Annotated in this window: 43 protein-coding genes and 1 pseudogene; 22 read left to right on the forward strand and 22 right to left on the reverse strand. The window is 68.5% G+C overall.

What is annotated here, in order from left to right; translation table 11 throughout:
* A partial coding sequence (locus AC1DY5_RS01105) for an extracellular solute-binding protein (RefSeq protein ID WP_478107535.1) occupies positions 1–745 on the reverse strand: 745 nt, incomplete at its 3' end.
* A gap of 185 nt (positions 746–930) precedes the next feature.
* Here AC1DY5_RS01105 and serA point away from each other — a divergent pair.
* Together serA and AC1DY5_RS01115 are read left to right on the forward strand one after the other, a co-directional pair.
* Positions 931–2,160: a phosphoglycerate dehydrogenase gene (gene serA, locus AC1DY5_RS01110; RefSeq protein WP_478107537.1), complete on the forward strand. Its 1,230-nt coding sequence runs from the start codon at positions 931–933 to the stop codon at positions 2,158–2,160.
* Between the two features lie 398 nt (positions 2,161–2,558).
* Positions 2,559–5,267 (forward strand): hypothetical protein, encoded by a 2,709-nt coding sequence (locus AC1DY5_RS01115; RefSeq protein WP_478107539.1) that lies wholly within the window; start codon positions 2,559–2,561, stop codon positions 5,265–5,267.
* 40 nt (positions 5,268–5,307) lie between these two features.
* Here AC1DY5_RS01115 and AC1DY5_RS01120 read toward each other — a convergent pair whose 3' ends face one another.
* Complete coding sequence (locus AC1DY5_RS01120) at positions 5,308–6,012, reverse strand: nucleotidyltransferase family protein (RefSeq protein WP_478107610.1); 705 nt, start codon at positions 6,010–6,012, stop codon at positions 5,308–5,310.
* Between the two features lie 14 nt (positions 6,013–6,026).
* Positions 6,027–6,416 carry an S-adenosylmethionine decarboxylase family protein gene (locus AC1DY5_RS01125; RefSeq protein ID WP_478107541.1) on the reverse strand — a complete coding sequence of 130 codons (390 nt, stop codon included), beginning with the start codon at positions 6,414–6,416 and terminating at the stop codon, positions 6,027–6,029.
* 106 nt (positions 6,417–6,522) lie between these two features.
* Between AC1DY5_RS01125 and tkt the strand changes: the two genes are divergently transcribed.
* Together tkt and gap are read left to right on the forward strand one after the other, a co-directional pair.
* Positions 6,523–8,574: a transketolase gene (tkt, locus tag AC1DY5_RS01130; protein ID WP_478107543.1), complete on the forward strand. Its 2,052-nt coding sequence runs from the start codon at positions 6,523–6,525 to the stop codon at positions 8,572–8,574.
* A 41-nt stretch (positions 8,575–8,615) separates the two neighbouring features.
* On the forward strand, positions 8,616–9,617 hold the full coding sequence (gene gap, locus AC1DY5_RS01135; RefSeq protein WP_478107545.1) for a type I glyceraldehyde-3-phosphate dehydrogenase: 1,002 nt from the start codon (positions 8,616–8,618) through the stop codon (positions 9,615–9,617).
* A gap of 66 nt (positions 9,618–9,683) precedes the next feature.
* Here gap and AC1DY5_RS01140 read toward each other — a convergent pair whose 3' ends face one another.
* Positions 9,684–9,992 carry a putative quinol monooxygenase gene (locus AC1DY5_RS01140; protein ID WP_478107547.1) on the reverse strand — a complete coding sequence of 103 codons (309 nt, stop codon included), beginning with the start codon at positions 9,990–9,992 and terminating at the stop codon, positions 9,684–9,686.
* 81 nt (positions 9,993–10,073) lie between these two features.
* Positions 10,074–10,484: a VOC family protein gene (locus AC1DY5_RS01145; protein ID WP_478107549.1), complete on the reverse strand. Its 411-nt coding sequence runs from the start codon at positions 10,482–10,484 to the stop codon at positions 10,074–10,076.
* 116 nt (positions 10,485–10,600) lie between these two features.
* Between AC1DY5_RS01145 and AC1DY5_RS01150 the strand changes: the two genes are divergently transcribed.
* Together AC1DY5_RS01150 and AC1DY5_RS01155 are read left to right on the forward strand one after the other, a co-directional pair.
* A complete protein-coding gene (locus tag AC1DY5_RS01150) occupies positions 10,601–11,275 on the forward strand; it encodes a TetR/AcrR family transcriptional regulator (protein WP_478107551.1) in 675 nt (224 codons plus the stop codon).
* An 80-nt stretch (positions 11,276–11,355) separates the two neighbouring features.
* Entirely contained in the window at positions 11,356–11,703 is a 348-nt protein-coding gene (locus AC1DY5_RS01155) for an FHA domain-containing protein (protein ID WP_478107553.1), read from the forward strand.
* Between the two features lie 16 nt (positions 11,704–11,719).
* Here the strand turns inward: AC1DY5_RS01155 and AC1DY5_RS01160 are convergent.
* Positions 11,720–13,522: pseudogene (locus tag AC1DY5_RS01160) on the reverse strand (NAD(P)-binding domain-containing protein).
* A 159-nt stretch (positions 13,523–13,681) separates the two neighbouring features.
* On the opposite strand from AC1DY5_RS01160, the gene acuI reads away from it, so the two are divergent.
* Together acuI and AC1DY5_RS01170 are read left to right on the forward strand one after the other, a co-directional pair.
* Positions 13,682–14,668 (forward strand): acrylyl-CoA reductase (NADPH), encoded by a 987-nt coding sequence (gene acuI, locus AC1DY5_RS01165; RefSeq protein WP_478107555.1) that lies wholly within the window; start codon positions 13,682–13,684, stop codon positions 14,666–14,668.
* A 46-nt stretch (positions 14,669–14,714) separates the two neighbouring features.
* Positions 14,715–19,106 carry a DEAD/DEAH box helicase gene (locus tag AC1DY5_RS01170; RefSeq protein ID WP_478107612.1) on the forward strand — a complete coding sequence of 1,464 codons (4,392 nt, stop codon included), beginning with the start codon at positions 14,715–14,717 and terminating at the stop codon, positions 19,104–19,106.
* Here AC1DY5_RS01170 and AC1DY5_RS01175 read toward each other — a convergent pair.
* Positions 19,088–20,146, reverse strand: coding sequence for an ornithine cyclodeaminase (locus AC1DY5_RS01175; RefSeq protein ID WP_478107557.1), 1,059 nt, complete (start codon positions 20,144–20,146; stop codon positions 19,088–19,090). The two genes, AC1DY5_RS01170 and AC1DY5_RS01175, sit on opposite strands and share 19 nt — an antisense overlap.
* Positions 20,147–20,282: 136 nt before the next feature.
* Here AC1DY5_RS01175 and AC1DY5_RS01180 point away from each other — a divergent pair, with 136 nt between their 5' ends.
* The gene (locus tag AC1DY5_RS01180; RefSeq protein WP_478107614.1) at positions 20,283–20,702 is read left to right on the forward strand and encodes an Lrp/AsnC family transcriptional regulator; all 420 of its coding nucleotides are present in this window, start codon (positions 20,283–20,285) and stop codon (positions 20,700–20,702) included.
* Here the strand turns inward: AC1DY5_RS01180 and AC1DY5_RS01185 are convergent.
* Positions 20,699–21,310: a dihydrofolate reductase family protein gene (locus AC1DY5_RS01185; RefSeq protein WP_478107559.1), complete on the reverse strand. Its 612-nt coding sequence runs from the start codon at positions 21,308–21,310 to the stop codon at positions 20,699–20,701. The two genes, AC1DY5_RS01180 and AC1DY5_RS01185, sit on opposite strands and share 4 nt — an antisense overlap.
* An 86-nt stretch (positions 21,311–21,396) precedes the next feature.
* Between AC1DY5_RS01185 and AC1DY5_RS01190 the strand changes: the two genes are divergently transcribed.
* Both AC1DY5_RS01190 and AC1DY5_RS01195 read left to right on the forward strand, forming a co-directional pair.
* On the forward strand, positions 21,397–21,822 hold the full coding sequence (locus AC1DY5_RS01190; RefSeq protein ID WP_478107561.1) for a winged helix-turn-helix transcriptional regulator: 426 nt from the start codon (positions 21,397–21,399) through the stop codon (positions 21,820–21,822).
* 59 nt (positions 21,823–21,881) lie between these two features.
* Entirely contained in the window at positions 21,882–22,892 is a 1,011-nt protein-coding gene (locus tag AC1DY5_RS01195) for an aldo/keto reductase (RefSeq protein WP_478107563.1), read from the forward strand.
* Positions 22,893–22,909: 17 nt separating this feature from the next.
* Here the strand turns inward: AC1DY5_RS01195 and AC1DY5_RS01200 are convergent, their stop codons facing one another.
* The gene (locus AC1DY5_RS01200) at positions 22,910–23,908 is read right to left on the reverse strand and encodes a bile acid:sodium symporter family protein (RefSeq protein WP_478107565.1); all 999 of its coding nucleotides are present in this window, start codon (positions 23,906–23,908) and stop codon (positions 22,910–22,912) included.
* 71 nt (positions 23,909–23,979) lie between these two features.
* Between AC1DY5_RS01200 and AC1DY5_RS01205 the strand changes: the two genes are divergently transcribed.
* Positions 23,980–24,873 (forward strand): LysR family transcriptional regulator, encoded by an 894-nt coding sequence (locus AC1DY5_RS01205; protein ID WP_478107567.1) that lies wholly within the window; start codon positions 23,980–23,982, stop codon positions 24,871–24,873.
* Positions 24,874–24,883: 10 nt separating this feature from the next.
* On the opposite strand, the gene AC1DY5_RS01210 is transcribed toward AC1DY5_RS01205, so the two are convergent.
* Positions 24,884–25,819, reverse strand: a complete 936-nt coding sequence (locus tag AC1DY5_RS01210) for a LysR family transcriptional regulator (protein ID WP_478107570.1) — start codon at positions 25,817–25,819, stop codon at positions 24,884–24,886.
* A gap of 113 nt (positions 25,820–25,932) precedes the next feature.
* Between AC1DY5_RS01210 and AC1DY5_RS01215 the strand changes: the two genes are divergently transcribed.
* Entirely contained in the window at positions 25,933–27,357 is a 1,425-nt protein-coding gene (locus tag AC1DY5_RS01215) for a M20 family metallopeptidase (protein ID WP_478107572.1), read from the forward strand.
* 20 nt (positions 27,358–27,377) lie between these two features.
* The gene (locus AC1DY5_RS01220; protein ID WP_478107574.1) at positions 27,378–28,364 is read left to right on the forward strand and encodes a Bug family tripartite tricarboxylate transporter substrate binding protein; all 987 of its coding nucleotides are present in this window, start codon (positions 27,378–27,380) and stop codon (positions 28,362–28,364) included.
* 12 nt (positions 28,365–28,376) lie between these two features.
* Here AC1DY5_RS01220 and AC1DY5_RS01225 read toward each other — a convergent pair whose 3' ends face one another.
* Together AC1DY5_RS01225 and AC1DY5_RS01230 are read right to left on the reverse strand one after the other, a co-directional pair.
* A complete protein-coding gene (locus AC1DY5_RS01225; protein ID WP_478107576.1) occupies positions 28,377–29,447 on the reverse strand; it encodes a pirin family protein in 1,071 nt (356 codons plus the stop codon).
* Positions 29,448–29,892: 445 nt separating this feature from the next.
* Positions 29,893–30,372 carry an FKBP-type peptidyl-prolyl cis-trans isomerase gene (locus tag AC1DY5_RS01230; protein ID WP_478107578.1) on the reverse strand — a complete coding sequence of 160 codons (480 nt, stop codon included), beginning with the start codon at positions 30,370–30,372 and terminating at the stop codon, positions 29,893–29,895.
* A gap of 175 nt (positions 30,373–30,547) precedes the next feature.
* On the opposite strand from AC1DY5_RS01230, the gene AC1DY5_RS01235 reads away from it, so the two are divergent.
* Positions 30,548–31,378: a hypothetical protein gene (locus AC1DY5_RS01235; RefSeq protein ID WP_478107580.1), complete on the forward strand. Its 831-nt coding sequence runs from the start codon at positions 30,548–30,550 to the stop codon at positions 31,376–31,378.
* Here AC1DY5_RS01235 and AC1DY5_RS01240 read toward each other — a convergent pair.
* Complete coding sequence (locus AC1DY5_RS01240; RefSeq protein WP_478107582.1) at positions 31,327–32,328, reverse strand: SDR family oxidoreductase; 1,002 nt, start codon at positions 32,326–32,328, stop codon at positions 31,327–31,329. The two genes, AC1DY5_RS01235 and AC1DY5_RS01240, sit on opposite strands and share 52 nt — an antisense overlap.
* A gap of 192 nt (positions 32,329–32,520) precedes the next feature.
* Between AC1DY5_RS01240 and AC1DY5_RS01245 the strand changes: the two genes are divergently transcribed.
* A complete protein-coding gene (locus AC1DY5_RS01245) occupies positions 32,521–33,825 on the forward strand; it encodes an Nramp family divalent metal transporter (protein WP_478107584.1) in 1,305 nt (434 codons plus the stop codon).
* 37 nt (positions 33,826–33,862) lie between these two features.
* Positions 33,863–36,229: an ATP-dependent DNA helicase gene (locus AC1DY5_RS01250; protein ID WP_478107586.1), complete on the forward strand. Its 2,367-nt coding sequence runs from the start codon at positions 33,863–33,865 to the stop codon at positions 36,227–36,229.
* Positions 36,230–36,242: 13 nt separating this feature from the next.
* On the opposite strand, the gene AC1DY5_RS01255 is transcribed toward AC1DY5_RS01250, so the two are convergent.
* On the reverse strand, positions 36,243–37,013 hold the full coding sequence (locus AC1DY5_RS01255; RefSeq protein ID WP_478107588.1) for a GDSL-type esterase/lipase family protein: 771 nt from the start codon (positions 37,011–37,013) through the stop codon (positions 36,243–36,245).
* Positions 37,014–37,168: 155 nt separating this feature from the next.
* Here AC1DY5_RS01255 and AC1DY5_RS01260 point away from each other — a divergent pair, with 155 nt between their 5' ends.
* Positions 37,169–37,480 carry a plasmid stabilization protein gene (locus AC1DY5_RS01260; RefSeq protein WP_478107590.1) on the forward strand — a complete coding sequence of 104 codons (312 nt, stop codon included), beginning with the start codon at positions 37,169–37,171 and terminating at the stop codon, positions 37,478–37,480.
* A gap of 18 nt (positions 37,481–37,498) precedes the next feature.
* Here AC1DY5_RS01260 and AC1DY5_RS01265 read toward each other — a convergent pair whose 3' ends face one another.
* Positions 37,499–37,678 (reverse strand): hypothetical protein, encoded by a 180-nt coding sequence (locus AC1DY5_RS01265; RefSeq protein ID WP_478107592.1) that lies wholly within the window; start codon positions 37,676–37,678, stop codon positions 37,499–37,501.
* 93 nt (positions 37,679–37,771) lie between these two features.
* On the opposite strand from AC1DY5_RS01265, the gene AC1DY5_RS01270 reads away from it, so the two are divergent.
* Both AC1DY5_RS01270 and AC1DY5_RS01275 read left to right on the forward strand, forming a co-directional pair.
* Positions 37,772–38,974 carry a M20 aminoacylase family protein gene (locus AC1DY5_RS01270; RefSeq protein ID WP_478107593.1) on the forward strand — a complete coding sequence of 401 codons (1,203 nt, stop codon included), beginning with the start codon at positions 37,772–37,774 and terminating at the stop codon, positions 38,972–38,974.
* 42 nt (positions 38,975–39,016) lie between these two features.
* On the forward strand, positions 39,017–39,988 hold the full coding sequence (locus AC1DY5_RS01275) for a tripartite tricarboxylate transporter substrate-binding protein (protein ID WP_478107595.1): 972 nt from the start codon (positions 39,017–39,019) through the stop codon (positions 39,986–39,988).
* Between the two features lie 32 nt (positions 39,989–40,020).
* Here AC1DY5_RS01275 and AC1DY5_RS01280 read toward each other — a convergent pair whose 3' ends face one another.
* Positions 40,021–40,995, reverse strand: a complete 975-nt coding sequence (locus tag AC1DY5_RS01280) for a Bug family tripartite tricarboxylate transporter substrate binding protein (RefSeq protein WP_478107597.1) — start codon at positions 40,993–40,995, stop codon at positions 40,021–40,023.
* 116 nt (positions 40,996–41,111) lie between these two features.
* Entirely contained in the window at positions 41,112–42,020 is a 909-nt protein-coding gene (locus AC1DY5_RS01285) for a c-type cytochrome (RefSeq protein ID WP_478107599.1), read from the reverse strand.
* A 198-nt stretch (positions 42,021–42,218) separates the two neighbouring features.
* Between AC1DY5_RS01285 and AC1DY5_RS01290 the strand changes: the two genes are divergently transcribed.
* Positions 42,219–42,890, forward strand: a complete 672-nt coding sequence (locus AC1DY5_RS01290; protein ID WP_478107601.1) for a TetR/AcrR family transcriptional regulator — start codon at positions 42,219–42,221, stop codon at positions 42,888–42,890.
* A 6-nt stretch (positions 42,891–42,896) separates the two neighbouring features.
* Here the strand turns inward: AC1DY5_RS01290 and AC1DY5_RS01295 are convergent, their stop codons facing one another.
* From AC1DY5_RS01295 to AC1DY5_RS01315, 5 genes are all read right to left on the reverse strand, one after another.
* A complete protein-coding gene (locus AC1DY5_RS01295) occupies positions 42,897–43,220 on the reverse strand; it encodes a hypothetical protein (RefSeq protein ID WP_478107603.1) in 324 nt (107 codons plus the stop codon).
* Positions 43,221–43,309: 89 nt separating this feature from the next.
* The gene (locus AC1DY5_RS01300) at positions 43,310–43,480 is read right to left on the reverse strand and encodes a hypothetical protein (RefSeq protein ID WP_286371840.1); all 171 of its coding nucleotides are present in this window, start codon (positions 43,478–43,480) and stop codon (positions 43,310–43,312) included.
* Between the two features lie 35 nt (positions 43,481–43,515).
* Positions 43,516–44,913: an ATP-dependent RNA helicase DbpA gene (dbpA, locus tag AC1DY5_RS01305; protein WP_478107606.1), complete on the reverse strand. Its 1,398-nt coding sequence runs from the start codon at positions 44,911–44,913 to the stop codon at positions 43,516–43,518.
* An 8-nt stretch (positions 44,914–44,921) separates the two neighbouring features.
* A complete protein-coding gene (gene infA / locus AC1DY5_RS01310; protein WP_286371838.1) occupies positions 44,922–45,188 on the reverse strand; it encodes a translation initiation factor IF-1 in 267 nt (88 codons plus the stop codon).
* Positions 45,189–45,241: 53 nt separating this feature from the next.
* A complete protein-coding gene (locus AC1DY5_RS01315) occupies positions 45,242–45,490 on the reverse strand; it encodes a hypothetical protein (protein WP_478107617.1) in 249 nt (82 codons plus the stop codon).
* A gap of 409 nt (positions 45,491–45,899) precedes the next feature.
* Here AC1DY5_RS01315 and AC1DY5_RS01320 point away from each other — a divergent pair.
* The coding region (locus tag AC1DY5_RS01320; RefSeq protein WP_478107608.1) for a trypsin-like peptidase domain-containing protein at positions 45,900–46,391 on the forward strand (492 nt) is incomplete at its 3' end.

Genomic DNA, 46,391 nt, shown 5'->3' on the forward strand with positions numbered 1-46,391 from the left:
CCTTGTAGATGAACAGGCCCTGCTTGGCCATGCTTGCGAGGTTCTCGACGTGGCGCTGGTGCAGCGGCGAATTGACCTTCAGGCGCGTGTCCAGACCGGACAGGCCGTTGTTCTTGGTCGCGAACTCGACGTTGTGCCAGGCCGAGAAGCTCTCGAGCTGGGTCCAGTTCTGCCAGGCTGTCGTGAACGGGCATTTGTGGCCGCTGGCCTTGAGCTTGGCCGCGGCGGCGACCACCTCAGGCCAGGTGGCGGGCGCCTGGTCGGTCGGCAGGCCGGCCGCCTTGAAGGCGTCCTTGTTGAAATAGAAGATGGTGGTCGAGCTGTTGAACGGGAAGCTCAGCATCTGGCCGTTGGGCGCGGTGTAGTAGCCGGCCACCGCGGGAATGTAGGCGCTCGGGTCGAACTTCTCGCCGGCGTCCTTCATGACCTGGCCGACCGGCACGATTGCGCCCTTGCTGGCCATCATGGTCGCGGTGCCGACTTCGAAGACCTGCAGGATGTGCGGCGCGTTGCCGGCCCGGAAGGCGGCGATGGCCGCCGTCATGGATTCGTCGTACTGACCCTTGTAGGTCGGCACGATCTTGTAGTCCTTCTGGCTCTCGTTGAACTGCCTGGCCAGGTCGTTGACCCATTCGCCGTTGACGGCGGTCATGGAATGCCACCACTGGATCTCGGTCTGTGCCAACGCGGATGTGGAAAGCGTTGCGGCCAGCGCCGATGCCATGGCGAGCGTCTTGAATCGCATGAAGACTCCTGAGGGGGAAATGAAAGCGCGGATGCTAGGTCGCGCGTATGACACGACAGCGTCACATATTCTTTGCGCGCGACGAAGTGTCCACCAACCGGGGAAACCCTTTTGGTGCGCCGCGGCGGGCACGGCTTGCTGCGGCGCACCATGCTAGCATCGTCTATCGACTTTCTGGCCCCGGAATGAGCAAGACTTCACTCGACAAAAGCAAGATCAAGTTCCTCCTGCTCGAGGGCATCCATCCTTCGGCGGTGGAGGTGCTGCGGGCCGCGGGCTACAGCAACGTCGAATCGCTTCCGGGTGCCTTGCCGGATGCCGAACTCAAGGCGCGGATCGCCGACGTGCATTTCATCGGGATCCGCTCGCGCACGCAGCTGACGGACGAGGTGTTCGCCGAGGCGCACAAGCTGGTGGCGGTGGGGTGCTTCTGCATCGGCACCAACCAGGTCGACCTGGAGGCTGCGCGGGAGCACGGAGTGGTGGTCTTCAACGCCCCCTATTCGAATACCCGCTCGGTGGCCGAACTGGTACTGGCCGAGGCCATCCTGCTGCTGCGCGGCGTGCCCGAGAAGAGTGCGGTCGCGCACCGGGGTGGCTGGCTCAAGTCTGCCGACAACGCCTTCGAGATCCGCGGCAAGACCCTGGGCATCGTGGGCTACGGCTCGATCGGCGCTCAACTCTCGGTGCTGGCCGAGGCGCTCGGCATGAATGTCTGCTTCTTCGACGTGGTCACCAAGCTTCCGCTCGGCAATGCGCGCCAGGTGCGCCTGTTGCCCGAACTGCTGGCGCAGAGCGACATCGTGAGCCTGCACGTGCCCGAGACCCAGGCCACCCAGTGGATGATCGGCGCTGCCGAGATCGCGGCCATGAAGCCCGGCGCGATCCTGATCAATGCATCGCGCGGCACCGTGGTCGAGATCGAGCCGCTGGCCGAGGCCCTGAAGGCGAAGAAACTGCTTGGCGCGGCGATCGACGTCTTCCCGGTCGAGCCGCGCAACAACAAGGACGAGTTCCAGTCGCCGCTGCGCGGACTCGACAACGTGATCCTGACCCCGCACATCGGCGGCTCCACCATGGAGGCACAGGCCAACATCGGTCTCGAGGTGGCTGAGAAGCTGGTCAAGTACAGCGACAACGGCACCTCGACCTCGTCGGTCAACTTTCCCGAGGTGGCGCTGCCGGCGCATCCGGGCAAGCATCGGCTGCTGCATGTGCATCGCAACGTCCCGGGCGTGCTGTCGGAGATCAACCGGATCTTCTCGGACAACCACATCAACATCGCCTCGCAGTTCCTGCAGACCGACGAGAAAGTGGGCTATGTGGTGACCGACATCGATGCCGCCTCGTCCGACCTGGCACTCGAGAAGCTGGCCAAGGTGCCCGGAACGATCCGCAGCCGCGTGCTGTTCTAGGGACAGTTCACCCTATTTCCGGGGATCGCGTTGCCGGAAATAGGGTGAACAGGCCCCGGCCATCGCAGCGTGGTCGGCGGGCGCTTCAGCCGTTCGCTGCTTTTCCCGTCTCCAAACCCCTTCATGGCGCTCCGCCGAGCGTCCGACGTTGCGTATCGCATGAATGCGGACCGTCCTTTTTGTGAATGTCTGTAAGGCCGCCATGGTCTTCTGACCGACGTTGGCAACGGTTTGGTTGCATATATCGCCCGTTGTCTATGACAAAAGGCTTAGTTCTCGGCCGAAAGGAGGAGAGAAGTAACCCGATGTGCCTGAACAAAATGTAGGAAAAATCTGACGGCACCTGTTGCGTTGACATGCTTAAGCCTGAAAAATCATGTCAATTGGAGGAATCAAGTGTGAAAGTAATATCAAAGTTCTCCTGCCTCGTGTTGCTGGCGATCCTGGCCGGCTGCGGTGGTGGAAGCTCGGGCAGCGCATTGGGCGGTGCCTCGGGTGTGGGTACGACGGCCGATACCGCAACGGCGGCCAAGTCCGACGAAAATGCATCGGCGATCGACGCCGCGACCGGAACCAAGCAAGCCGCCGTGCAGAAGCTCGACGCGAGCTGGATCAGCATCGCGACCGAAGGCCAGACGTTCACGGTCCCCAGCGGCACCGTTGTCCAGTACGGTTCGGGCGATTCGTGGGTTCAGAAGACCGTCAGCGGCGCTGGGACCTGTAGCAACGCCTTCTTCGGCAGCGATCCGATCCCTTTCGTGGCCAAGGGATGCTTTGCCCAGACCGGCTCGACCGGCGGCAGCACGACCACCTTGGTGGCGAATGAAGGGGCTTCGTTCACCGTCGCCACGGCCACCACCGTGCAGTACGGGGTCGGCTCGAACTGGGTCACGAAGACGGTGACGGGCACTGCGACCTGCAGCAACGCCTATTTCGGCCAGGATCCGGCGCCTGGCGTCGTGAAGGCCTGCTATTCGGTGGGTTCGTCGACGGGCGGCACCAGCCCCACCGCGCCGGCCAGCGGCACGCGTCTGGCGGGCGAGGGAGAGACCTTCTCGGTCGCCAGCGCGACCACTGTCCAGTTCGGCGCCAACTCGAGCTGGGTCCAGAAATCGGTGTCCGGCACTGCGACCTGCAGCGTTGCATACTTCGGCTCGGATCCCGCTCCCTTCGTCCTGAAGGCCTGCTACTCGCTCGGGAGTTCGACAGACACCGGCACGACCACCCCTCCGCCGTCGACCGGCGGCGGTACCACTCCGGTCGGCAGCGACATCGTCGATGGCTCGCTCAACGTCGTGGCCTCGTCGTACAAGTCGATGGCTTCGCAACTGAGCAAGGACGCCGGCATCGCCTACCGCTACGGTCCTGACGCCGCCTCGTACGGCGTGGGCAACGGCGGCATCTCGACGCTGTTCGCCAACGACAAGGCCACGATGCTGGTTTCGCCCACGCGCACGGTGCCGAACTACTGGCAGATCGGGGGCCCGCCCTCGGCCAGTGCCGGCGCCTATTCGAGCAACCAGGCCAACATGGTGTTCGTGGCCGACACCCCGGGCACGGCAGCCGGCACGGGCGGCCTGGGCGTCGCCGACTTCCAGGTGTCGGGCTACATATACAACACGTTCGCGCAACTGCCGCAGCTGAGCTGGACGCGCACCATGTACTCCTACCCCGGCGGCGGCCTCGACAGCATCAACGTGATGAACTACAAGGCCTCCGGCCWGGTCAACGGCGACCCGATCGCCGTCGGYCGCTGCACCGGCCGCGCCGGCTTCTGCAACGAGAGCCTGGTGGTGTTCCAGAACGGCGTCATCGGCACCGCGGGCAGCAACACGGCGAGCAACAACGCCACCGTCAAGCTGCCGGCCGACAAGGTGCCCACCGGCATCGCCTTGACCAACAACAGCGAGTTCGCGCTGGTCACGGTCTGGGACACGACCGCCCTCAAGGGCCAGGTCGCGGTGGTCGCGCTGGCCGGCCTGTGCGASGGCTGCGATCCGTTCGACGCCTCGGCGCATACCAAGAACGGCGTCAACTACAGCGCCTGGTACGACTWCTGGMACGAGTGGGGCGCCCCGTACCCCGGCCTGATGAACGTGGGCGACATCGCGTACATGAAGATCCTGGGCTATGTCGACCTGCCGGGCATCACGGCGCCGACCGAGATCGCGGTCACCACGGGCATGGACCAGTGGSRGACSATGTTCSCCAACGGCRYCTTCGTCGGCTGGSASACGCCGCTGACCAGCCAGACCAACCGCCAGAGCTTCCTGAGCGGCGGCAGCAACTACAGCAAGTACGCCAAGGGCGGCGTGGCGGTGGTGATCTCCAAGTCGGAGCAGAAGGCGGCCTTCATCGACCTGAAGCCCTTGTTCACGTACGTCAACARCGTYTACTTCGRAGGCGACCAGGSCACCTTCAACTCGCGCATGGGTACCCTCGCGCAGGCCGACGGCTGGCCCTACACCTTCACGCAGCAGCCCTCGCAGGTGCCGACGGTCGTGAAGACGGTGTCGCTGGGCGCCAAGCCGACGGCGGTGAAGACCACGGTGCTCGAGACGCCGGCGCGGGCCTGGATCGCGACGCAGGACGGCACGCTGCACATCTACAGCCTGGATGGCTACGCCAACGGCGGCTCTGCCCCGGCGCCTTCGGCGAGCGCCTTCACCGAGGTGGGCACGGTCGCGAACGTCGGCCGCAACCCGACCTCGATCGCAACCTCCAAGGGCGAGCCGAGCGGCARTTCGGCGACCCAGGTGCTGGTGARCTCGCGCGGCGACCGCAAGGTCTCGTGGGTRCGCTTCGCGTCCAACGGCAACAGCGGCAGCATCGTGCGCACCCTGCAGGACACGCGCATGGTCGACCCGATCGCCGTGGAAGACGCCGACAACTTCGCCAATSCGGGCTATGTGCTGAACGTGGCCGACTACGCGGGCAGGGCGGTGCGCAGCTACCGCTACGGGCCGGTGAKCTTCTCGGACGGGGGCGCCTGCCCGGCGCCCAATGGCTGCCCGGTGACGCCGACCAACGGCATCGGCATCGAGTACGGCGGCGCCATGGCCCTGCCCGGCAAGCCCTACCAGCTCCGCACGGCCAACGTGCCCTGAGCCGGCAGCGACGCGTCGCAACCCCACGAAACGGCCCGCATCACGCGGGCCGTTTTTCTTCATTCAGCGCCGCGAGGCGTTCCGGCGTCCCGACATCGGTCCACTGTCCCGCATAGAGCTCGGCGCTGATGGCGCCTGCGGCCATGGCGGCACGCAACAGCAGCGCCAGGGCCGCCTTCGTTCCGCCGGCGTTGCCCGGCGGTATCGTGCAGAACGGCGGAGCGAACAGGTCGGCCCGGTACAGCGCTATGGTCGAGAAAGTGTGTTTTCGCGCCGACTCCGCCAAAGCGCTGCCGTCGGCGGCGATGCCGAAATCCCCCCGGGGGTGGTGCGGCGGGTTCGGCACCAGCCACAGGTGGGCGAGCCGGCCCCCGGCCGCGAAGCGCTCCACCGCCTGCTGCGTGAACGCGAAATCCGGCGCGAACACATCGCCCGCCACCGCCCAGAACACCTCGCCCAGCGCCGGCAGCGCGCGCACGATGCCGCCCGCGGTCTCGAGCGCGCCGCCGAAATCGAGGCCCTCGTGCGAATAGTGGAGCGTCGACGCACCGTGCCGGGCGCCGAAGCGGGCCTCGACCTGCTCGCCCAGCCAGGCCGTATTGACGACCACATCGGTGAAGCCGCCGGCCGCGAGCGCCTCGAGCGGCCATTGCATCAGCGGCTTGCCATGGACCTCCAGCAGCGGCTTGGGCGTGCGGTCGGTCAGCGGCCGCATCCGTTCGCCCCGGCCGGCGGCCAGGATCATGGCCTTGACGCCGCTCATGCGGAAACCGCGCCGATCTCGCCGCGCTGCAGGCGGTGCCGATGCGCATGGCCTGCCATGAACAGACTTTCGAGCGCTGCCATCAACTGCTCGGCCTTGGCCGAGTGATCGGCGCCGAAGTTGCAGACATAGACATCCACCGTCACGCCGCGCCGTTCCGGCCAGGTGTGGACGCACAGGTGCGATTCGGCCAGCAGGACGGCGGCCGTGACGCCGCCGGCGCCCTCCGGCGTCGCCGGGAAGGCATGGAACAGCCGGCCGACGACCTGCAAGCCGGCGGCTTCGGCGCGCGCCACGCAGGCGGCGCCGAGGGTGTCGGGCTCGACCAGCCAGCGCCGGTCGCAGCGGCAGTCGAGTAAGTCGGCGGTGAGGTGGAGACCCTGCATGGAGCGGCACTCTAGCAGCCCCTCCCGGCATCACGTCGGGGCCCTTCCACCCCGCCCGTTAAAATACCGGGTTACCCCCTAACTTGCCCCCCAGAAAGAGCCACAGATGGCCAACCAAGCCTTGATGGCCAACGCGATCCGCGCGTTGGCAATGGATGCCGTTCAACTCGCCAACTCGGGGCATCCCGGTGCCCCGATGGGCATGGCCGACATGGCGGTTGCGCTGTGGGGCGATCATCTGAGGCACAACCCGGTCAATCCGCACTGGTTCGACCGCGATCGCTTCGTGCTGTCGAACGGCCACGCCTCGATGTTGATCTATTCGGTGCTGCACCTGACGGGTTATGCTCTCCCGATCGAGGAGCTCAAGCGCTTCCGCCAACTGCACAGCAAGACCGCCGGCCATCCCGAAACCGGCATCACGCCCGGCGTCGAGACCACCACCGGTCCGCTGGGCCAGGGCATCACCAATGCGGTCGGTTTCGCGCTGGCCGAGAAACTGCTCGCGGCCGAGTTCAACCGCAAGGGCCACGAAATCGTCGACCACAACACCTACGCCTTCCTCGGCGATGGCTGCCTGATGGAAGGCATCAGCCATGAGGCCGCGGCGCTGGCCGGCGCCTGGAAGCTGGGCAAGCTGATCGCGCTCTACGACGACAACGGCATCTCGATCGACGGCCCGGTCAAGCCCTGGTTCATCGACAACACCGAGGAGCGCTTCAAGGCCTACGGCTGGCACGTGATCGGCCCGATCGACGGCCACGATGCCAAGGATGTGTCGAATGCCATCGAGAAGGCGAAGAAGAACTCCGACCGGCCGACCCTCATCATCTGCAAGACCCAGATCGGCAAGGGCAGCCCGAACCGTGTCAACACCGCCAAGGCGCACGGCGAGCCGCTGGGCGCCGACGAGATCGGCCTCACCCGCAGCGCGCTGCAGTGGACGCATTCGCCGTTCGAACTGCCGACCGCGGCCTACGAGGAATGGGACGCCAAGGCCGCCGGCGCCAAGAACGAAGCCGCCTGGAACGACAAGTTCGCGGCCTATTTGGAAGCCTTCCCGGACCTGGCGGCCGAGTTCACCCGCCGCATGAAGGGCGAACTGCCGAAGAACTTCCACCAGACCGCCTTCGATACGGTGGTAGCGGCCCACACCAAGGCCGAGACCGTGGCGTCGCGCAAGGCCTCCCAGCTGGCGCTCGAAGCCTTCACCGCGTCGCTGCCCGAACTGCTCGGCGGCAGCGCCGACCTGACCGGCTCGAACCTCACCAACACCAAGAGCACGCCGAGCCTGCGCTTCGACGACCACGGCGCCGTGGTCCGCAGCGAAGGCAACGAGCAGTTCCCCGACGGCCTGCTTGGCCGCCACATCAACTACGGCGTGCGCGAGTTCGGCATGGCGGCCATCATGAACGGCGTCGCCCTGCATGGCGGCTTCATTCCCTACGGCGGCACTTTCCTGACCTTCAGTGACTACAGCCGCAACGCGATCCGCATGGCGGCGCTGATGAAGCAGCGCGTGGTCCACGTCTTCACGCACGACTCCATCGGCCTTGGCGAAGATGGCCCGACCCACCAGTCGATCGAGCACGCGGCCTCGCTGCGGCTTATCCCGAACCTCGATGTCTGGCGTCCCGGCGACACCGCCGAAACCGCCGTGGCCTGGGCCGTCGCGCTGCAGAACGCCGACCGCCCGACCGCGCTGCTGCTGTCGCGCCAGAACTTGCCCTATTCGCCGAAGAAGGACCTGAGCGACATCAGCAAGGGCGCCTACGTGCTGTCCGAGCCCGACGCCGTCGGCCTCAAGAACAAGAAGGTCAAGGCGGTCATCATCGCCACCGGCTCCGAGGTGCAACTGGCGCTGCGCGCCCAGGAACTGCTGGCGGCGAAGAAGATCGGCGTGCGCGTCGTCTCCATGCCTTCCACCACCACCTTCGACCGCCAGGACGTGGTCTACAAGAAGAGCGTGCTGCCCAAGGGCACGCCGCGCATCGCGGTCGAGATGGGCTGCACCGACGGCTGGTGGAAGTACGGCGTTGCGGCCGTCGTCGGCATCGACACCTACGGCGAGTCGGCCCCCGCCGGCGTGCTGGTCAAGCATTTCGGATTCACGGCAGAGAACGTCGCTGCCACGGTCGAAGCGGCGCTCGCGCGCTGAAGGTCGCCTTCCCAGTTTTCAACCATCCAGGAGCATCAGACATGGCTATCAAACTCGGCATCAACGGTTTCGGTCGCATCGGGCGCAACGTGCTGCGCGCGGCGGTGCAGAACTTCAAGAACGACATCGAGATCGTCGCGATCAACGACCTGCTCGAGCCCGACTACCTGGCCTACATGCTCCAGTACGACTCGGTGCACGGCCGCTTCCAGGGCGAGATCACGGTCGATGGCAACACGCTGGTCGTCAACGGCAAGAAGATCCGCCTGACGCAGGAGCGCGATCCGTCCAAGCTCAACTGGAGCGACGTCGGCGCCGACATTGTGCTCGAATCCACCGGCCTGTTCCTGACCAAGGACACGGCGCAGAAGCACATCGATGCCGGCGCCAAGAAGGTGCTGCTGTCGGCCCCCAGCAAGGACGACACGCCGATGTTCGTCTACGGCGTGAACGACAAGAAGTACGCCGGCGAGGCCATCATCAGCAACGCCAGCTGCACCACCAACTGCCTGGCGCCGCTGGCCAAGGTGCTGAACGACAAGTGGGGCATCAAGCGCGGCCTGATGACCACGGTGCACGCCGCCACCGCGACCCAGAAGACCGTCGATGGCCCGAGCAACAAGGACTGGCGCGGCGGCCGCGGCATCCTCGAGAACATCATCCCGTCGAGCACCGGCGCTGCCAAGGCCGTGGGCGTGGTGATCCCCGAGCTCAACAAAAAGCTCACGGGCATGAGCTTCCGCGTGCCGACCTCCGACGTCTCGGTGGTCGACCTCACGGTCGAACTGGTCAAGGAAGCCACCTACAAGGAAATTTGCGCCGAGATGAAGGCGCAGAGCGAAGGTGCGCTCAAGGGCGTGCTCGGCTACACCGAGGACAAGGTGGTCGCCACCGACTTCCGCGGCGATCCGCGCACCTCGATCTTCGACGCCGAGGCCGGCATCGCGCTCGATGGCACCTTCGTCAAGCTGGTGAGCTGGTACGACAACGAATGGGGCTACTCGAACAAGTGCCTCGAGATGGTTCGGGTGATGGCGAAGTAAGCCTGCGCCACGCCATGAAAAAACGCGCCCGAGGGCGCGTTTTTCTTTGGCGGACCGGGCCCGCGCTCAGACGGGTTCGAGCACGTGGATCAGCCGGGTCTCGGTCCAATCCTTCACCTTGGCACCGTAGGCGGCCATGTGAGGCGCCGCGGCATGCGCCTGCAGGTCGGCCAGGGTTTCCCACTTCTCGATGACGACGAAGGTGTCGGCGCCGAAGGTGCCGCGCGAGGCCGGCATGCCTGCGGCGTCGATGGTCGCGGTGTACTCGATGCAGCCTTTCTCGGCCAGCACGGCGGGCCGGTTGGCCCGGTAGGCCTCGAGGATCAGATCGCGTTGGCCGGGCTTGGCCGTGATGACGGCGACGACGTGAATCATGTGCGGATGCTCCTTCGTTGGAATGAACCGTCGAATTTAAGAGCAAAGCGCGACGCGCGCCTGTCGCCGGCGCATCCCCGGTCAGCGCGTCAGTACCATCCACAGCACGCCGAAGCGGTCGGTCACCATGCCAAAGGCCGGCGAGAAGAAGGTCTTACCCAGCGGCATCTGGACCTGGCCGCCCTCGCCGACGGCGGCGAACAGACGCTTTGCCTCGGCCTCGTCCGCGGCCAGCAGCGACAGCGCGAAGCCCTGGAAGTTAGGCTGGCCACTGGCGCGGCCGTCGGAAGCCATCACCGTGGTCTCGCCGATGGTGAAGCTCGCGTGCATCACCTTGTCGTCGGAGCCGGGCGGGCACATGTCCGGGCGCGGCGGCTCGGGGCTGTCCTTGAAGCGCATCAGGTCGACGATCTTGGCGCCGATCGTCTTGCCGTAGAACGCGAGCGCTTCCTCGCAGCGGCCTTCGAAGAAGAGGTAGGGCTGGACTTGCATGGCGTTTCCTTTCGTTGAAGGAGGGAGGGATCCGGATGCCGGTCATGGCGCCCGGGGCGTTGCAATTCCTTCATGGACTATTTGTGTACAACGTCCACAAAACAATAGCAGAGATAATGGACGCTGTCCACATGAAGGAATCGATGCGTTCGCAGACCACCTCCAGCCCGCCGGCGCGCAGCACCTACCGCCATGGCGACCTGCGGCGTGCGCTGCTGGAAGCCGGCGTCGAACTGGCGCGGGCCGGCGGCCCCGAGGCGGTGGTGCTGCGCGAGGCGACGCGGCGCGCGGGCGTGGTTCCAAATGCCGCCTATCGGCATTTCGCGAGCCGGCTGGCCTTGCTGCACGCGGTGCGTGCCGCCGCCCTGTCGGCGGTGGCGAGGGCCATGGAGCAAGAACTCGCGAGTGTGGATAGCACGCGCGACCCGCTGGCGCAGGCCCGTGCGAGCGTACGTGCCGTGGGCACCGGCTACCTGCGTTTCGCGCAGGCCGAGATCGGCCTGTTCCGCACCGCCTTCGCAACCCCTGTCGATGTCGACGACGCGCCGGCCGAGGCCAAGGGCGGCGACAGCGGCCTCGATCCCTTCGAACTCCTGGGCGCGTCGCTCGACCGCCTGGTCGAAGCCGGCGGCATGGCGCCCGAGCGACGTCCGGGCGCCGAGTTCCTCGCGTGGTCGGCGGTCCACGGCCTGGCCCTGCTGATCATCGAGGGCCCTTTGCGCGGCCTGCCCGCAGCGCAGGCCGATGCATTGGGGCAGCGCTTGCTGGACATGGTCGAAAAGGGACTATGACAAACAGGCTGTAACCGTACAAAGCTTGTACTTTGGTTTCTGTGCGGCTACCTTCGGACGCCCAACGAGAGCGTCCGCCAATGGCAATGCTTATCCTCATGACCCCTACCGGCCAGACCACCCAGGTGCCGGTGTCGGAGCCCGGCATGACCATCGGCCGGGCCGAGCACAACCATGTGGTGCTGGCCTCTCCGCGGGTCAGCCGCTTCCACGCCAGGTTGAGCACCGAAGGGCCGCTGGTGATCCTGCACGACCTGGGCAGCCGCAACGGCACCTTCGTGAATGGCAAGCGGGTCGAGACGCAGGTGTTAGTCAATGGGGACAACATCGACATCGCCGGCTACTGGATACGCTTCCTGGCGCCAGAGCAGGAAGTGATCGCCGATGAAAGCGTGCGCCTGATGAGCATGCGCGGCGGCGTGGACTGAATCCCGCCGGACCGCGTCAGCGCGTGTGGTACACCGGCGCGACCTCGTATACCGGCGTCGGCAGCCCCTCCATCCGGGCCTTGAGCTGCAGCGCCAGGAACTGCGAATAGTGCCGTGACTGATGCAGGTTGCCGCCGTGGAACCACAGCTGCGGCACCTGCGTCGGCTTCCACATGTTGCGCAACTCGCCCTCCCAGGGCCCCGGGTCCTTCGGCGTGTCGGAACCTAGCCCCCAGACCTTGCCGACCTTGTCGGCGACCGCGGGCGAGATCAGGTCGGCCAGCCAACCGTTCATCGAGCCGTAGCCGGTGGCGTAGACGATCAGGTCGGCCGGCAGTTCGCTGCCATCGCTGAGCGTCACCGACTTCGGGTTGACGCGCTCGATGGTCACGCCGCTGCGCAGCTTGATGCTGCCGTTGGCCACCAGCTCCGAGGCGCCGACGTCGATGTAGTAGCCCGAACCGCGTCGCAGGTACTTCATGAAGAGGCCCGAGCCGTCGACGCCGAAGTCGAGCAGGAAGCCAGCCTTCTCGAGCCGCGCGTAGAGGTCGGCGTCGCGCTTCTTCATCTCTTCGTACACCGGCACGTGCATCGGCGCCATGATCTTGTAGGGCACCGAGGCGAAGATCAGGTCGGCCTTGTCGGTGGTCACGCCGGCCTTGACCGCCCCTTCGGAATACAGACCGCCGAGCGCCAGTTCCATCAGCGAGTCCGAGGGCGCGATGTGGGTCGAGCTGCGCTGGATCATCGTCACGTCGGCGCCGTTCTCCCACAGGGCGGCGCAGATGTCGTGGGCAGAATTGTTGGAGCCGAGCACCACGCACTTCTTGCCGCGCCAGGCCTCGGGGCCGGGATGCGCGCTGGAGTGGTGCTGCTCGCCTTCGAAGGTCTCGGCGCCGGGGATCTTCGGCACGTTCGGGTAGCCCGAGACGCCGAGCGCGAACACCAACTGCTTGGGGCGCAAAGTGATTTCCTTGCCGTCGCGCTCGACGACCACTTCCCATTCCTTCTTCGCCTCGTCGAAGCGCGCCTTCTTGGCGGTGGTCGAGCCCCAGTAGTTGAGTTCCATGACCCTCGTGTACATCTCCAGCCAGTCGCCGATCTTGTCCTTCGGCGAGAACACGGGCCAGTCGTCCGGGAACGGCAGGTAGGGCAGATGGTCGTACCACACGGGGTCGTGCAGACACAGGCTCTTGTAGCGCTTGCGCCAGGAGTCTCCGGGGCGGGCGTTTTTCTCGACGATGATCGTCGGCACGCCGAGCCGGCGCAGCCGCGCGCCGAGTGCGATGCCGCCCTGCCCGCCGCCGACGATGACGACATAGGGCTGCTCGGTGAAGCCCAGCGTCTTTGCTTCCTCGCTGCGCCGTTCGAGCCAGGTCTTGCGTTCCGGATTCGCGCCGTGCTCCGCGCCCTTGACCCGGCGCTCGCCCTTGCGCTCCTCGAAGTCCTTCAGTTCGGTCATGGTCGTGAGCAGCGTCCAGGCCTTGTCGCCGCGCAGCCGCAGATGGCCGCGGCCACGCGCCACCGCGGTCTCGAAGCTGAACCAGGCATCGACCACGCCATCGGCCTCGGTGGCGTCGCCCTCGACCGCGAAGGCGGTCGGCCGGGTGTCGGCCAGCCGGGCCTCGAGCATCTTGCGTATCGCCTCGGGGCCCTCTTGGGTGCGGATGTTCCAAGTGAAGGCGAGCAGGTCGCGCTAATAGCAGTCGGGCTCGAACAGCGCGACCGCGGCGTCGATGTCGCGGCGCTCGAGCGCGGATTGGAAATCGGCCAGCCAGGCGCTGGCGATCTGCGTCGGATGGGTCGACAGATCGGTCATGTCTCGTGTCTCCTTCTTGCGCGCCCCGCGAGCGGGGCGGGCGAGAACCGTACCCTCATCGATCGCCGGCGTCAAACCCTCTCGACGAAGCTGCCCGAAGGCCGCCTCGCTGTGCGATGCTCGCGTGATCGGTGACCGGATCACGCCAAGGAGAGTTCCATGTTCGATGCCCTGCTGCTGACCAAGGCCGACGACGGCGCCACCCGCGCCGCCGTGACCGCGCTCGACGACAGCGCCCTGCCCGAGGGCGAGGTGCTGGTCGACATCGCCTTCTCCACCGTCAACTACAAGGACGCGCTGGCGATCACTGGCAGGTCGCCGGTGGTGCGCAAGTTCCCGATGGTGCCCGGAATCGACTTCGCAGGTGCGGTGGCCGAGAGCAGCGATGCGCGCTACAAGAAAGGCGACCCGGTGCTGCTCAACGGCTGGGGCGTCGGCGAGACGCACTGGGGCGGCCTCGCGCACAAGGCCCGCGTCAAGGCCGACTGGCTGGTGCCGATCCCGCCGGGCTTCGATGCGCGCCAGGCGATGGCGATCGGCACCGCGGGCTACACCGCGATGCTGTGCGTCATGGCGCTGCAGCAGCACGGCCTGACGCCGGCCTCGGGCCCTGTGCTGGTCACCGGCGCCAACGGCGGTGTCGGCACGATCGCGATCGCGCTGCTGGCGCGGCTCGGCTTCGAGGTGCATGCTTCCACCGGCCGCACGGCCGAGGCCGCGCACCTGCGGCGCCTCGGCGCGCGCGAGATTGTCGACCGCGCCACGCTGAGTGAGCCCGGCAAGCCGCTGCAGAAAGAGCGCTGGGCCGGGGCGGTCGACAGCGTGGGCAGCCACACGCTCGCCAACGTCTGCGCCAGCCTTCGCTACGGCGGCACGGTGGCTGCCTGCGGGTTGGCGCAGGGCCTCGACTTCCCGGCCAGCGTGGCGCCCTTCATCCTGCGCGGCGTGACGCTGGCGGGCATCGACAGCGTCCAGGCGCCGTACCCGCGCCGCCTTGCCGCCTGGAACCGCCTCGCGGCCGAACTGCCGCGCGACCTGCTCGATGCCAATACCGAGACCCTCGGCCTCGGCGCGGTGGTCGCGCTGGCGCCCCGCCTGCTGGCGGGCCAGGTGCGCGGCCGCGTGGTGGTGGATGTAAGGGGGTGAACGGGCCCTCGTTGCCAGATGTATCGGCGGCCGCCCTCGCCTTGACATCGGGCCAGGCGGCCTGATCTCATGGACCTCCGTRCACGCCGATTTCCACCCTGCCGTCGCTCGCTGGTTCGAAGCGACTTTCCCCGGGCCCACCGAGGCCCAGGCGGCCGCGTGGCCCGCGATTGCAGCCGGGCGCCACACTCTGATCGCGGCGCCGACCGGTTCCGGCAAGACGCTTACGGCCTTTCTCGCCGCGCTCGATGGCCTGGTGCGGCAGGGCCTGCAAGCGGGCGGGCTGGCCGACGAGACGACAGTGGTCTACGTCTCGCCGTTGAAGGCGCTGTCGAACGACATCGACCTCAACCTGCAGGCGCCGCTGGCCGGCATCCGCGCCCATCTCGCGGCGCTGGGCCTGCCTGATGTCGAGATCCGCACGGCGGTGCGCACCGGCGACACGCCGGCCCGTGAGCGGCAGCAGGCCTTGCGCCGGCCGCCGCATGTGCTGGTCAGCACGCCCGAGTCGCTCTACGTGCTGCTCGGCTCGGTGTCGGGCCGCAAGATGCTGTCGAGCGTGCGTACAGTGATCGTCGACGAGATCCATGCCATCGTCGGCAGCAAGCGCGGCAGCCACCTGGCGCTGTCGCTCGAGCGGCTGCAGGTGCTGTGCGAGAAACCGCTGACGCGCATCGGCGTCTCGGCGACGCAGAAGCCGATCGACGAGATCGCGCGCTTCCTGGTCGGCGCGGGTGCGCTGGTCGATGGCGTCGCCGATTGCGAGATCGTCGACATCGGCTATGCCAGGCAGCGCGACCTCGCGCTCGAGCTGCCGCCGACGCCGCTCGCAGCCGTGATGTCGAACGAGCAGTGGGAGCAGGTCCATGCGCGCATCGCGGGGCTGGTGCATGCGCACCGCACCACGCTGCTGTTCGTCAACACCCGCCGCATGGCCGAGCGCGCGGCGCGGCAGCTCGGCGAGATCCTCGGCAAGGAAGTGGTCGCTGCCCACCACGGCAGCCTCGCGAAGGAAGCGCGCCTCGATGCCGAGCAGCGCCTGAAGCGCGGCGAGCTCAAGGTGCTGGTGGCCACGGCCTCGCTCGAGCTCGGGCTGGACATCGGCGACGTCGACCTGGTCTGCCAGCTCGGCTCGCCGCGCTCGATCGCGACCTTCTTGCAGCGCGCCGGGCGCTCCGGCCATGCGGTCGGCGGCGTGCCGAAGGCGCGGCTCTTTCCGCAGTCGCGCGACGAGCTGGTCGAGTGCGCGGCCCTGCTCGATTGCGTGCGCCGCGGCGAGCTCGATGCGCTGCACGTGCTGCCGGCGCCGCTCGACGTGCTGGCGCAGCAGATCGTCGCCGAGACCGCCTGCCGCGAATGCGAAGAAGACGATCTCTTCGCGCTGGTCCGGCGCGCCTGGCCCTATGCCGAACTCGAGCGAGAGGGTTTCTCGGCCGTGGTGCGCATGGTTTCCGAGGGTTTCACGACCCGGCAGGGGCCGCGCGCAGGCTATGTGCATCGCGACGCCGTGCACCACCTGCTGCGCGAGCGCAGGGGCGCGCGCATGACGGCGCTGACCTCGGGCGGCACCATTCCCGAGGCCGGCGACTACACGGTGGTGCTCGAGCCGCAGGCCCAAAAAATCGGCACCGTCCACGAGGACTTCGCGGTCGAGAGCCTGGCGGGCGACATTTTCCAGCTCGGCAATGCGAGCTACCGGATTCTCCGGATCGAGCCCGGCCGCGTGCGGGTCGAGGACGCCCACGGCGCCGCGCCGAACATCCCGTTCTGGCTCGGCGAGGCGCCGGGGCGCAGCGACGAACTATCGTTCGGCGTCTCGCGGCTGCGCGCGGAAATCGAACAGGCGTTGGCCCTGAACGGTATCGACGCTGCGATCGAGTGGCTGGCCCGCACGGTCGGCCTCGACACCGAGGCGGCGCGCCAGACCGTCGAGCACCTGGCGCGCACGGTGCGCGTGCTCGGCGCGCTGCCGACGCAGCAGCGCATCGTGATGGAGCGCTTCTTCGATGCCTCGGGCGGCATGCAGCTGGTGATCCATTCGCCCTTCGGCAGCCGCCTCAATCGGGCCTGGGGTCTGGCGCTGCGCAAGCGCTTCTGCCGGCAGTTCAACTTCGAGCTGCAGGCCGCGGCCACCGAGGATGCGATCGTGCTGTCGCTGTCGACCAGCCACAGCTTCCCGCTCGACGAGGTCGCGCGCTACCTGCACTCGACCTCGGCGCTCGACGTGCTGGTGCAGGCGCTGCTCGATGCGCCGCTGTTCGGCGTGCGCTGGCGCTGGAACGCGACCACCGCGCTGGCGCTGCCGCGCTTCGTCGGCGGGCGCAAGGTGGCGCCGCAGCTGCAGCGCATGAAGTCCGAGGACCTGCTGGCCGCGGTCTTCCCGGACCAGGTTGCCTGTGCCGAGAACCTGGCCGGCGCACGCGAGATTCCCGACCATCCGCTGGTCGCGCAGACGCTGCGCGACTGCCTCTACGAGGCCATGGATGCCGAGGGCTGGCTGCGACTCTTGAAGAAGCTCGAGGCCGGCGAGATCGAGGTGCTGGCGCGCGATGTGCCGGCGCCCTCGCCGCTGGCGGCCGAGGCGCTGAACGCGCGGCCCTATGCCTTCCTCGACGACGCCCCGATCGAGGAGCGCCGCACCCAGGCCGTGCAGAACCGGCGCTATGTCGATCCCGAAAGCGCCGACGACCTCGGCCAGCTCGATGCCGAGGCGATCGCCAGCGTGCGCCAGGAAGCCTGGCCGCGCGCGCGCAATGCCGACGAGATGCACGAGGCCTTGAACGGGCTCGGCGTTGTCACCGACGACGAGGCCTCGGGCAACGAAGGCTGGCGGGGCTGGCTGGAGACACTGGCAGGCGCAGGCCGGACGACCCGCCTCGCGACGGATGCCGCGCCAGGCCACGGCCTGTGGGTGGCCGCGGAGCGCTTGGCCCAGGTTCGCGCGTTGTATCCCGCTGCCGCGATGGATCCGCCGATCGAGCCACTCGCGGAGCATGTGCACACAGAAGAGGCCGGCGATGCCTTGCGCGAGCTGCTGCGTTCACGCCTCGGCGGCCTGGGGCCGGCCCTGGCGCATCGGCTCGCCGCGCAGCTGCGGCTGCCGCCAGCCGATATCGACGCGGCATTGGCCGCCTTGCAGACCGAAGGCTCCGTGCTGCAGGGCCGCTTCACGCCGGGCAGCGGCGAGATCGAGTGGTGCGAGCGGCACCTGCTGGCCCGCATCCATCGCTACACGCTGAAGCGGCTGCGACAGGAGATCGAGCCGGTCGAGCCGCGCGAGTTCGCGCGCTTCCTGTTCGAGTGGCAGCACGTGGCCGTCGCGAGCCGCGTCAGCGGCCCCGACGCACTGGCCGGCATCCTGGCGCAGCTCGAGGGCTACGAGGCGCCCGCGGGTCTCTGGGAAGCCGAGCTGCTGCCGGCGCGGGTCAAGGACTATGCGCCGGCCTGGCTCGACGACCTGTGCACCGCCGGCCGCACGCTGTGGACGCGGCTGCGTCCCGTGGCGGTCGAGGGACGGCCAGCGGGCGGCAACGCCTCCCTGCGGTCGGCGCCGATCCTGCTGCTGCCGCGTCGCTCGGTCGCGCTGTGGACCGGCCTCGCCCCGGCACCCGTGGCCGACGAAGACCTCGGTTCGCGCGCCCGGCGGGTCGCGAGCTTTCTCTCCGAGCATGGCGCGTCCTTCTTCGACGAGATCGTGCAGGGCACGCGTCTCCTGGGCACCGAACTCGAAGACGCGCTGAGCGAGCTCGTGATGCGCGGGCGCGTGCATTGCGACAGCTACGCAGGCCTGCGCGCCCTGCTGGTGCGGCCGTCGAAGCGCACGTCCGCGCATGGACGCCGGCACCGGCGCACGGCGTTGTTCGGCATCGAGGATGCGGGGCGCTGGTCGATGGTCCGGGCGCGTGCGCCGGCGGCAGCCGGGCCGCCGGGACGAGTCGCCGCCGAAGCCATCGAACAGGTCGCGCGGATCCTGCTGCGCCGCTACGGCGTGGTCTGCTGGCGCCTGCTCGAGCGCGAGGCCACGTGGCTGCCGCCGTGGCGCGACCTGGTGCGCGCCTACCGTCGACTCGAGGCGCGTGGCGACATCCGCGGCGGCCGCTTCATCGCCGSCATCGCGGGCGAGCAGTTCGCCCTGCCCGAGGCGATCGGCCTGCTGCGCGAGCTGCGGCGCCGGCCGCTCGACGGCGCGCTGGTCTGCCTGGCCGCCGCCGATCCCGCGAACCTGCTCGGCACCGTCATGCCGGGGCCGAAGGCCGCGCGGGTGGCGGGTTCCCGCGTGCTGTACCGCGACGGGGTGCCGATCGCCAGCCTGGTGGCCGGCCAGGTCGAACTGCTCGAGACCTTGTCAGCAGCGGAGGCACAGGCGGCCCGGCGGTCTTTGTCGTCGGAGCCGCTGTCGCGCGTGGCCGAGCTGATCGCTCAGCAGGCTTCGGCCTGAGCCGGGACCCGAGGCGCCGACACGGGCGCGATAAGGCCGTACAGATCTTTCGGGTCGTCCATCGCCGGCACCAGATCCATCGGCTCGCCGATGCCCAGCTCGCGGGCGGCGGCATCGAGGAAGCGCAAGGCGGCGAAATCCTCGAGCGCGAAGCCGACTGAGTCGAACAGCGTGACCTGTGCCGCATCGCTGCGCCCAGGATGCGCGCCGGCCAGCACGCGCCAGATCTCGGTGGCCGGAAAATCGGCCGGCATTTGCTGCAACTCGCCCTCGATGCGCGTCTGCGGCGCGTACTCAACGAACACCGCGGCGCGCCGCAGGACCTCGGCATGCAGCTCGGTCTTGCCAGGGCAGTCGCCGCCGATGGCGTTCAGGTGCATGCCGGGCTCGATCATGTCGGGTCCCAGGATCACCGCCCGGTGCTTGTCGGCCGTGAGTGTCGTGACGACGTCGGCGCCGCGCACCGCTTCGCCGGTGCTGTTGCAGACCACCAGGTCCAGGCCTTCACCGCGCAGGTTGCGCATCAGCTTGGCGGTCGCGCGGGGGTCGGTGTCGAACAGCCGCAAGCGGCGGATGCCCAGCAGGTCGCGAAAGGCGAGCGCCTGGAACTCGCTCTGCGCGCCGTTGCCGATCAGCGCCATCGTCCGGCTGTCGCGGCGCGCCAAGGCGCGCGCGGCCAGCGCGGACATCGCGGCGGTGCGGACCGCGGTCAAGAGGCCGAGCTCGGCCAGCAGCAGCGGCGCTCCGGTCGCGACATCGGCCAGCACGCCGAAAGCCATCACGGTCGGCAGGCCGATGCGCGTGTTCTTCGGATGCCCGTTGACGTACTTGAAGGCGTAGAGCGCTCGATCGGACACCGGCATCAGCTCGATGACGCCATCGGGCGAGTGGCTGGCCGTCCGCGCCGTCTTGTCGAAGTCGGCCCAGCGCAGGAAATCCTGCTCGATGTGCGCCGCGATCCCGGACACGCAGGCGGACAGGCCCTTGCGGGCCACGATGCGCGCGACATCGCGCGCGCCGAGGTGAAGAGTGCTGGCCATGAGGGATGCTCCCGGTCCGTCAAAAAAAAGTCCGATCACCACTCTGCGACTATTCCGAGATAGAAAGAAGTGTCAACATTGCTCGCAACATGGCCCGCCATCTGGCGAAACGACAGACTTCCCTGACGATATGGACATCGACGCTCTCGACCAACGCCTGATTGCACTGCTGCGCCACGATGCCCGGCTGCCGGTGGCCGCGCTGGCGCAGAAGCTCGGCGTCTCGCGCGGCACGGTGACCAACCGGCTGCGCAGGCTCGAGGATGGCGGCGTCATCGTCGGCTATGCGGTGCAGCTGCGGCCCGAATCACGCTCCGACGAGATCCGCGCCTGGATGGGCATCCTGGTCGAAGGCAACCAGACGCGACAGGTCATCGCCAGCCTGCTGGGCGAGCCCGGCGTCGCCGCGCTGCACGACACCAACGGCCGTTGGGACCTGCTGGCGGAACTGCGCGCCGCCTCGATGGCCGAGCTGTCGCAGGTGCTCGAGCGGATCCGGCTGCTGAAGGGGATCCGCAGCACCGAGACCAGCATCCACCTGGCGACTTACCGTTAGGGCGCGTACCTGTTGACGACGATGCCGCAGTCATAGGCGGTCGACCCGATCAGCCGGAGACCCTGCGGCGCGTGCCTGAAGATCGAGAGCCCCTGGCCCACAACGCTCGGATTCACAAACAGCTGGAACTCGTCCACCAGCCCCTCGGCGACCAGCGCGGAGGCAAAGCCCGCGCCGCCGAAACAAATAATGTCCCGTCCCGTCTCTTGCTTGAGCGCGCGCACCTCCCGGGCCAGGCCGCCGCGGGCGATCCGCGTGCGCTCCCAGCGCGAAGCTTCGAGCTTGTCGGTCGCCACGACCTTCTCCACCTCGACGACCCGCTGGGCAAAGGCGTAGTGCGGATCGGCGGGGAACTTCCGTGCCGCGCTGCCCCAGTGGCTCAGGTAGCCTTCCTCGACCATCTTGCGGCTCAGCAGGATGCAGTCGATCGCCTGGAAGACGGCGTTGAAATCCTGTTTCAGCCGCGCGTCCCAGGGCCAGTGATCGCCCCAGCCCCAGACCTGCCATGAAAGTCCGGGATCCGCCGCGCCGACGAAACCGTCGACCGACATCTGCATCTGCAGAATGAGCTTTCGCGCCRCCGTCCGGGTCATGTCTTGTGCCTGCATGAGTCTTCCTTTCCGATTGCATATCGCAACCGGTCGAAGCATAGGTATACTGATTGCAAACTGCAAGCAGTATTCGGAGGAAAGCCATGGCGGTCCAGCAGCGATCCCTTTGCCCCATCAACCTCGCGCTCGAGATCCTCGGCGATCGTTGGAGCCTGCTGATCGTCCGCGACATGATGTTCGCGGGCAAGCGGCACTTCCGGGAGTTCCTGCAGTCGGAGGAAGGCATCGCCTCGAACATCCTCGCCGATCGGCTCGCCAAGCTGGTCGAGCACGGCGTGCTGACAAAGGCCGACGATCCGAGCCACAGCCAGAAGGCCATCTATAGCCTGACGCCGATGGGCATCGACCTGCTCCCGGTGTTGGTGCAGGTCGGCATGTGGGGGTGCAGGCACCTGCCGGTGACGCGCGAGAGCGGCGCTGCGGCGGCGGCGCTCGAAAAAGGCGGCCCGGCGCTGCAGAAGGAGATCCGGTCGGCGCTGCGCAAGGCGCATCTGGGCCGCGCCGTCTAGCTGCCGAAGCAGGAATCGGCACCGATGACTATGATGCTTTTCCCGCGATCGGAGCCTCCATGACCATCCCCACCACCCGCCTCGGCCGCACCGGCCTGACCGTCTCGCGCCTGGCGCTCGGCACCATGACTTTCGGCCTGCAGACCGACGAAGCGGTGTCGCACAAGATCCTCGACCGCGCCGCCGAAGGCGGCATCAACTTTCTCGACACCGCCGACGTCTATCCGCTCGGTGGCACCATCGAGACCACCGGCCGCACCGAGGAGATCGTCGGCCGCTGGCTGCGCGCCAAGGGCGCGAGCCGGCGCGGCGACTTCATCGTCGCCACCAAGGCGGTCGGCAAGGTCGGCCCCAACGCCTGGGACCAGGGGGCCTCGCGCAAGCATCTGCTCGACGCCATCGATGCCTCGCTCAAGCGGCTGCAGACCGACCACGTCGACCTCTACCAGCTGCACTCAGACGACCGCGAGACGCCGCTCGACGAAAGCCTCGAGGCGCTCGACGTGATCGTGCGTTCGGGCCGTGCGCGCTACATCGGCGTCTCCAATTTCCTGGCCTACCGGCTGGCCCGCGCGATCGGCCGCGCCGAGCTGCACAAGCTCACGCGGCTGGTCTCGGTGCAGCCGCGCTACAGCCTGCTGTTCCGCGAGATCGAGCGCGAACTGCTGCCGCTGGCGGGCGAGGAAGGGCTGGGCGTGATCCCCTACAACCCACTCGCGGGCGGCCTGCTGACCGGCAAGTACAAGCCCGAGGCCAAGCCGGAGGCGAACACGCGCTTCACGCTCGGCACGGCCGGCGGCATGTACCAGGACCGCTACTGGAACGAGCGCAGCTTCGGCACCGTCGCGCAGCTGCACAAGCTGGCGGATGAAGCCGGCGTGCCGCTGGCCACGCTGGCGGTGGCCTGGGTGATGGCGAATCCGCTGATCACCGCGCCGCTGCTCGGTGCCAGCCGGCCCGAGCAGCTCGATGCGACGCTGGCTGCGGCCGACTACAAGCTCGATGCCGAGCTCAAGCAGCGGCTGGACGAACTCACCGCCGAGTACCGCAAGGGCGACGCGCCGAGGTAGGCAACAGCCCCGACCTTTCAGGCCGGGCGCTGGGCCACTGCCGCGACCGCATTGGCCTGCCGGCGCGCATAGCGCTGCGCCAGCACCGCGCAGACCATCAGCTGCATCTGGTGGAACAGCATCAGCGGCAGCACGATGGCGCCGACCGCGTGCGAGGCGAACAGCACCTTGGCCATCGGGATGCCGCTGGCCAGGCTCTTCTTGGAGCCGCAGAACACGATCGTGATCTCGTCGGCCTTGTCGAAGCCGAGGGCGCGGCTGGCCCAGGCGGTGATGCAGAGCGCCAGCGCGAGCAGCACCGCGCAGACTAGCAGCAGGCCCAGCAGCGCCGACATCGGCACCTGCTTCCAGAGGCCCTCGATCACGGCGGCGCTGAAGGCGGTGTAGACCACCAGCAGGATCGAGCCGCGATCGACCAGCGTCAGCACCGAAGCGCGGCGCTTGATCCAGCCGCCGATCCAGGGCCGCAGCAGGTGGCCGGCAATGAAGGGCACCATCAGCTGCAGCAAGATGCGCCCGATGGCCTCGAGCGATGCGCCCGCGGCACCATGCTGGACCACGATCAGGTTCACCAGCAGCGGCGTGACGAAGACGCCGAGCAGCGTCGAGGCCGAGGCGCTGCAGACCGCGGCCGGGATGTTGCCGCGCGCCATCGACGTGAAGGCGATCGCCGATTGCACCGTGGCCGGCAGCACGCAGAGGAACAGGATTCCGGTGTAGAGATCGGGCGTGACCAGCGGGGTCAGCACGGGCTTGAGCGCCAGGCCCAGCAGCGGAAACATGATGAAGGTGGCGGCAAACACCAGCAGGTGCAGTCGCCAGTGCGTGATGCCGCCCATGATCGCCTCGCGCGAAAGCTTAGCGCCGTGCAGGAAGAACAGCAGGCCGATGGCGACCGTGGTCAGCCGCTCGAAGAAGTGCGCCGTGGCGCCGCTCGCCGGCCACAGGCTGGCCAGCGTGACGGTAGCGACCAGGGCCAGCGTGAAGTTGTCTGGGAGATAGCGTGAACGTGCCATGGGATGCGATTGGACCGCGGACGCATTCAAAAGAGAAATGGATTTATCGGATAGATATATGATTTCGAATCATGAACGTGAGCCTGCGCCAGCTGCGTGTCTTCCGCGCCATCGCCGATGGCCGCAATTTCAGCCGTGCCGGCGACCAGGTCGGCCTGTCGCAGCCCGCGGTCAGCCGCTCGATCCATGAGCTCGAATCGCAGCTCGGCCTGAAGCTGCTCGACCGCACGACGCGCGAGGTGGTGCTGACCGAGGCCGGCCAGTCGCTGGCGCTGCGGCTGGCCCGGCTGCTCGACGAGCTCGACCAAGCGCTGGCCGAGGTTCATGGCATGGCGGGCGCGCGGCGCGGCAAGGTGCGGGTGGCCAGCAGCCCGACGCTGTCGGCCAACCTGATGCCGGCCTGCATCGCCGAATGCGCGCGGCGCGAGCCCGAGATCGAGTTCGTGCTGCTCGACCGCATCCAGCAGGACGTGCTGGACAGCGTGCGCGCCGGCGAGGTCGACTTCGGCGTCGTGGTCGAGCCGCCCGACACCGACGATCTGCACTGCGAGTCGATCCTAGACGATCCTTTCTGCCTCGTGCTGCCGCCGGACCATCGGCTGGCGCGCCAGCAATCGCTGCGCTGGTCGGCGCTCGACGGCGAGGCGCTGGTGCTGCTCGACCATGCCTCGGGCAGCCGGCGCCTGATCGACGAGGCGCTGGCGCTGCACGGCGTGCGCTGCGAAGTGCGCCAGCAGGTCGGCCATCCGACCACCGCCTTCCGCATGGTCGAGCAAGGCATCGGCATCAGCGTGATGCCGGCGCTGGCGGCGCCGCCGAGCGGGCTCGCGGTGCTGGTCATGCGCCCGCTGTTGCCTCGGGTGCAGCGATCGATCATGCTGGTGCATCGCCGCAACCGCGCGCCGGCGCCGCTGGCGCAGCGGGTCTGGGGCCTGATCAGGGAGGTGGCGGCGCGAAGGACCTGAAAGCGCCGGCTCACGAGGGCCTGGCGCGTCCCAGCTTGCGTCGGCTCGCCTGCGTGATCGCCCGCACCAGGTGCTGCACGAAGGCCTGCACCGGCGGCGTCAGCGTGCGGCCCTCGAGCGAAAGCAGTTGCAGCCGGCGCTGCTGCAGCGGTGCATCGGCGAAAGGGCGAGCGACGACCTCGCCCGCGTTGATCAAGTGCACCACGGTCAGGTGGCCTGCCAGCAGCACGTCGGGGGTGCGCAGCAGCGGCAGCTGGGCGGACGAGAAATTGCTGACGAAGGCCGGCCGGTATTGCAGGCCCAGCACGCTGCAGGCCTGGTCGAACAACTGGCGCGTGGTCACGCCCTTGCTGCCGACGATCAGGGGATAGCGCACCACCTCGGCCACCTGCAGCAGCCGCTGGCGCGCCAGTGGGTGGTCGGGGCGCAGCACGGCGTACACGGGCGCGGGCGCGGCATGCTCGATCTTCAGGCCGGGCTCGGGCGCCACCACGTACTTGAGCGCCAGGTCGGTCTCGCCGCGTGTCAGCAGCAGGCTCACCTCGTCGGGCGACCCCACGTGCAGTTCGATCCGGCTGCCCGGATTCGCGTCCCTGAATCCACCCACCACGGCCGGCATGAAGTGGGAGGCGAAGCCCTCGGTGCAGGCCATGCGGACCCGGCCGGCCTGCTGGCCGCCGAGGTCGCGCACCTGCTCGATCACCTGCTCGGCATCGAGCACCGCGTTGTGCAGGTGCGCCGACAGCTGCCGGCCCGCGGCGGTGAGCGACATGCCGCGCGCGTGCCGCTCGAACAGCGGCGTGCCCAGGGCATCCTCCAGCTTGGCGACCTGGCGGCTGACCGCCGAGGGCGCCACGAACAGCCGTGCCGCGGCCTGGTTGACCGAGCCGCTGCGTGCCACTTCGAGGAAGTGGCGCATCGGGATGCTGAGCAAGGGAGGTGTCATGGTGGATCGGCTATTGCCTAAAAGGCAATGGGAGTGTGCCAAAACGATGATGGAAGCAAAGCCTTCCAGGCCTTGTACTTGCAGCACTGCCACGAAACGCGAGCAATCTATCCATGAAACGAACCCACGCCCTGGCGGCCGCCGCCGCCTATTTCGACGATGGCGCCTTCTTTGCCGATCTGCAGCGGCGCATCGCCTTTCGCACCGAGAGCGACACCGGTGCTGCCACGCCCGCGCTCGAGGCGTACCTGCGCGACGAGCTGGTGCCGCCGCTCGAGGCGCTCGGCTTCGGCTGCGAAGTGATTGCCAATCCGGTCCCCGACGGCGGCCCCTTCCTGATCGCCCGCCGGATCGAGGTCGCCGAACTGCCCACGGTGCTGAGCTACGGCCACGGCGACGTGGTCAGCGGACAGGACGCGCATTGGGCCGAAGGGCTCGGGCCCTGGTCGCTGACCGTCCGCGGCGATCGCTGGTACGGCCGTGGTACCGCCGACAACAAGGGCCAGCACTCGATCAACCTGGGCGGCTTGGCCGCCGCGCTGCGCGCCCGTGGCGGCCGGCTGGGCTACAACCTCACGTGGCTGATCGAGATGGGCGAGGAAGCCGCCTCGCCCGGCCTGCAGGCGGTCTGCGAGCAGCAGCGCGAGAAACTGCGAGCCGACCTGCTGATCGCCTGTGACGGCCCGCGCGTGAGCGCTGCCCGGCCGACGCTGTTTCTCGGCTCGCGCGGTGCGGTCAACTTCAGCCTGCGCCTGCGGGCCCGGCCACGCGGCTATCACTCGGGCAACTGGGGCGGCGTGCTCGCCAATCCGGCAACCGTTCTGAGCCATGCGGTGGCGTCGCTCACGGACGCCAACGGCCGGATCCTGGTGGAGGCCCTGCGCCCGCCGCCGATCCCGCAGCCGGTGCGCGCGGCGCTGGCCGACATCGCGATCGGCGGCGGCGCCGAGGACCCGGCCCTCGATGACGGCTGGGGCGAGCCGGGGCTGAGTCCGGCCGAGCGCCTGATGGCCTGGAACACGATTGAGGTGCTGGCGCTCGGCGCCGGCTCGGCGCAACGGCCGGTCAACGCGATCCCTGGCGAGGCGGTGGCGCATTGCCAGTTGCGCTTCGTGGTCGGCACGCCCTGGCAGGATCTTGCCCGGATCGTGCGTGCGCACCTGAATGCGCGCGGCTTCGAGCAGGTCGAGGTGGAGGTCACGCTGGCCGGCGCCGCGACCCGGCTCGATGTCGAGAACCCGTGGGTCGACTGGGCCCAGCGCTCCATCGCGAAAAGCTGCGGCCAGCGCGCCGACCTGCTGCCGAATCTCGCGGGTTCGCTGCCGAACGACGTCTTCGCCGGCCTGCTGGGACTGCCGACGCTCTGGGTGCCGCATTCCTATCCGGCCTGCGCGCAGCACGCGCCCAACGAACACCTGCTGGCGCCGCTGGCCCGCGAGGGCCTGCAGCTCATGGCCGGCCTGTACTGGGACCTCGGCGAGGCCGGCCAGGCGCCCTGGCAGGCCGGTGCGCTGTCTTCGACCTCAGCTTCCCATTGACTCTTCGATCCCTTCCGCTCATGAACACAACCCTCTCCCGCCGCGGCCTGTCCGCGCTCGCCCTGGCCGCCGCGGCCGCATTCGCCTTGCCGGGCTGGGCGCAGGACGCCTGGCCCAGCAAGCCCGTGAAACTGGTCGTGCCCTTCCCGCCGGGCGGCGGCACCGACCTAGTGGCGCGGGCCATGGGCCAGAAGCTGGCCGAGCGGCTCAAGCAGCCGGTGGTGATCGACAACAAGCCCGGGGCCTCGACCATCATCGGCACCGACGCGGTGGCCAAGGCGGCGCCCGACGGCTACACCTTGCTGTTGTCGGGCTCCACCAGCTACAGCGTCAATCCGGCCCTGCGCGCGAAGCTGCCGTACGACCCGGTGCGCGACCTGGCACCGATCGCGATCGTGGCCCGCACGCCGCTGGTGCTGGTGGTCAACGCCGGCGCGCCATGGCATTCGGTGGCGGAACTGGTCGCCGCGGCCAAGGCCAAGCCGATGGGTGTTCGCTATGCGACTTTCGGCACCGGTTCCGGACCGCACCTGGCCGGCGAGCTGCTCGCGCTGGCCGCCGGCGTCCAGCTGCAGGACGTGCCGTACAAGGGCAGCAGCCAGGGCGCGATCGCGCTGATCGGCGGCGAGATCGAAATGGGCATCGACACCGTGGCTTCGGCGGTGCCCCATGTGCGCTCCGGCAAGCTGCGGGCGCTCGGCATCGTCGGCGCCACGCGCTCGAGCCTGCTGCCGGAGGTGCCGACGCTGGCCGAGCTGAAGCTGCCCGAAGCGACTTTCGATGCCTGGTACGGCTTTGCCGCGCCGGCCCGGACGCCGCAGCCGGTGATCGACAGGCTGGTGCGCGATGTCCGCGCGACGATGGCCGACCCCGCCCTGCAGGCCCAGCTTCGGGCCCAGGGCATGGAGCCGGTGGTCATCGGCGCGGCGGCGTTCCGCAGCCAGATGGAGGGCGAGATCTCGCGCTACCGGGCGTTGGCGCACCGCGCAGGGATCGCGCCGGAATAGTCCGACCCCGGCCTACCGTGCCGCGTCGTGATCCTGCGGCTTCTCCTCGCGCCCGCCTGGATGGCGCGCGAAGCGGGCCGGGTCGCGCCCATGCACCGGCGCGTGATCGGGCCAGGGCCAGCCGCCGAACTGGGTGCGGCGGTAGTCGGCCATGGTCTGCGCGATCTCGGCCTGGCTGTTCATCACGAAGGGCCCGTACTGCACCACCGGTTCGCCGATCGGACGGCCCTGCAGCACCAGGAACTCGCTGACCTCCTCGCCGTTGGCCAGTTCGACCGCGGCGTCGGCACGCAGCTCGATCGCCGCGCGGGCTTCGACCCCTTCTCCGGCCACCGCCACCGAACGACCCTTGAAGAAGTAGAGGCTGCGGCGGGTGCCCTCGCCGGTGGCTGCGGGCAGCGTCCAGCGTGCATGCGGCTCCATCCGGATCGTCCAGATCGCGACGTCGGCATCGGCTTGAGCCGCCCAGGAATCCGGCGGCGGCGCCAGCGGCCCGCCGGCGCCGGGCGCGCCGGCGATCGGCGCGATCCGGCCGGCGACGCTCGCGACCTCCGTCTTGCGGCCTTCGGCATCCATGGCGGTGAAGCGCGGGACGTCCTCGGCCCAGAACATCGTGAAATGCGGCTCGGCCATCTTGCTGCGCGCCGGCAGGTTGAGCCAGATCTGGAACAGCTCGAGCGGGTTGGCGGCGTCGGCGTTCAGCAGCGGAAACATCTCGGCGTGCACGATGCCCTTGCCGGCCGTGAGCCACTGGACATCGCCGCCRCCGAAGCGGGCGGTCGCGCCGAGCGAATCGGAGTGATCGACCAGCCCCTTGCGCACGATGGTCACGGTCTCGAAGCCGCGATGCGGATGTCCCGGGAAGCCCGGCACCGGATCGCCGTGGTACATGCTCCAGCCGTCCTTGCGGCTGAAGTCCTGGCCCAGGTCGCGGCCCGCGAGCGGGGCGTCCGGGCCCATCTGCGAGTTGGCCCGCGGGTAGGCGTCGTCATGGTAGGCGCAGAACAGAAAGGGATCGATCGTCTCCCAGGGGAAACCGAGGGACTTGATCTGGACGACGGGGCTGGCAGCGGAGGTGGTCATGGTGGCGCTTTCGTTAGGTCTGGCGAGAGGGCGGATCCACTGAAGATGGGGCCGGCGCGGCAGCGCGAAAGGCCCGCCGGTGGAACGCTGTGGCGCGACGGGCGGGACAGCGCCGCGAGGGAAGTGCCCGCGGCGGATCCGGGCTCTCGGCCTACAACGTGCGGATCGGCCGATCCAGAAAATCGCCGGCTTGACCAACCTCGACGGGGAACAGCGATGGATGCTTCGTTCGACGCGGAAGTGAGCACCCTGAGGCTTGTCGCGGCCACGGCGAGCGACACGCGCGCACTGGCGCACGCCCGCATCGTCTCTGAATTCCGCAAGCAACTGCAGGGCGAGGGACCGGGGCCCACCGAGGCCGACTTGCAAAGCCTGGCGCGGCTGGTGCTGGTCGAGACGGCCCTGCTCCAACAACTCGACGTCGCCGTGCGCCTGCAGTCAGCCCCTAGTGATGGTGCCCATGATCGCCATGCACGTGGCGATGCGCGATCTCTTCCTCGGTGGCCAGACGCACACCCGTGACGGTCGCGCTGAACTTCAGCGCCTTGCCGGCCAGAGGGTGATTGCCGTCGAGGATCACCTGGGGACCCTTGATCTTCATGACGGTGAAGGCCTGCTGCTCGCCCTGGTCGTTGCGGCCCTCCAACTGGCCGCCGACCTTGACGCCGGGCGGGAACTCGCTCTTCGGGATGGTCCGCACCAGGGCTTCGTCGCGCAGGCCGAAGGCGTCTTCGGGCTGCAGGCTGAGCGTGGTCTGGAAGCCGGCTTCCTTGCCTTCGAGCGCTGCCTCGACTTTGGGGAAGGTGTTGTCGTAGCCGCCGTGCAGGTAGACCATGGGGTCGCGGCTTTCCTCGACGAGCTTGCCGGTGGTGGCGTCGGCCACCTTGTAGCGCAGGGTGACGACGGTATTGGCGGTGATTTTCATTGGACGTGTGGCGGGAGAAGTAAGACCCGGCATGGCCGGTTTTTGGTCCGGAAGTCTAAGGCGAATGCCGATCCGGAGACGCCGCCCCCGGCACAAAGGCATCGTCCGAAAGGAAGGTTCCAGCCCAGCCGCCCCGGTGCTACAAGTTTCGACAACCGGCGAATCGGAGCGATCCATGAGCACACGGATGATCGAGGTGGCACTGGGCTTGGCCCTGGTGTTCGCGATTACCAGCCTGCTGCTGACCGCGGTGCGCGAGCGCTGGTCGTCGGCCTGGGGATCGCGGGGCAGGATCCTGATGCAGGCCTTGGCCTCCTTCGTCGGCGACGACCCCGACTTCGCGAAGAAGCTGATGCAGCACCCGCTGCTGCTGTCGCTTTCCAAGGAGACCGCGGGCGGCACGCCGCGGCCCTCCTACATGGGTGCCGACATCGTGGTCACCTCGCTGATCGCCTCGCTGGTCGAGCGCTGCCCGGGCGGCGCGCGGCCACCATCGCCGACCGAGTTCGTCCAGGCGCTGAAGAAGATGGCCGAGGCCGGCGCACCCGAAGCGCCCGCCAAGGCCGGCGATTGCGACCGGCTCGACGATCCCCAGGTCAGGAGCTTCTGCACCCGTCTGAACGAGATCAACGGACTCAAGAATGTCGGCCTGCCGATGGGCTGGAATCCACGTCGTGCCCAACGTGCTCGGCGCGAACTGCGAAGGCCACGGCGCGTCGGCGGCCGATCCGGCCYGCGGCTGGAAGCGCACCGGCAATGTCGCGCTGGTGGTCATCGGCTGGCTCGTGACCGCCGTGGCGGTGAGCCTGGGCGCGCCGTTCTGGTTCGACGCGCTGGGCAAGCTGGCCAGCCTGCGCGGCTCCGGCCCGCCGCCATCGGCGCAGGACCGCAGCGGCATCGCGGCGACGCCGCCGGGTGGCACCATGATGTCGCAGGCGAGCACCGCACCTGCTGCTACACCGCCCCCACGCTCCCCGTGATCGGTAGCACGATGCCGGTGATGTAACTGGCACAGCAGGGTGCCGCCAGGAACACATAGGCCGGCGACAGCTCTTCGGGTTGCGCCGGCCGTTTCATGTCGGTGTGCCTGCCGAAGTCCTTGACGTCCTCGGCCGGGCGGTCGGCCGGGTTCAACGGCGTCCACACCGGCCCCGGCGCCACCGCGTTGACGCGAATCCCCTTGTCCAGCAGGTTGCTGGCGAGCGCCTTCGTGAAGGCGTGGATGGCGCCCTTGGTGGTCGAATAGTCGAGCAGCTCTGCGCTCCCTTCCAGTCCGGTCACTGAGCCGGTGTTGATGATCGAGCCGCCACGCGGCAGGTGCGGCACGGCGGCACGGGCCATCTGGAAGTAGCCGAACACGTTGGTCCGCAGGGTGAGTTCGAAGCGCTCGTCCGTGATGTCCTCGATGGCTGCCGCGTGCAGCTGGAAGGCGGCGTTGTTAACCAGGATGTCGAGCTTGCCGAAGGCCTGCACAGTCTCGTCGACCGCTCGTTGGCAGAAGGCCGGGTCGCGCACGTCGCCCGGGATCAGCACGCAGTGCTTGCCCTCGGCCTCGATGCAGCGCTTGGTCTCCTCGGCGTCGACCTGCTCCTCCTGCAGGTAGACGATCGCCACCTCGGCGCCTTCGCGTGCATAGAGCAGGGCCACCGCGCGGCCGATGCCCGAGTCGCCGCCGGTCACCAGGGCCACCATGCCGTTGAGCTTGCCGCTGCCCAGGTAGCCCGAGGCCATGAAGCGCGGCTGCAGGTCCATCTCGGCCTCCAGGCCGGGCTTCTTGAGGTGCTGGCCGGGCATCGGATTCTCGGGTTCGGGGCGATGGCCCGCCTGCACCGCCTTGTCGCTGCCGGCGGGGGTGCCGGCGGCGCGGTCCTTGGCGTCCTGTTCGCGCTGTACCTTGCGATGCTCGACGGCGACGCCGCCCGTGTCGGCGTCCGATGGGTCATGGGACGAGTTCATGCTGCCTGCTCCTGGAATGGGTGGAAAGTAAAGGGGTTCACCGTAAGCAAGGCGGAACGCCCTCGGTGTCGTCCAAGGCCGCGTGCAGGGTGCAGACTCGATGCAGTCTGACAGCGCGCCGCGACCTTCACCTATGCCTTGGGTTCCGGGGCATGGCAAATCTGCATCACCCCGTCCACCAGGAAGCCCCCAATGAGCACCCCTTCGGCGCCCGCGAGCCCGGCAGCGACGACTGAGAAGACCGGGAAGCAACACTGGTGGTCCAAGCTCGGCCCGGGCCTTATCACCGGCGCCGCCGACGATGATCCGAGCGGCATCGCCACCTATTCGCAGGCGGGTGCGCAGTTCGGCTACGGCGTCGGCTGGATCTTGCTGTTCACATATCCGCTGATGATGGGCATCCAGCTGGCCAGCGCCCGCATCGGCCGCGTCACCGGCAAGAACCTGACCGAGACCTTTGCGCGCATCTGCCCCCGGTGGCTGGTGGCGTCGCTGGTGCTGCTACTGCTGGTCGCCAACGTCATCAACCTCGGCGCCGACCTGAGCGCAATGGGCGACTCGGCCGCGCTGGTGTTGCCCGGCCGGCCGGCGGGGTATGCGGTCGGCTTCGGCATCGTGTCCTTGCTGCTGCAGGTGTTCCTGCCCTACGAGCGCTACGTGCGGGTGCTCAAGTGGCTGACCCTTTCGCTGTTCGCCTATGTGGGCGTGGTGTTCGCGGTCGACGTCGACTGGGCCGCGGCGCTGCGGGGCACCTTCGCGCCGACCTTCCACTGGAGCCGCGCGTACGTCACCACGGTGGTCGCGATCCTCGGCACCACGATCAGTCCCTATCTGTTCTTCTGGCAGGCTTCCCAGGAGGTGCAGGAGATCAAGCGCGTGGCTGACGACCAACCGCTGCGCGTCGCGCCAGAGCAGGCACGCCGGCAACTGCGCCGGCTGCGCCTGGACACCGCGGTTGGCATGGGCTTCTCGAATCTGATCGCCTTTTTCATCATCACCGCCACGGCGGCGACGCTGCATGCCCATGGCCAGACCCAGATCGAGACTACCGCCCAGGCGGCCGCCGCACTGAAGCCGATCGCCGGCGAGTTCGCCTTCTGGCTTTTCGCGCTCGGCATCCTCGGCACCGGCATGCTGGCGCTGCCGGTGCTCGCCGGCTCGGCGGCCGAGGCGGTGGCCAGCTATTTCCACCTGCACAAGGGACTCGACCTGAGCCTGGCGCACGGCCGCAGCTTCTACTCCATCCTCGCGACCGCGATGCTGCTCGGCGTCGGCATCAGCCTGTCCGGGCTGAACCCGATCTCGGCCCTGTACTGGGCGGCGGTGATCAATGCCGTGATCTCGGTGCCGGTGATGGTCGCCGTCATGATCGCGGCCTCGAGCAGCAAGGTGATGGGTCCGATGGTGATGCCGCGCAAGTGGAAAGTGCTGGGCTGGCTGGCGACCGCGGCGATGGCGGCGGCTTCGGTGGCGCTGGGGGTCGTTTCATTGACATAGGGAAAGACGGCGGCGCGCTGTATATTCATCCAGCCCCATGGCCGCCMTTTCTTCTTCCCCCGCCGACGCGCCGCTCACGGTGTCGGTCCGCACGCTCTGCGCCTTCGCGGCCAAGGCCGGCGACCTCGATCTGCGCTTCGTGCCGGCGCCCAGCGCCCAGGAGGGCCTGGCAGGTCACCGACTGGTGCAGGCGCGCCGCGGACTCGACTACGAGAGCGAAGTCGGCCTGTCGACCCGGTTCGGCCGGTTGCAGGTGCGTGGCCGCGCCGACGGCTACGACCCGGGGCGCCGGCGGGTCGAGGAGATCAAGACCTATCGTGGCGACTTCGAGCGCATCAAGGCCAACCACCGTGCGCTCCACTGGGCCCAGGCCCGAAGCTACGCCTGGATGCTGTGCCAGCGCGACGCGCTGGCCGCGCTCGACGTCGCGCTGGTCTATCTCGACCTCGTCACCGAGAAGGAAACGGTGCTCGAGGAACGCTGGACCCAGGCCGAACTGCAGCAGCACTTCGAGGCGCTTTGCGGGCGCTACCTGGCCTGGGCCGAGCAAGAGGCGGCCCATCGCGCAGCGCTCGACCCGGCACTTTCGGCCCTCGCCTTCCCGCACGGCGGCTTCCGGCCCGGCCAGCGCGAACTGGCGCAGGCCGTGTACCGATCGGCCACCTCCGGCCGTCCGCTGCTGGCCCAGGCGCCGACCGGCATCGGCAAGACCGTCGCCACCCTGTTCCCGCTGCTCAAGGCGCGACTGGCGCAGAAGCTCGACAAGATCTTCTTCCTGACCGCCAAGACTTCGGGCCGTGCGGTCGCGCTCGGCGCCCTGCAGGTCCTGGGCCGCGACCGGGCGCCGCTCCGGGTCCTCGAGCTGGCGGCGCGCGAGAAGGTCTGCGAATACCCCGGGCGGGCCTGCAACGGCGACGACTGTCCGCGGGCGCGCGGGTTCTACGACCGCCTGCCCGCTGCCCGCCGCGAGGCCGTCGAGGCCGCCTGGCTCGATCGCGAGGCGCTTCGCGGAATCGCCATGGGGCACGAGGTCTGTCCGTACTTCCTGGCGCAGGAGCTGGTGCGCTGGAGCGACGTGGTGGTCGGCGACTACAACTACTACTTCGACGGCAGCGCCTTCCTCTACGCGCTCACCAAGGACGAGGAATGGCGTGTCGCCCTGCTGGTCGACGAGGCCCACAACCTGCTGGAGCGGGCGCGCGGCATGTACTCGGCGCAGCTCGAAGCGCAGGCGCTCGAGGCGGTGCGCGCCAAGGCGCCGCCGCTGATTCGGAAATCGCTGGCCAGTCTCGAGCGCGAATGGCAACTGCTCCAGCGCGACCAGGTCGCCGCCTACCAGCCTCACGATCAGATCCCGGAGCGTTTCGCGCGGGCGCTTCAGGAGGCGGTCTCGCTGCTGGCCGAGCACTTCGCGGCGCGGCCCGACGAGCCGCCGGGCGCGCTGCAGCAGTGCTTCTTCGACCTGCTGCAGTTCGCCCGCCTAGCCGACAACTTCGGCAAGCATTCGGTGTTCGAGGCGACGCTGGGTGCCGACGGCGCGCGTGCCCTGGCGATCCGCAACCTGGTGCCGGGGCCTTTCCTGCAGGCACGCTTCGCGGATGCCGCCTCGGCCGCCTGCTTCTCGGGCACGCTGGCGCCCTTCTCCTTCTACCGCGACATGCTGGGCCTGCCCGAGGACACGGCGACACTGGATGTGGGTTCGCCGTTCCGCAGCGAGCAGCTCACGGTGCGGGTTGCGATGGACCTGTCGACCCGCTTTCGCGACCGCGACCGCTCGCTGGACGCATTGATCGACATCATCGCGGCCCAATTCGCCCAGCGGCCGGGCAACTACCTGGCTTTCTTCAGCAGCTTCGACTACCTGGCCAGCGCTTCGGCCGCCTTCGAGCGGCGCCACCCCAGGGTGCCGGCCTGGAGCCAGTCGCGCGGCATGCGCGAGGCCGAGCGCGACGCCTTCCTGGCGCGCTTCGTGGCCGGCGGCCAGGGCGTCGGCTTCGCGGTGCTCGGAGGCGCCTTCGGCGAGGGCGTCGACCTGCCGGGCGATCGCCTGGTCGGCGCCTTCGTCGCCAGCCTCGGGCTACCGCAGCACAACGAGCCCAACGAGGTGATGCGCGAACGCATGGATGCGCTGTTCGGCGACGGCTACGAGTACACCTACGTGTACCCGGGCCTGCAGAAGGTGGTGCAGGCGGCCGGCCGCGTGATTCGCAGCGAGACCGATGCGGGTGTGCTCTACCTGCTCGACGACCGCTTCGCGCGGCAGGAGATCCGCGCGCTGCTACCGGCCTGGTGGCAAGTCGAGCCGCTGTTCGCGACCGCGTTGACGCGCCGGGAAGAGAGGCCGGCGCCGCGCCGCCCCAAGGCGGCCTGCGCCCCCACGGGAGGCAGCGACTACACGCAGTGAAGAGCGTGGGGCCTCAGATCACGGGGCCGCGTACCGCGGCGCTGCGGCCGATCTTGCGCAGCTTGGCCGACAACTGGGCCTGGGTCTCGAGCTCGCGCTGCCAGAGTTCGTAGCCGGCGTCGCTCGGGTGCATCCCGTCGCGGGAGCTCAGGCGCCGGGGATGGCGGGCGAAGGGGTCGTCGTCACGCTCCATGAACAGCGACACGTGGAGGGCGCCGTTCGCCTGCGCCACCTCGGCCACGATGGCCTGGAGCCGGCGTGCCCGGTAGGTCATCCACCAGTTCCAGGGCGGCAGCAGGAAGCGCAGGTTGCCGAGGTTGCCGGGCGGCATGAAGACCACCACCTCGGCGCGCACCCGCGCGCGCTGCGCCACGCGCTGGAGGATGTCGCGCAGGGCGGCGTCGCGGGTCGTGTGCAGCACGTCGCTGGCGCCGCCGAGGACCAGCACCGCGTCGAAGCGCTCGTTGCCTTCGAGCTGCGCCAGGATGTCGGCGAAGCGCGCTCCGGGCTCTGCCTTGTTGACCACGGTGAGGGACGGGTTGGCGCGCGACAGCATGCCCGGCAGGCTGTATTCCGGGGCGCTGGCGCCGACGCCGCCGGCCGTGCTGTCCCCGACCACCAGCAGGCGCGCGCCTTCGGGTTGCGCGTAGCGCTCGAACGGACGGGCCCGGCGCGCCAGCCGGGTCGACTCGTGCAGCCGCAATGCCGCATAGCCCGCGGTCGCGGCCGCGAAACCGACCAGGATGGACAGGCCGGCGCATGCGGCAATGTGTTGTCTCTTCATGCTCGCTCCTCGATGCCTCGTGGAGCTTAAAGGTAGCGGATCGGGGGCGTTGTAGGAAGCGGCCGAACAGCCGACCTCCAGCGCCTGACTTTTCCTACTTTCGAAGCGCGGGCCGCGCTCGACAACGACAAGCTCATCCACGGAAGGAGCCACACATGCCAAGGGGTGACAAATCGTCCTACACGGACAAGCAGAAGCGCCAGGCCGAGCACATCGAGAAGGGCTACGAACACCGCGGCGTCGGCAAGGGCGAAGCCGAGCGGCGCGCCTGGGCCACCGTGAACGCAGAGACCGGCGGCGGCAAGAAGAGCGGCAGCGGACGCGGCAAGGCCGAGAACCATGCACCGGCGCACAAGGGCGGCCGCCTGGGTGGCGCGGCCTCGGCGTCGCGCACCGCCGCGGAGCGCTCGGCCTCGGCCAAGAAGGCTGCCGCGACGCGCAAGCGCAACGCCGAGCAGCGCGGCTGAGCGCCAGGCGCGGCCCGCTCAGGCCGTGTCGGTGCGCTTGGGGGTCTCGCTCAGCTGCAGCTCGATCCGGAACAGCCGTTCGTTGAGGATCGCGGTCTGCAGCCGCAGCGCCTCGATGATGGCGCGGGTGGGCGCATCGGGGGCGTTGTTCGACAGCTGCTGCAGTTCATGCAGCTTGTTGCGCAGTTCGTTGCTCATCGGGGCCTCCAACAGTCGTGCTGCGCATCGTAGTCGGCCTGCGTCAGAATGCGCTGCTATCGTTTTCTCGTAGCCCTGCCTGCACCACATTCCATGAAGCTTGCCGACTCCTTCGCCGACGTCTCCCGTTTCGTCGCCATCCGCCGCGACATCCACGCCCATCCCGAACTCGGCTTCGAGGAGCACCGCACCTGCGAGAAGGTCGCCGGCCTGCTCGAGGAATGGGGCATCGAGGTGCACCGCGGCATCGCCGGCACCGGCGTCGTCGGCGTGCTGCGCCGCGGCGGCGGCAGCCGCACCATCGGCCTGCGTGCCGACATGGACGCGCTGCCGCTGCACGAGGCCAACGAATTCGCCCACAAGTCGACCCACGCTGGCCGGATGCACGCCTGCGGCCATGACGGCCACACCACGATGCTGCTGGCCGCCGCCTGGCACCTGGCGCAGCAGGGCGCGGCCTTCGACGGCACCGTGAACTTCATCTTCCAACCGGCCGAGGAGATGGGCAAGGCGGGCGCGAAGAAGATGATCCAGGACGGCCTGTTCGAGCGCTTTCCCTGCGACGCGGTGTTCGCCCTGCACAACTTCCCGGTCGGCGATGTCGGCCGCTTCGCGCTCAACGAGGGCGCGCTGATGGCATCGAGCAACACCTACAAGATCACGCTGCGCGGTCGCGGCACGCATGCGTCGATGCCGCACACCGGCATCGATCCGGTCGGCGCGGTCGTCGCGCTGGCGCAGGCGCTGTCGGCCCTCGTGCCGCGGACCATCGCGAGCACCGAGCGCGCGCTGCTCGCGGTCACGCAGCTTCAGGGCTCCGACGCGCCGAACGTGATCCCGGACCTCGCCTCGGTGGGCGGCACGGTGCGCACCTTCTCGATCGACGCGCTGGACCGGATCGAGGAGCGCCTGCGCACCGTGGCCCAGGGCATCGCCGAGGCGCATGAGTGCACGGCGGAGGTGAGTTTCGTGCGGGCCTCGCCGCCGGTCGTCAACCACCCGGCCGAGGCCCGCTTCGCGGCCGAAGTGATGCGCGAGGTGGTCGGCGCCGACATGGTCACCGACGACTTCCCCGCCGTGATGGGCGCCGAGGATTTCGCCCACATGCTGATGGCGCGCCCCGGCTGCTACGCCTTCCTGGGCAATGGCGACGGCGACCATCGGCTCGATGGCCATGGCCCGGGCCCGTGCATCATCCACAACACCTCCTTCGACTTCAACGACCAGATCATCCCGATCGGCGCCAGCTACTTCGCGAAACTGGTGGAGCGCTGGCTCCCGGTCGGCGGCCGTTGAGCGCGCATCACCTTCCATCCATCCACCAAGAAAAACACACCCATGTCGACTCCGTTCACCCGCCGTTCCGTGACCGCCGCCGCCGCCGGCCTGGCGCTGGCCGCCGCGCTGCCGTCACAGGCGCAGCAGCGCGTCATCCGCATCGTCGTGCCCTTCGGCACCGGCGCCGTGCAGGACACCGTGGCGCGTGCCTTCAACAACGAACTCGGCGTCGCGCTCAACGCCTCGGTGATCGTCGACAACCGGGCCGGCGCGGGCGGTACGGTGGGTGCAGCCATCGTCGCCAAGTCACCGCCGGACGGCAACACGCTGGTGCTCGCGGCGGCGAGCCACCACATCGCTGGCTTTCTCTACGGCAAGCTGCCCTACGATCCGCTGAAGGATTTCGTCGCCATCGCCAACATCGGCAACGCAGGCTACGTGCTTGCCGTGGCCGGCGATCTCAACGTCGCCAACACGGCCGATTTCATCAAGCTGGTGAAGGCCAACCCGGGCAAGTACAACTATGCCTCGGCGGGCAATGGCAGCGCCACCCATCTCGCGATGGCCTCCTTCCTCGCCAAGGCCGGCCTGCAGATGACGCACATCCCGACCAAGTCGACCGGCGAAGCGGTCAACGAGGTGCTGGCCGGCCGCGTCCAGGCGGTGATCTCGTCGAGCATCGGCGTGATCGGATTCCAGAACGACGCCCGCATGAAGCTGCTGGCCTCGACCGGCGAAGCGCGCAGCCCGTTCCTGCCCACGCTGCCCACGGTGGCCGAGAGCGGACTGCCGGGCTACGCCTTCGACTCGTGGATCGGCCTGCTGGCGCCGGCCGGCACGCCCAGGGCCGAGGTCGACCGGCTCCATGCGGCCACCAACAAGGTGCTGGCAGATCCGGCGATCCAGGAGCGCTTCAAGCGCCTGGGCATCGAGCCGCGCAGCCAGAGCGTCGAGGCGTTCCAGAAGCTGCTGCGGGCCGACTGGGACGCGATGGGCGCCGTGGTCAGGGCCTCCGGCGCGAAGGTCGACTGAATCGGGGCCCCTGCTCTCTTCGGCCCGCCGATTCAGTCGGCCTTGATGTTGCGGGCCTTGATCACCTTGCCCCAGTACTCGGTGTCCTTCCTGACCAGGGCGGCCAAGGCGTCCGGGCCCAGGTAGTGTGCCTCGATCCCCAGCGTCTCGGCGCGCTTCTTCGTCTCGGGCAGTTCCAGCGCCTTCTTCACGCCCTCGGAAAGCTTGGCGATCACGTCGGGCGGCGTGCCGGCCGGCGCGAACAGGCCGACCCAGGCCTCGAGCTCGAAGCCCGGCAGCCCGGCCTCGGCCGTCGTCGGCACATCGGGCAGCATCGGATGGCGCGTCTTGCTGGTAACCGCGAAGGCCTTGAGCTTGCCGCTCTGCACATGCCCCATCACCGAAGGCGGGGTCGTGATGAACACCTGCACCTGGCCGCTCAGCACGTCCTGGATCGCCGGGCCCGAGCCCTTGTAGGGCACGTGCGTCATTTCCGTCTGCGTGGACTGGTCGAACAGTTCGGTGCCGATATGCGACAGGGAGCCATTGCCCTGCGAGGCATAGTTCACCTTGCCAGGGTTCTTCTTCACGTAGGCGATGAACTCCTTCAGGTTGGTCGCCGGAACCGACGGATGGGCGGTGATGACGTTGGTGGCGGTGGCGATCAGCGCCACCGGCGCCAGGTCCTTCTGCTCCCAGGGCAGCTTGGGGAACAGCGCCGGATTGCCGACGTGGTAGGCCGAGTACGACGCCAGCAGCGTGTAGCCGTCCTTCGGTGCCCGCGCGACCATCTGGTAGGCGATATTGCCGCTGGCGCCGCCGCGGTTGTCGATGATCACGGCCTGGCCGAACAGCTTCGTCAACGGGTCGGCGACCAGTCGCGCGGACGAGTCGACCACGCCACCGGGCGGGTTTGGCACCACCACCGTGATGGGTTTGCTGGGAAAGGATTGCGCCAGGGCCCCGTGTGAGGCCAGCGTGGCGCTGAGCGCCAGAATCGCGCTGCAGACCAGACGGCGTCTTGACATGGCGGTGTCTCCTTTGAAGTGGCAGGAGAGGATTCTCGCGACGATGCCCTGCCCCTGCCAGACCCGTTTGATCGACGTTGCGGGCGCTGCGCGACCGCCTGCCGGCCGCCGCCCGCCTATCCGTGCGGGCTCGGCGGCAGGCTCCTCAGGTACAGGTACAGCGCCCGCACGTCGGTGTCGCTCATCTCGCGCAGCGAACCGAAGGGCATCACCTGCACCGCCGTGCCATCGGGCCGCGTGCCGCTCTTGAATAGCTTCCGGAAAGCCTCCGCATCGGCATAGAGCGCCATGGCCGTGCCTTCGCCGGGCGTGAGATTGGCCGCCGCGGGCCAGTCGGGCGGTCCGCCGGGGACCTTGCCGCCGTTGAGCCTCTCGCCGTGGCAGCCCAGGCACATGTTCGCGACATAGGCGCCATGCTTCAGCGTCACGCCCTCGGGCACCGGCTGCTCGGGCGGGCGCGCGTGGTCGATCCTGGCCGCGGCGTCCTTGATCAGCCCGAAGCCATAGAAGGCGCGCACCGGCAGCGGCAGCTCGACCACGGGGYCACCACCCTCCGCGGGCGGCATGTGACGCAGATGGGCGACCAGGGCGGCCAAGTCGTCGTCGGTGAAGCGGTTGTAGTCCTCGCTCGGCATCACCATCAGCGCCCGGCCCACCGGATTGACGCCATGGCGGATCGTGCGCTCCCAGTCGGCCGGGGTGTAGGCCGCGACGACGCTGCCGGGCCCGGGGCTGATGTTCGGCCCCTTGATGCGCATGCCCTTGCCGTCGTCGAGGAACATCGCGCCGCCGCCATGGGCGCCGTGGCAGTCGACGCAGCCGCGCGAGGCGAAGAGATAGCGCCCGCGTTCGATGGCCGCCGGGTCGTCGCGAAAGGCCACGCCCGCGACCTTGAGGTCGATCTTGCGCTGCATCTTCTGGCGCGCCAATTGGTCGCCGCCGAACAGCGCGGCTGCGGCCAGCGCCACCAGCAGCGCCAAGGCCAGCCCGATGCGCTTGAGCCAGCGCCTGCCCGTGCCGCTCATGGGGATACCTTCGTGGCCGGCCGCGCGGGACGGCGACCTTCGAAAACCAGATGGCCGAGGCGGAGATCAGGCGGCATGGCAAACTCCCTCTCAAATGGATGGATGAACCAAAAATGGTCGGTGCGTATAAAAATGGATGATGGCGTAAGTTTTGGTCTGCCGTCCATATCACCTTTGCCAGAGGACCTGGCCGAAAGTGTGTGGCGGTCCCCCCAGGCCGGGCTGCTCAAGCGCGAGCGCACGCGGGTGCAGCTGGTGCAGGCCGCGATCCGGGTCTTCGGCGCGCGTGGCTACGCCGAAGCGACGATGCAGGAGATCGCCTCGGTCGCGTCCATGACCACGGCCACGGTCTACAACCATTTCAAGACCAAGGAGGAAGTCGCCAGCGCGGTTGCGCTGCTGCTGGCCGACACGCTGTGCCGCCGCATCACGGCCAGCCAGCAGGGGGTCGAGGAAGGTGCCCAGCGCATGGCCATCGGCGTGCGGCGCTACATCTGGCTGGCCGAGGAAAGCCCGCAATGGGCGCTGATGATGCTGGATGTGTCGGCGGCCGTGCCCGAACTGCTGCTCGAGATCCGCCACTACGCGCTGGCCGACCTGCGCCTGGGCGTGAAGCAGAGGGCCTTTAGCATCCCCGGCGAGGCGGCGGCGATGGACCTGATCAACGGCAGCGTGATGCAGGCCATGCGCACGGTGGCCTATGGCGCCGCGCCGGCGCACCATGGCCGCGAAGTCGCGGCCATGGTGCTGCGCGGACTGGGCATGCGCTGGGCCGAGGCCAAGGAGATGGCGCAGTGTCCGCTGCCGCCCTTTCCGGCGATGGGCGCCGCCGCGAAGGCCCCTGTCCACTCGAAGCGCGGCAGCGGCTGAGCCCGGCTATGCGGCGTCCGGCTCGTCGAGCGGCGGGCACTGCCAGCCCAGCAGCTCGGCCAGCCGCCGCACGATCCATTCCGCCTCGGCCGGCGAAACGCCTGCATCGGGCGACTTCAGCCCGGCGTGGATCCGGCGCAGGATCTCGTCCTCCGACGGCACCTCGACGTGGTGCAGCAGCTGCGCGTGCTGCACCAGGTGGTTGGCCAGGTCCTCGCAGACCTCGTAGCGGGCGCGCACGATCGCGATCGGCTCGCTGAGGCGCTGCCTCGCGTCGGTGTAGACCGCGAAGAACGAGGGCGGAATGTCGATCTGGTAGTCGTCGGACATGGTGCTGGCGTTGGATCCAATGAAAAACGCGCCCGGAGGCGCGTTTCGAGAGTGAATGCGCCGCAGGGCGCAGACGACTCGGCCGGCGATCAGCCGCCCTTCTTGGCCCGCTTGCCAGGGTTCTTCTTGCTGCGGGTCGCAGTGCCGCGCTCCAGGCTCACCTTTTGGCCGCCGCCCGACTTGGGGACGTTGTAGCCAGGTTGCGGAACGGGCTTGGGGGTGGCGATGCGGTCGGCCTCGGTGCGGATTTTCTTGGGCATGGAAAGCTCAGGTGATAAGAAATCGAAGGACGTAATTAGGCCACATCGTCGAGCAGCCGCACTTTGACGGTCTTGCCCTTGACGCGGCCGGTGGAAAGCCTGTGCGCAGCTTCGCGCGCGATGCGCCGCTCGACCGCCACATAGGTGGAGAACTCGTTGACGTTGATCTTGCCGACCTGGTCGCGCGTGAAGCCGGCTTCGCCGGTGAGCGCGCCCAGCACGTCGCCGGCACGGATCTTCTCCTTGCGACCACCGACGATCTGCAGCGTGGCCATCGGCGGCTGCAGCGGCCCGGCGGCATCGGCCGTGAGCTCGGCCAGCGGATGCCATTCGGATTCGCGGCCCTGCAGTTGCTCGATCTTGCCGACGCTGCCCATCTCGTCCATGCTGGCGAGGTTCAGCGCCAGGCCTTCGGCATCACCGCGGCCGGTGCGGCCGATGCGGTGGATGTGGACTTCGGAGTCGGGCGTGACGTCGACGTTGATGACCGCTTCGAGGTCGGCGATGTCGAGCCCACGGGCCGCGACGTCCGTCGCCACCAGCACCGAGCAGCTGCGGTTGGCGAACTGCACTAGCACCTGGTCGCGCTCGCGCTGCTCGAGCTCGCCGAACAGAGCCAGCGCGCTGAAGCCCTGGGCCTGCAGCACCTGGACCAGGTCGCGGCACTGCTGCTTGGTGTTGCAGAAGGCCAGCGTGCTCTGCGGCCGGAAGTGGTTCAAGAGCAGGCTCACCGCGTGCAGGCGCTCGGTGTTCTTCACCTGGTACCAGCGCTGGCGGATCTTACCTTCCTCATGCTGGGCCTGCACCGTGATCTGCTGCGGGCTCTTCATGAACTGGGCGCTGAGCTTCTCGATGCCCTCCGGGTAGGTGGCCGAGAAGAGCAGTGTCTGGCGCTCCTTCGGGCACTGCCGGGCGACCTTCACGATGTCCTCGAAGAAGCCCATGTCGAGCATCCGGTCGGCCTCGTCGAGCACGAGCGTGTTGAGCGCCTCGAGGTTCAGGCTGCCACGCTCGAGGTGGTCCATGATGCGGCCCGGCGTGCCGACGACCACATGGGCGCCGTGCTCGAGGCTGGCCAGCTGGCCGCGCAGCGCGACGCCGCCGCAGAGCGTGACCACCTTAATGTTTTCCTCGGCCCGGGCCAGGCGGCGGATTTCCGTCGTCACCTGGTCGGCCAGCTCGCGCGTCGGGCATAGCACCATCGCCTGCACCGCGAAACGGCGCGGATTGAGATTGGCGAGCAGCGCCAGCGCGAAGGCGGCGGTCTTGCCGCTGCCGGTCTTGGCTTGCGCGATCAGGTCCTTGCCGAGCAGCGCCACCGGCAGGCTGGCGGCCTGGATCGGCGTCATCTGCAGGTAGCCGAGCTGCGTCAGGTTCGCGAGCGCCTGCGGCGACAGCGGCAGCGTGGCGAAATCGGTGGCGGGACCTGTCACGGGGCCGGTCAGCGACGCTGCGAGTTGTTGCCGCCGACCGGCGGGGGACCACGACGTTCCAGATGGCGGAACGTGATGCGGCCCTTGGTCAGGTCGTAGGGCGACAGCTCGAGCGACACCTTGTCGCCGGCCAGGATGCGGATGTGGTGCTTGCGCATCTTGCCGCCGCTGTAGGCGATCAGCTGATGGCCGTTGTCGAGGGTGACGCGGTAGCGGGAGTCAGGCAGCACTTCGGTCACTGCGCCGTTCATTTCGATCAGTTCTTCCTTGGGCATGAATTACCTTTTGAATGGGTTGTCGTAATTGGATAGGAAATCGGTGTGCCGAATCAAGCGGCGCAAGGCGCGTGCGTTGCGCTGCGTTCGCGAATCCAGCCCAGACCCTGGTCGATCGCGTAGCGGACCGCCGAGGCGTGGCTGGCGAAACGAGGCGTGAACCGCATGACGCGGTCGTGCGTGCCGCTGCCGCGGCCGGATCGGATCGAGACCGATGCCGCAAAGCGGCCGTCGTCCAGGTCCTTGATGAGCGGCGAGACAAGGTACTTGCCCACTGCGATGCTGTGTTGAATGATGTCCATCGAAAGCCTTGGCACCCCGCGACGCCGCGGAATGCTGAAATTGAATTTGAATAAAACGAGCGCAGGCCGGCCGGATATGGCGCCCACCGGAGCGGACAGCGCGCTGTTCGCTTCAACAAAGTACGAAGGCAGTGGTGGCAAATCTTGGGCGCCCGGTCTGGCGCTCCAACACACTGTGGTGCCGGCTTGAAATGAAGGGCCTGGAATATCCAGGCCAGCCGGCAAATGACGAAAGTGCTTCGTCGTTAAATCGAAACGAACCACGGATTATATCCGATCTGGCATGACAGTTGCTATTTCCGTTTCGTGACAGCCGTTCTCGCGGCGCTTCCGCCGGCCGGGCGCAACACTTGCGGGCCTTGCGCTTGCGGCGCACCATGGCGGACCCATCGTTCCAAGGAGCGCTGCCATGTACACCCACCCTTTCGCCCTACTCGGGCGTCTGCGTGCCACGTGGGCGGGCCTCCTGCTCGCCGTTCTGGCGGTGTCTCCCGCGGTGCAGGCGGCGCGATCTGCCGCGTCCATCGCGCGGGTCGACGCCGAGCAGGCCGAGGCGCAGGTGCAGGCGCTCCAGAGGGCCGGCGACGCGGTCGTCGCGCTGCAGGTCATGGCCACCGAGGGCGCCACCTCCGCCGAGAACCTGGGGCGACAGCGCACCGGTTCGGGGGTGGTGATCGGGCCTGACGGGCTGATCCTCACGATCGGCTACCTGTTGCTGGAGGCCGAGACCATCGAGGTGCTGACCCAGGACGACCGCCGGCTGCCGGCGCGGCAGGTGGCTTACGACCTGGCGACCGGGTTCGCATTGGTGCGCCCGMTCGTTCCGTTGCGCGGCATCGAGCCGGTGCCGCTGGCTGGCGTGGCGGCATTGCAGCCGGGCGAGCCCCTGCTGGCGGCCGTC

This window comes from Variovorax sp. P4_D9, from assembly GCF_056401695.1.

Excerpts from the sequence above, each read along its gene's own strand:
- AC1DY5_RS01240 (WP_478107582.1), bottom strand. The coding sequence starts at position 32,328 with ATGAACTCGTCCCATGACCCATCGGACGCCGACACGGGCGGCGTCGCC.
- AC1DY5_RS01200 (WP_478107565.1), bottom strand. The coding sequence starts at position 23,908 with ATGGCACGTTCACGCTATCTCCCAGACAACTTCACGCTGGCCCTGGTC.
- acuI (WP_478107555.1), top strand. The coding sequence starts at position 13,682 with ATGTTCGATGCCCTGCTGCTGACCAAGGCCGACGACGGCGCCACCCGC.
- AC1DY5_RS01295 (WP_478107603.1), bottom strand. The coding sequence starts at position 43,220 with ATGTCCGACGACTACCAGATCGACATTCCGCCCTCGTTCTTCGCGGTC.
- AC1DY5_RS01280 (WP_478107597.1), bottom strand. The coding sequence starts at position 40,995 with ATGTCAAGACGCCGTCTGGTCTGCAGCGCGATTCTGGCGCTCAGCGCC.
- AC1DY5_RS01300 (WP_286371840.1), bottom strand. The coding sequence starts at position 43,480 with ATGCCCAAGAAAATCCGCACCGAGGCCGACCGCATCGCCACCCCCAAG.
- serA (WP_478107537.1), top strand. The coding sequence starts at position 931 with ATGAGCAAGACTTCACTCGACAAAAGCAAGATCAAGTTCCTCCTGCTC.
- AC1DY5_RS01245 (WP_478107584.1), top strand. The coding sequence starts at position 32,521 with ATGAGCACCCCTTCGGCGCCCGCGAGCCCGGCAGCGACGACTGAGAAG.
- AC1DY5_RS01195 (WP_478107563.1), top strand. The coding sequence starts at position 21,882 with ATGACCATCCCCACCACCCGCCTCGGCCGCACCGGCCTGACCGTCTCG.
- AC1DY5_RS01255 (WP_478107588.1), bottom strand. The coding sequence starts at position 37,013 with ATGAAGAGACAACACATTGCCGCATGCGCCGGCCTGTCCATCCTGGTC.
- infA (WP_286371838.1), bottom strand. The coding sequence starts at position 45,188 with ATGCCCAAGGAAGAACTGATCGAAATGAACGGCGCAGTGACCGAAGTG.
- AC1DY5_RS01140 (WP_478107547.1), bottom strand. The coding sequence starts at position 9,992 with ATGATTCACGTCGTCGCCGTCATCACGGCCAAGCCCGGCCAACGCGAT.
- AC1DY5_RS01190 (WP_478107561.1), top strand. The coding sequence starts at position 21,397 with ATGGCGGTCCAGCAGCGATCCCTTTGCCCCATCAACCTCGCGCTCGAG.
- AC1DY5_RS01210 (WP_478107570.1), bottom strand. The coding sequence starts at position 25,819 with ATGACACCTCCCTTGCTCAGCATCCCGATGCGCCACTTCCTCGAAGTG.
- AC1DY5_RS01120 (WP_478107610.1), bottom strand. The coding sequence starts at position 6,012 with ATGATCCTGGCCGCCGGCCGGGGCGAACGGATGCGGCCGCTGACCGAC.
- AC1DY5_RS01125 (WP_478107541.1), bottom strand. The coding sequence starts at position 6,416 with ATGCAGGGTCTCCACCTCACCGCCGACTTACTCGACTGCCGCTGCGAC.
- AC1DY5_RS01215 (WP_478107572.1), top strand. The coding sequence starts at position 25,933 with ATGAAACGAACCCACGCCCTGGCGGCCGCCGCCGCCTATTTCGACGAT.
- AC1DY5_RS01260 (WP_478107590.1), top strand. The coding sequence starts at position 37,169 with ATGCCAAGGGGTGACAAATCGTCCTACACGGACAAGCAGAAGCGCCAG.
- AC1DY5_RS01220 (WP_478107574.1), top strand. The coding sequence starts at position 27,378 with ATGAACACAACCCTCTCCCGCCGCGGCCTGTCCGCGCTCGCCCTGGCC.
- tkt (WP_478107543.1), top strand. The coding sequence starts at position 6,523 with ATGGCCAACCAAGCCTTGATGGCCAACGCGATCCGCGCGTTGGCAATG.
- AC1DY5_RS01275 (WP_478107595.1), top strand. The coding sequence starts at position 39,017 with ATGTCGACTCCGTTCACCCGCCGTTCCGTGACCGCCGCCGCCGCCGGC.
- gap (WP_478107545.1), top strand. The coding sequence starts at position 8,616 with ATGGCTATCAAACTCGGCATCAACGGTTTCGGTCGCATCGGGCGCAAC.
- AC1DY5_RS01145 (WP_478107549.1), bottom strand. The coding sequence starts at position 10,484 with ATGCAAGTCCAGCCCTACCTCTTCTTCGAAGGCCGCTGCGAGGAAGCG.
- AC1DY5_RS01265 (WP_478107592.1), bottom strand. The coding sequence starts at position 37,678 with ATGAGCAACGAACTGCGCAACAAGCTGCATGAACTGCAGCAGCTGTCG.
- AC1DY5_RS01155 (WP_478107553.1), top strand. The coding sequence starts at position 11,356 with ATGGCAATGCTTATCCTCATGACCCCTACCGGCCAGACCACCCAGGTG.
- AC1DY5_RS01315 (WP_478107617.1), bottom strand. The coding sequence starts at position 45,490 with ATGGACATCATTCAACACAGCATCGCAGTGGGCAAGTACCTTGTCTCG.
- AC1DY5_RS01175 (WP_478107557.1), bottom strand. The coding sequence starts at position 20,146 with ATGGCCAGCACTCTTCACCTCGGCGCGCGCGATGTCGCGCGCATCGTG.
- AC1DY5_RS01205 (WP_478107567.1), top strand. The coding sequence starts at position 23,980 with ATGAACGTGAGCCTGCGCCAGCTGCGTGTCTTCCGCGCCATCGCCGAT.
- AC1DY5_RS01230 (WP_478107578.1), bottom strand. The coding sequence starts at position 30,372 with ATGAAAATCACCGCCAATACCGTCGTCACCCTGCGCTACAAGGTGGCC.
- AC1DY5_RS01150 (WP_478107551.1), top strand. The coding sequence starts at position 10,601 with ATGGACGCTGTCCACATGAAGGAATCGATGCGTTCGCAGACCACCTCC.
- AC1DY5_RS01270 (WP_478107593.1), top strand. The coding sequence starts at position 37,772 with ATGAAGCTTGCCGACTCCTTCGCCGACGTCTCCCGTTTCGTCGCCATC.